The organism is Pseudomonas sp. MYb118, from assembly GCF_040947875.1.
GTDB lineage: Bacteria > Pseudomonadota > Gammaproteobacteria > Pseudomonadales > Pseudomonadaceae > Aquipseudomonas.
The window spans coordinates 2,961,391-3,018,838 of sequence record NZ_JBFRXN010000002.1 but is presented as its reverse complement, the minus strand read 5'-3'; the positions used below and the strand labels follow the sequence as shown (position 1 = coordinate 3,018,838).

Genomic DNA, 57,448 nt, shown 5'->3' with positions numbered 1-57,448 from the left:
CCTCGCCAGACCCCACCGGAATCACCAGGCGGCCACCCGGCGCGAGCTGATCGAGCAGCGCCTGCGGCACGTCTGTCGCCACTGCCGTGACGATGATGCCGTTGTACGGCGCCAGCGCCGGCCAGCCTTCCCAGCCATCGCCCCAGCGGAATACCACGTTGCGCAGGTTGAGATCGAGCAGGCGCTCCTTGGCACGGTCCTGCAGGACCTTGATGCGCTCGACGGAAAATACCCGCTCGACCAATTGCGACAGGATCGCCGTCTGGTAACCCGAGCCGGTGCCGATTTCCATGACCTTGTCCAGCGGCCCCGCCTCGAGCAACAGCTCGCTCATGCGCGCGACCATGTACGGCTGGGAAATCGTCTGGTTATTACCGATCGGCAGCGCCGTGTCCTCATAGGCACGGTGCGCCAGCGCCTCGTCGACGAACAGGTGGCGCGGCGTACGGCGGATCACCTCCAGCACCTTGGCGTTGCAGATGCCCTCTTCGTACAGCCGCTGGATCAGCCGCTCGCGCGTGCGCTGCGAGGTCATACCGATGCCGCGGTGCATCGGATCTTGTTCACGGGCCATCAGCGCAGTCCCTCCAGCCAGCCGTCGAGGCTTCGGAAGGCATCATTGAAGGTGCGATCCAGTTGCAGGGGCGTGATGGACACATAACCTTGCATCACCGCATGGAAATCGGTACCGGCGCCACCGTCTTCGGCGTCCCCGGCCGCGGCGATCCAGTAGCCGGATTTGCCACGCGGGTCGACGACCTTCATCGGGGCTGCGGCGCGGGCCCGATGGCCGAGGCGAGTGAGCTGGATGCCACGGATGTGGTCCAGCGGCAGATTGGGAATGTTCACGTTCAATACCGTGCGCGGTGGCAGGTCGAGTTCGGCGTGGGCTTGCACCAGTTTGCGCGCAAAGTAAGCGGCTGTCGGCAGGTTCTCGACCTGCCGTGAAACCAGCGAGAAAGCGAACGACGGTCTCTCCAGGAAACGCCCTTCGAGCGCCGCGGCCACCGTACCGGAGTACAGCACGTCATCGCCCAGGTTGGCCCCCAGGTTGATGCCGGAAACCACCATGTCCGGTTCGCGTTCCAGCAGGCCGTTGAGGCCCAGGTGCACGCAATCGGTCGGAGTGCCATTGAGGCTGACAAAACCGTTGGCCAAAGTTTGCGGGTGCAACGGACGATCCAGCGTCAGCGAACTGCTGGCACCGCTTTTGTCCTGGTCCGGGGCGATAACCACGCACTCGGTGTAATCCGCCAGCGCAGCATGAAGCGCGGCAAGACCGGGTGCGGTTACCCCATCGTCGTTAGAAATCAGAATACGCATGGGCTGTCCGTCTGCCCTGTCGGCACCAGATCGACGAGTTCACGCACCAATACGGTGGCGAAGCATCCGGCCGGCAGGACGAATTCCAGTTGCAGAATGTCAGGCTCGGGATAATGCCACGTCAACCCACCAATGGGCAGCCGCAGGATGCGACGTTCGTGGCTCATACCGGCGTTAATCAACCAATCGCGCAGATCCGCTTCGCGCGCAGCGATGGCCTGTTCCAGTTCATGGACAGCGCCCGCCGCCGGCGAGTCACCTTCGCCCCACTGCGGGCCGGTCGGGTGCAGGTCGAGAATCGCCAGGCGCGGGTCGTTGCACTCGGCCTCACCGGCCGGGAAAAAACTGCGGCTGTCGGTGAACGCCAGCAGATCGCCCACCTGTGCCTGCTGCCAGGTTCCATCCGCGACACGCGCCGCCAGCACCTGGTTGAACAGAAAACTGCGGCCGGCGGAAAGCAGGCGCGAACGTACATTGCGCTGCTCCGGCAGGGCCTTGCGCGCCGCCCAGCCACGGGCGTCGACCACGTTGCCGCCGTCGAAACCAAAACGCTGGGCGCCGAAATAATTGGGGATGCCTTGCCTGGCGATCAATTGCAGGCGCTCTTCGATGGCGGCCTTGTCGCCGGCCAGCTGCGTCAGGCGCAAGGTGAAACCGTTGGCCGAGTGAGCACCGCGTTGCAGCTTGCGTTTGTGCCGGCGGGTGGTGAGGATCTTCAGCGTATCGTTTTCCGCCGCCGAGAGGTCAGGGTCTGCCTTGCCCGGCAGTTGCACGCTGAACCACTGGCGCGTCAGCGCCTGGCGATCCTTGAGTCCGGCATAACTGACGGTGCGCAATGGCACGCCCGCGGCCTTGGCGATCCGCCGCGCCGCCTCTTCGGTATTCAGGCCGCGTTTTTCCACCCAGATCCACAGGTGTTCGCCATCACCACTCAAGGGAATATTCAGGACTTCATCGACCTGGAAGTCTTCGGCGACGGCTTTGAGTACCGCTGTACCGAGGGCGTCACCGTAGGCCCGAGGGCCGAGCAATTGCAGTTCGTTCATGCGCGCAGCAACAGGGCAACGGAGTGCACGGCGATGCCTTCTTCACGACCGACAAAACCGAGCTTTTCAGTGGTGGTGGCTTTCACGTTCACTTGATCCAGTTCAACTTGAAGATCCGCGGCGATCAGCGCGCGCATCGACTCGATATGCGGCGCCATTTTCGGCGCCTGGGCAACAATGGTGTTATCGACGTTGCCGACCTTCCAGCCCTTGGCATGGATCAACGCGACAACGTGACGCAACAGCACACGGCTGTCGGCGCCTTTGAATGTAGGGTCTGTGTCGGGGAAATGCTTGCCGATATCGCCCAACGCAGCGGCGCCAAGCAGGGCATCGCTCAGGGCGTGCAGCAGGACGTCACCGTCGGAGTGAGCGAGCAGACCGAAGCCGTGTGCAATGCGCACACCACCCAGTGTAATGAAATCGCCTTCAGCGAAACGGTGCACATCATAGCCGTGGCCAATACGCATAAAAAAACGCCCCGATTTTTGTCAGGGCGTGATTCTACCTGCATTAACCACCTAGAGCATGCGCGTGATGCTGCAAGTGATCGTCAATGAAACTCGCGATGAAGAAATAGCTGTGGTCGTAGCCCGGTTGCAGACGCAATGTCAGCGGGTGACCGGCCTGCTTCGCCGCCTGTTGCAGGGCGTCGGGCTTGAGCTGGTTGGCGAGGAAATCGTCACGATCGCCCTGGTCGACCAGCAGCGGCAGCTTCTCATCGGCCTCGGCGATCAACGCACAGGCATCCCATTCGCGCCATTTCGAACGGTCTTCACCCAGGTAGCGGGAAAAGGCCTTCTGCCCCCACGGGCAGTCCATCGGATTGTTGATCGGCGAGAACGCCGACACCGACAGGTAACGCCCCGGGTTGCGCAGCGCACACACCAGCGCACCGTGACCGCCCATGGAGTGACCGCTGATGCCGCGCTTGTCCGAAGCCGGGAAATGCGCTTCGACCAACGCCGGCAGTTCCTGCACGACGTAGTCATGCATCCGATAGTGCCGCGCCCAGGGTTCCTGCGTGGCATTCAGATAGAACCCGGCACCGAGACCGAAGTCCCAGGCGCCATCCGGATCACCCGGCACATCGGCGCCACGGGGGCTGGTGTCCGGCGCGACGATGATCAACCCCAGCTCGGCGGCCATGCGCATGGCGCCGGCCTTCTGCATGAAGTTTTCGTCGGTGCAGGTCAGGCCGGACAGCCAGTACAGCACCGGCAACTTGCCGCCCTGCTCCGCTTGCGGAGGCAGGTACACGGCAAACACCATGTCGCAGCCGAGGGTTTCAGAGCGATGGCGATAACGCTTGTGCCAGCCGCCGAAGCTTTTCTGGCAGGAAATGTTTTCCAGGCTCATGACCCACCTCAGAAATGAATGACGGAACGGATGCTTTTCCCTTCGTGCATCAGGTCGAAAGCCTTGTTGATATCTTCCAGGCCCATGGTGTGGGTGATGAAGGTATCCAGCGGGATTTCGCCGGTTTCGGACATTTCCACGTAGCTTGGCAGCTCGGTACGGCCACGCACGCCACCGAAAGCCGAACCGCGCCATACGCGACCGGTCACCAACTGGAACGGACGGGTGGCGATTTCCTGGCCGGCACCGGCCACGCCGATGATCACCGACTCGCCCCAACCCTTGTGGCAGCACTCGAGCGCGGCGCGCATGAGTTGCACATTACCGATGCACTCGAAGGAAAAGTCGACGCCGCCGTCGGTCATGTCGACGATGACTTCCTGGATCGGACGATCGAAGTCTTTCGGGTTCACGCAGTCGGTCGCGCCCAGTTGCTTGGCGATCTCGAACTTGGCCGGGTTGATGTCGATGGCGATGATCCGCGCCGCCTTGGCCTTGACCGCACCAATGACCGCCGACAGACCGATACCGCCGAGGCCGAAGATGGCCACGGTGTCACCCGGCTTGACCTTGGCGGTGTTGAGCACGGCACCGATACCGGTGGTGACGCCACAGCCCAGCAGGCAGACTTTTTCCAGGGGCGCTTCCTTGGCGATCTTGGCCACGGAAATTTCCGGCAGCACGGTGTATTCCGAGAACGTCGAAGTACCCATGTAGTGGAAAATCGTTTCGCCCTTGTAGGAGAAACGCGAAGTGCCGTCCGGCATCAGGCCTTTGCCCTGGGTCGCACGAATCGCCTGGCACAGGTTGGTTTTGCCCGACAGGCAGAATTTGCACTGGCGGCATTCCGGGGTGTACAGCGGGATCACATGATCGCCGACGGCAACGGAGGTCACGCCCTCGCCAATGGCTTCGACCACGGCGCCACCTTCGTGCCCCAGGATCGACGGGAAGATGCCTTCCGGATCAGCGCCCGACAGGGTGTAGGCGTCGGTGTGGCAGACACCGGAGGCCACCACGCGCAGCAGCACTTCCCCGGCCTTGGGCATGGCGACATCGACTTCAACGATTTCCAGCGGTTTCTTGGCCTCGAAGGCAACGGCGGCGCGCGACTTGATCATGGGAATGCTCCAGTGAATAAAAACGAGACAAGGAGTGTAATACAGCGCACTACAGTGAATAATCCAGGCGAAAGCAAAACATTATTGCTGCACAGGGATAATCATTGATGTCGGAAAATCGCTGGGAAGGCATCGACGAGTTCGTCGCCGTCGCCGAATGCAGCCAGTTCACCGCTGCCGCCGAACGACTTGGGGTGTCCTCCTCGCACATCAGTCGCCAGATCGCGCGCCTAGAAGAGCGCCTGCAAACACGCTTGCTGTATCGCAGCACCCGCCGCGTCACGCTGACCGAGGCCGGGCAGACCTTCCTGCAGCATTGCCAGCGTTTGCAGGATGGTCGCGAAGAAGCGCTGCGCGCGGTCGGCGATCTCGCCAGCGAGCCCAAGGGCATGTTGCGCATGACCTGCGCCGTGGCCTATGGCGAGCGTTTCATCGTGCCGCTGGTGACGCGGTTCATGGGCCTGTATCCGCAACTGCGCATCGACATCGAGCTGACCAATCGCCAGCTCGACCTCGTGCATGAGGGGCTGGACCTGGCGATCCGCCTGGGTCGATTGCAGGACTCGCGCCTGGTGGCCACGCGACTGGCGCCGCGACGCATGTACTTGTGCGCGTCACCGTCCTACCTGGAACGGTACGGCCGCCCCCACAGCCTGTCGGAACTGAGTCGCCACAACTGCCTGATCGGCAGCTCGGACCTCTGGCAACTGGAGCAGAACGGGCGGGAATTTTCCCAGCGCGTACAGGGAAACTGGCGCTGCAACAGTGGCCAGGCGGTGCTGGATGCGGCGTTACAGGGGGTGGGGTTGTGTCAGTTGCCGGACTATTACGTGCTTGAGCACCTCAAGAGTGGTGCGTTGATTTCACTGCTCGAGGCGCATCAGCCGCCGAATACGGCGGTATGGGCGCTTTATCCACAGCAGCGGCATCTGTCGCCGAAGGTGCGCAAGTTGGTGGATTACTTGAAGGAAGGGTTGGCGCAGCGGCCTGAGTATCGGGGTTAGACGGTAGTCAGAAGATTTGGGTTGTTAGGTCTGCCGCCATCGCGAGCAGGCTCGCTCCCACAGTGTCCGGTGTTGTTGGTGAGTTTGAATTCAACTGGAAACTCTGTGAGAGCGAGCTTGCTCGCGATGGCGGCAGCCCAGACACCCCAGCAATCAAAACCGATTAGCCCACCGCTGCCGCAACCACTCCAGGTCTTCAGGCCGGGTAACCTTGAGGTTATCGGACCGCCCTTCGATCAGCCGCGGTGCCTGCCCCGCCCATTCCATCGCCGATGCCTCATCGGTGACCAGAGCATCGGCCACCAGGCTATCGGCCAGGGCCCGATGCAGCGCGCCGAGGCGGAACATCTGCGGTGTATACGCCTGCCAGATCACGCTGCGATCCACGGTTTCAACCACACGCCCGTGCTTGTCGACACGCTTGAGGGTATCGCGGGCCGGCACCGCCAGCAGGCCGCCGACCGGGTCGTCCGCCAGTTCGACCAGCAGCTTGTCCAGATCTTCCCGACTCAGGTTGGGCCGTGCGGCGTCGTGTACCAGCACCCAATCGTCATCGCCAGCACCCTGGGCATGCAGGTGCAGCAAGGCATTGAGCACCGAGCCGGAACGCTCGGCGCCACCGTCCACCCGCTGAATGCGTGAATCGCCGGCGCACGCCAGGTTGGGCCAGTAGGGATCGTCAACGGCAAGACTGACCACCAACCCCTTGAGGGCCGGGTGATCGAGGAAACAGCCAAGGCTGTGTTCGAGAATTGTGCGCCCGCCCAGTTGCAGATATTGCTTGGGACGGTCCGCGGCCATACGGGCACCGACGCCCGCGGCGGGAATCACGGCCCAGAAGGCCGGTAGTTCGGTGTTCATTGCGCCAGCTGGTAAAGGGTTTCACCGTCCTTGACCATGCCCAGCTCATGGCGAGCCCGCTCTTCGACGGTCTCCATGCCCTTTTTCAGTTCACTGACTTCGGCGTCCATCACCCGATTGCGCTCCAGCAACCCTTCGTTCTCGGCGTGTTGATCCGCGATCTGCTGAGTCAGCTCGGCCACTTGCGCCAGGCTGCCATTACCGACCCACAGGCGGTATTGCAGGCCAGCCAGAAGCAGTAGCAGGACGAGGAACAACCAATTGGGACTGCGCATCGAAATCCGGGTATCCAGTGAAAAAAGACAGCCATATCAAAACAAATCGTCTGATAGCACGAAGCCTGGATGAACCAGGCTTGTGCTTTCAGGCATCAGATTAGTGCCAAAAACCTCATTGCAGCGAGTTTTTCGACATAATCCGTTGTTTCTTTACATCAACCGCGGAATTCGCCGCGACCGTTGTACTTGGCCTTGCCGTTCAACTGCTCTTCGATACGCAGCAGTTGGTTGTACTTGGAGACGCGATCGGAGCGGCACAGGGAGCCGGTCTTGATCTGGCCAGCCGAAGTGCCCACGGCCAGGTCGGCGATGGTCGAATCTTCGGTTTCGCCGGAGCGGTGCGAGATCACGGCGGTGTAACCGGCGGCCTTGGCCATCTGGATGGCTTCCAGGGTTTCGGTCAGGGTGCCGATCTGGTTGAACTTGATCAGGATCGAGTTGGCGATCTTCTTGTCGATGCCTTCTTTCAGGATCTTGGTGTTGGTCACGAACAGGTCGTCACCGACCAGCTGGGTCTTCTCGCCGATCTTGTCGGTGAGGATTTTCCAGCCAGCCCAGTCGGACTCGTCCAGACCGTCTTCGATGGAGATGATCGGGTAACGCTCGGTCAGGCCTTTGAGGTAGTCGGCGAAACCTTCAGCGGTGAACACCTGGCCTTCGCCGGCCAGGTTGTACTTGCCGTCTTCGTAGAATTCGCTGGCAGCGCAGTCCAGAGCCAGGGTCACGTCGGTGCCCAGCTTGTAACCGGCGTTGGCCACGGCTTCGGAGATCACTTTCAGGGCGTCTTCGTTGGAAGCCAGGTTCGGCGCGAAACCACCTTCGTCACCCACCGCAGTGTTCAGGCCACGGGCCTTCAGCACGGCTTTGAGGTGATGGAAAATTTCGGTGCCCATGCGCAGGCCTTCCGAGAAGGACTTGGCGCCCACCGGCTGAACCATGAACTCCTGGATGTCGACGTTGTTATCGGCGTGTTCGCCGCCGTTGATGATGTTCATCATCGGAACCGGCATCGAGTAGACACCCGGGGTGCCGTTCAGGTTGGCGATGTGGGCGTACAGTGGCAGGTCCTGGTCCTGGGCAGCGGCCTTGGCGGCGGCCAGGGACACGGCGAGGATGGCGTTGGCGCCCAGGGTGGCCTTGTTGTCGGTACCGTCGAGCTTGATCATCGCCAGGTCCAGCGCTTTCTGGTCGCTTGGATCGGTGCCCTTGAGCAGGTCGCGGATCGGGCCGTTGATGTTGGCAACGGCTTTCAGGACGCCTTTGCCCAGGTAACGGCTCTTGTCGCCATCACGCAGCTCGAGCGCTTCACGCGAGCCAGTGGAAGCACCGGACGGCGCGCAGGCGCTGCCGATGATGCCGTTATCGAGAAGCACGTCCGCTTCCACGGTGGGGTTGCCACGGGAGTCGAGAACTTCACGACCTTTGATGTCGACGATTTTAGCCATTGTTGTAACCACTCCAAAGTTGACGAAAACGACGCAGCTAGAGGAAATCTTTGACCGTCGGCAAGTGATGTGCAGCGGGGCAGACTTGCAGACGATGATGCTCAGGCCCGAGGGCCTGAGCATTAAATCGTGCGATACGATACCGGAGAAATGAAGGTTACGCGGTTTCTACCGTCGGAAAACTCTTCACCAGTTCGTCCAGAGCCTTGAGCTGGGCCAGGAATGGCTCCAGTTTGTCCAGGCGCAAGGCGCAAGGGCCGTCGCATTTGGCGTTGTCCGGGTCCGGATGGGCCTCGAGGAACAGGCCCGCCAGCGACTGGCTCATGCCGGCCTTGGCCAGGTCGGTGACCTGGGCACGGCGACCGCCGGCCGAATCGGAACGACCGCCGGGCATTTGCAGCGAGTGGGTCACGTCGAAGAACACCGGGTATTCGAACTGCTTCATGATGCCGAAGCCGAGCATGTCGACGACCAGGTTGTTGTAGCCGAAGCTCGAACCGCGCTCGCAGAGGATCAACTGATCGTTACCCGCTTCCACGCACTTGTTCAGGATGTGTTTCATTTCCTGAGGAGCGAGGAACTGGGCTTTCTTGATGTTGATCACCGCACCGGTCTTGGCCATGGCGACCACCAGGTCGGTCTGGCGCGACAGGAAGGCCGGCAGCTGGATGATGTCGCAGACCTCGGCAACGGGCACGGCCTGCTCAGGCTCGTGCACGTCGGTGATGATCGGCACGCCAAAGGCTTGCTTGATGTCCTGGAAAATCCGCATGCCCTCTTCCAGGCCGGGGCCACGGTAAGAGGTCACGGAGGAACGGTTGGCCTTGTCGAAGCTGGCCTTGAACACGTAAGGGATACCGAGTTTCTCGGTCACCTTCACGTATTCTTCGCAGACCTGCATCGCCATGTCGCGGCTTTCCAGCACGTTCATGCCACCGAACAGCACCATCGGCTTGTCGTTGGCAATCTCGATATCGCCTACACGGATGATCTTCTGCGCCATAGGGTTCAAGCCTTCTTCTGGTGTTGAGCCAAGGCGGCCTTGACGAAACCGCTGAACAACGGGTGACCGTCGCGTGGTGTCGAGGTGAACTCAGGGTGGAACTGGCAAGCGACGAACCATGGGTGATCCGGTGCTTCAACCACTTCGACCAGCGCGCCATCACCGGAACGACCGGAGATTTTCAGGCCGGCTTCCATGATTTGCGGCAGCAGCTTGTTGTTCACTTCGTAGCGGTGACGGTGACGCTCGACGATCACGTCCTTGCCGTAGCAGTCGTGGACCTTGGAGCCGGCTTCGAGCAGGCAGTCCTGCGCGCCGAGGCGCATGGTGCCGCCCAGGTCGGAGGCTTCGGTGCGGGTTTCGACGGCACCGGTGGCATCTTCCCACTCGGTGATCAGACCCACGACCGGGTGGCCGCTGGCGCGGTCGAACTCGGTGGAGTTGGCGTCTTTCCAGCCCATGACGTTACGTGCGAACTCGATGACCGCCACTTGCATGCCCAGGCAGATGCCCAGGTACGGCACCTTGTTTTCGCGAGCGTATTGAACGGCAGTGATCTTGCCTTCCACGCCACGCAGGCCGAAGCCGCCAGGAACCAGGATCGCGTCGACACCTTCGAGCAGCGCGGTGCCCTGGTTTTCGATGTCTTCGGAGTCGATGTAGCGCAGGTTGACCTTGGTACGGTTGCTGATGCCGGCGTGACTCATCGCTTCGATCAGCGACTTGTACGCGTCCAGCAGCTCCATGTACTTGCCGACCATGGCGATGGTGACTTCGTGCTCAGGGTTGAGCTTGGCGTCGACCACGGCGTCCCACTCGGACAGGTCGGCACCGCCGCATTGCAGGCCGAAACGCTCGACGACAAAATCATCCAGGCCTTGCGAGTGCAGGATGCCCGGGATCTTGTAGATGGTGTCAGCGTCTTCCAGGCCGATCACCGCACGTTCTTCAACGTTGGTGAACTGCGCGATCTTGCGGCGCGAGGAAACGTCGATCGGGTGATCGGAGCGGCACACCAGCACGTCAGGTTGCAGGCCGATGGAACGCAGTTCCTTGACCGAGTGCTGGGTTGGCTTGGTCTTGGTTTCGCCGGCGGTGGCGATGTACGGCACCAGGGTCAGGTGCATCAGCATCGCGCGCTTGGCGCCGACTTCGAAACGCAGCTGGCGGATGGCTTCCAGGAACGGTTGCGATTCGATGTCACCCACGGTGCCACCGATCTCGACCATCGCCACGTCGGCATCGCCGGCGCCCTTGATGATACGGCGCTTGATTTCGTCGGTGATGTGCGGGATGACCTGGATGGTCGCACCCAGGTAATCACCACGACGCTCTTTGCGCAGCACGTGCTCGTAGACACGGCCGGTGGTGAAGTTGTTGTTCTGGGTCATGGTCGTGCGGATGAACCGCTCGTAGTGGCCCAGGTCCAGGTCGGTCTCGGCGCCGTCATGGGTGACGAACACTTCGCCGTGCTGGAACGGGCTCATGGTGCCCGGGTCGACGTTGATGTACGGGTCCAGCTTCAGCATGGTGACCTTAAGCCCCCGCGCCTCCAGGATGGCCGCCAATGATGCCGATGCAATGCCTTTCCCCAAAGAAGAAACAACACCGCCCGTGACGAATATGTAGCGCGTCATGAAAAACCCTAGAAGTCTGCGTTAAAGCGGTCCGAGCCGCCGGGGAAAGCGAAGGAAGGCCGAAGCCCCCGATCACCTGCATTAATCACAGTGCACCTTTCAAAAAAACCGCCGCGTTGGGACAGACCGTGAGATGAAACTCCGGTTCGTTGCTCGCTACACATTTTTTGGAATCGCCCAGCAAAGACTGCTTGGTAATCGGCAACTCCTGCAATTCAGGCGAATCCACAGAAGTTGTATCAAGAAGGGAGCGTAGTCTACCGGAAAGCCCCTTTCAGCTCAAACCTTGATCTTCGCAAGGTGGCTGCCAATGCAAACGCCAGCCCTCCTGCACGTCACCGTTCAAATCCGCCAGGTTGGCCACCGCCAGCAGTTGCTCATCGCGATACAGCAGCGGCAATCTGCCACGGACAAAACCCGGCACGCCGCGTTCGTTGAGCAAACGCTTCAGATCGCGGTGGCCGCGACCCGGCAGTTGCATGACCTCGCCGCCTTGACGATAGCGGACATGCAGCGACCCGGCGGGCAACCGCCCCGAGAGGGTCACCACACCGTTGTCCGCCAGCACCAGGGGTTTGCCGGGTTCGTCCCAACGGCTGGCCGCGGGTGGCAATCGCAGCCAGGCCCCCGACAGCCACCAGATGCGCCCGCCGGCCCGATGCAACTCGCCGTCGGCCAGGCGCCAGAGCGGCCGGGCATCGCCGGTGGCATCACGCAGGTCCTGCCAACCCGACCAATGGTCGCTGTCCGGCAAGCGTGTCAGGGGCGCGAGCCAATGACTGACGGCGTTGCGCTGGCGAGCTTCGGACAACGACAAAAGCGCTGACAATTGCAGTGACGGCAGACCGAGCCAATCGAAGTCGCCGCCCGTACAGGCCGGCGCCAAGTCCATCTGCGCCAGCTCATCCAGCAAGCCCTGGGCTTCAGCAAGGTGCGCAGCGCTGCGGGCCATGTTCGCCACCGCCTGTGGCCAACGCGCGGCCATGACGGGCAGCACCTGATGGCGCAGGAAGTTACGGGAGAACTGCCGATCCTGGTTGGAGGGGTCTTCGATCCATTGCAGTTGATGCGCGAGCGCATAGGCTTCCAGCTCCGCCCGCGTGACATCGAGCAGCGGGCGCAGCAAACAGCCCTGCCCCAACGGACGCTGATACGGCATCCCGGACAGCCCCCTGACCCCTGCCCCACGCAGCAGTCGAAACAACAGGGTTTCCGCCTGATCGTCCCGGTGCTGGCCGGTCAGCAGCACGTCGTTGGCCCCGGTGGTGCCCACGAACGCAGCATAACGCGCATCACGCGCGGCCCGTTCGAGACTGGCACCAGGCAGCACCTGCACGCGCACGACCTGAAGCGGCACACCCAGGGCGTCGCACACCGACTGGCAGTGCTGCGGCCAGGCATCGGCGGCGGATTGCAGCCCGTGATGGACGTGGATGGCCGCAAGGGACGGCAAAGGATGGGATCGAGCTAGCGAGGCCAGCAGGTGCAGCAGGACGGTGGAATCGAGACCACCGGAGAAAGCGATGCGCCAGGTTGCGGCATTGCGCCACGGAGCGAGATTCTGCAGAAGCCGGGCAGCTAAATCAGGCATGGGCTGGCTCATATTCATCATCTCGCACAAAACAACTGTGGGAGCGAGCCTGCTCGCGATGGCTGCTTAACATTCAACAAATGTGTTGGCTGTTATACCGCAATCGCGAGCAGGCTCGCTCCCACAGGAGGGGATGAAGCGAAGCCTGATTACAGGCCGTAGCTCATCAGGCGCTCGTAACGACGGGCCAGCAGCGCTTCGTTATCGAACTTCTTGAGCATCGCCAGTTGCGAGCTCAGTTCAGCGCGGATCGAGGCAGCGGCAGCGGCCGGGTCGCGGTGAGCGCCACCCAATGGCTCGCCGATGACCTTGTCGACGATGCCCAGGCCTTTGAGGCGCTCGGCAGTGATGCCCATGGCTTCGGCGGCATCCGGCGCTTTTTCGGCGGTTTTCCACAGGATCGACGCGCAACCTTCCGGCGAAATCACCGCGTAGGTCGAGTACTGCAGCATGTTCAGCTGATCGCACACGCCAATGGCCAGTGCACCACCGGAACCACCCTCACCGATCACGGTGGCGATGATTGGGGTTTTCAGGCGGGCCATCACACGCAGGTTCCAGGCAATCGCTTCGCTCTGGTTGCGCTCTTCGGCGTCGATCCCCGGGTAGGCGCCCGGCGTGTCGATGAAGGTCAGGATCGGCATTTTGAAACGTTCGGCCATTTCCATCAGGCGGCAGGCCTTGCGGTAGCCTTCAGGACGCGGCATGCCGAAGTTGCGGCGAACCTTCTCGCGCACTTCGCGGCCTTTCTGGTGACCGATGATCATCACCGGCTGGTCATCCAGACGCGCTACACCGCCAACGATGGCGGCGTCGTCAGAGAAGTGACGGTCGCCGTGCAGTTCGTCGAACTCGGTGAAGATGTGCTCGATGTAGTCCAGGGTGTATGGGCGCTTGGGGTGACGCGCCAGACGCGCGATCTGCCAGCTGGTCAGCTTGCCGAAGATGTCTTCGGTCAAGGTCTTGCTCTTGTCCTGCAGGCGGGAGATCTCATCGCCGATATTCAGCGAATTGTCGTTACCGACCAAGCGCAACTCTTCGATCTTGGCTTGCAGGTCGGCGATCGGCTGTTCGAAATCTAGAAAATTCGGGTTCATAGGCGTCCGTCTTGGGTCGACCACCAAGAGAGCTTGGGCCGGCCGGTTGTCTATTCGCGCCCTACCTTAAGGGAGAGGCGCGTTCAGGTCGAGATTAAAAATCGGTTTGGATCAGGGCAAAGTGATGGCACTGCCCGTCATCGGTATTGGAGGAAGACGTTGTCTCGCCCGAACTGGTCACGCAAGGCTTGAATCAACGCATCCGCCGGATCTATTCGCCAGCCTTCACCAAACTGCAACAAAGCCTTCGCATCGGGGCTGGTGTACTCCATGGTGATCGGGCACGCACCGCGATGACGCTTGAACAGGTCGCCCAACCAGCGTAGCTGATCGCCCTTGAGGTCCTGGGTCTGCACCTTCAGGCGCAGGCTTTCGGCCAGGTTGGTGCGCGCATCTTCCATGCTCATCACCCGCTTGACCCGCAGCCTCAGGCCACCGGAGAAATCGTCGTTGCTGACTTCGCCTTCGACCACCACCATCGCATCGGTCTGCAACAGCGCCTGCGCGGAGTGGAACGCATCGGCGAACAGCGAAGCCTCGATCCGCCCCGAACGGTCGTCCAGGGTAATGAAGCCCATCTTGTCGCCCTTTTTGTTCTTCATCACCCGCAGGGCAATGATCATTCCGGCCACGGTCTGGGTGTCACGCGCCGGCTTCAGGTCGATGATGCGCTGACGGGCAAACCGGCGGATCTCGCCTTCGTACTCGTCGATCGGGTGACCGGTCAGGTACAGGCCCAGCGTGTCCTTCTCGCCTTTGAGCCGTTCCTTGAGGGTCAGTTCCTTGGCCTTGCGATGATTGGCGTAGACGTCGGAATCCTCTTCGACGAACAGGCCGCCAAACAGGTCGGCGTGCCCGCTGTCGTGGGTCCTGGCCGTTTGTTCGGCGGCCTTGATCGCCTCTTCCAGCGCCGTCAGCAGCACCGCGCGATTGCGGTCGATGTTGGCCTGGTAGGCTTTGACTTCGTCATGGAAATAAGGCCCCAGGCGATCCAGCGCACCGCTACGGATCAAGCCGTCGAGGGTGCGCTTGTTGACGCGCTTGAGGTCGACACGGGCGCAGAAGTCGAACAGGTCCTTGAACGGACCGCCCTGGCGCGCCTCGGTGATCGCCTCGACCGGACCTTCACCCACCCCCTTGATCGCGCCCAGGCCATAAATGATGCGGCCCTCGTCGTTGACGGTGAACTTGAACTCCGAGGTGTTCACGTCCGGCGCATCGAGGCGCAGTTTCATGCTGCGCACTTCCTCGATCAAGGTCACGACCTTGTCGGTGTTGTGCATATCCGCCGAGAGCACCGCGGCCATGAACGGCGCCGGGTGGTGGGTCTTCAGCCACGCGGTCTGGTACGACACCAGGCCATAGGCGGCGGAGTGGGATTTGTTGAAGCCGTAACCGGCGAACTTCTCCACCAGGTCGAAAATGTTACCGGCCAGGTCAGGGTCGATGTTGTTGGTGGCGCAACCTTCGATGAAACCGCCGCGCTGCTTGGCCATTTCCTCGGGCTTTTTCTTACCCATCGCCCGACGCAGCATGTCCGCACCACCGAGGGTGTAACCGGCCATGACCTGGGCGATCTGCATCACCTGTTCCTGGTACAGGATGATGCCGTAGGTCGGTGCCAATACGGGCTTGAGGCCTTCGTACTGGTAGTCCGAGTGCGGGTAGGCCAGCTCGGCGCGACCGTGCTTGCGGTTGATGAAGTCGTCCACCATGCCCGATTGCAAAGGGCCCGGACGGAACAGGGCCACCAGTGCGATGAGGTCTTCCAGGCAGTCGGGCTTGAGCTTCTTGATCAGCTCCTTCATACCCCGCGATTCAAGCTGGAACACCGCCGTGGTTTCGGCCTTTTGCAGCAGGTCGTAGGTTTTCTTGTCATCGAGCGGGATGAAGTCGATGTTCAGGTCATCCAGGCCTTGCTTGGCCTGTTCGCGGTTGATGGTCTCCATCGCCCACTTGATGATGGTCAGGGTCCGCAGACCGAGGAAGTCGAACTTCACCAGGCCCGCCGCCTCGACGTCGTCCTTGTCGAACTGGGTCACCAGGCCGCCGCCCTCTTCATCACAGGCGATCGGCGAAAAGTCGGTGAGCTTGGTCGGCGCGATCACCACGCCCCCGGCGTGCTTGCCGGTACCCCGGCACACGCCCTCGAGCTTGAGCGCCATGTCCCAGATTTCCTTGGCGTCCTCGTCGACCTTGAGGAAATCGCGCAGGATCTCTTCCTGCTCGTAGGCTTTCTCCAGGGTCATGCCGACTTCGAAAGGAATCATCTTCGACAGGCGGTCGGCCAGGCCGTAGGACTTGCCCTGCACCCGCGCCACGTCACGCACCACCGCCTTGGCGGCCATGGTGCCGAAGGTGATGATCTGGCTCACGGCGTTACGCCCGTAGGCGTCGGCCACGTACTCGATCACCCGGTCGCGGCCGTCCATGCAGAAGTCGACGTCGAAGTCGGGCATGGAGACCCGTTCCGGGTTGAGGAAACGTTCGAACAGCAGGTCATAGGCCAGCGGGTCGAGGTCGGTGATCTTCAGCACGTAGGCCACCAGCGAGCCGGCACCCGAACCCCGGCCAGGACCCACCGGTACGCCGTTGTTCTTGGCCCACTTGATGAAGTCCATAACGATCAGGAAGTAACCGGGGAACCCCATCTGGATGATGATATCCAGCTCGAACTTCAGGCGATCGAGGTAGACCTGGCGCTTCTCTTCGTAGTTGGGCGTGGTGTCTTTTGGCCAAAGGACCGCCAGACGCTCTTCCAGACCCTCGTGGGACACGTGGCGCAGGTAATCGTCGATGCCCATGCCGTTGGGCGTCGGGAAATCCGGCAGGAAGTGCTTGCCCAGCTTGACGTCGATGTTGCAGCGCTTGGCGATCTCGACGGTGTTTTCCAGCGCTTCGGGAATATCGCTGAACAGCTCGGCCATTTCCTCGGCGCTTTTGAGGTATTGCTGGTCGCTGTAGTTCTTCGAGCGCCGGGGATCGTCGAGCGCGCGCCCTTCGCCGATGCAGACACGGGTTTCGTGCGCTTCGAAGTCGCTCTGCTTGATGAACCGCACGTCGTTGGTCGCCACCAGGGGCGCGCCGATTTTATCCGCCAGAGCCACCGCACCATGCAATTGCTCTTCATCGTTGACGCGGTTGGTGCGCTGGATTTCCAGGTAGAACCGGTCGTCGAACACCGCCATCCACTCGCGCGCCAGGGTTTCGGCTTCGTCCGGGTTGCCATTGAGCATGGCCATGCCGATTTCGCCTTCCTTCGCCGCCGACAGCATGATCAGGCCGGCATTGGCCTCGGCCACCCACTCACGCTCGACGATGACCATGCCATTGCGCTGGCCATCGAGAAAACCACGGGAAATCAGCTCGGTCAGGTTGCGATAACCCAAGGGGTTCATCACCAGCAGGCTGATGCGACTCAGCGGTGCTTCCGGATCCTTGTTCGCCAGCCACAGGTCGGCACCACAGATCGGCTTGATCCCGGCGCCCATGGCGTTTTTGTAGAACTTGACCAGCGAACACATGTTGTTCTGGTCGGTCACCGCAACGGCAGGCATGCCCATGCCGACCAGGGTCTTGACCAGCGGCTTGATCCGCACCAGACCGTCGACCAGGGAAAATTCAGTGTGCAGGCGCAGGTGAACGAATGAAGCCGGCATAGTGATCCTGTCTAGAAACGTGAAGACAACAAGGCCCGGATTGTACCGGGCCTTGGCAAAAACATCAGCCTTGCGACTAACTCTCGATGAGGCTTTCGCGTGCCTCGTAAGCCAGCCGTACAGGGGCGAACGAGCGACGGTGAATGGGGGTCGGCCCCAGGCGTGACAGCGCTTCCAGATGAACGGCGGTCGGGTAGCCTTTGTGGCCACCGATACCGTAACCCGGATAAATCAGCTCGAACGCCGCCATCTCGCGGTCGCGGCTGACCTTGGCCAGGATCGACGCCGCCGCGATGGCCGGTACCTTGGCGTCGCCCTGCACCACCGCTTCGGCGCGCATGGACAGTTTCGGGCAGCGATTGCCGTCGATCATCGCCAGTTTCGGCTGGATGTGCAGGCCTTCGACCGCGCGCTGCATGGCCAGCATGGTGGCGTGGAGAATGTTCAGCTCGTCGATTTCCTCGACTTCGGCTCGGGCGATGCACCAGCTCAGGGCTTTTTCGCAGATTTCATCGTAGAGCTTTTCACGGCGGGCTTCGGTGAGCTTCTTCGAGTCGTTCAACCCAAGGATCGGGCGGTTCGGGTCAAGAATCACCGCTGCCGTGACCACGGCACCACACAACGGGCCACGACCGACTTCATCCACACCGGCCACCAGGTCTTCGACTTCGGCGACCAGGGTGAAATCCAGGCCCATTTGTGTATTTATCTTGGTCATTGTCCCTGGCCGATCAGCTTCAGCACTGCGTCCGCAGCCTGGTTGGAGGCATCCAGACGCAGGGTCCGGTGAATTTCGTCGAAGCCACGGGTCTGCTCTTCGCCACCTTCGATCAACGGCGACAGCGTCTGGGCCAGCGCCTCGACCGTCGCGTCGTCCTGCAGCAACTCGGGCACCAGCAGGCGCTGGGCCAGCAGGTTCGGCAACGACACGTAAGGGCTCTTGACCATACGCTTGAGAATCCAGAACGTCAGCGGGGCCAGGCGATAGGCGACCACCATGGGCCGCTTGTACAGCAACGCTTCGAGGGTCGCGGTACCGGACGCGATCAGCACCGCGTCGCACGCGGCCAGCGCCAGATGGGACTTGCCGTCGAGCAGGGTCAGCGGCAGGTCACGGCCGGCCAACAGCTCTTCCAGCTGCTGGCGGCGCTCCGGGCTGGCGCACGGCATCACGAACCGGACACCCGGACGCATGGCGCGCAGGCGCTGGGCCGTATCGAGGAACAGCGCCCCCAGGCGGCCCACTTCGCCGCCGCGACTGCCGGGCATCAAGGCAACCAGCGGACCTTCGGGCAAACCGAGCTCGGCCCGTGCCGCGGCTCGATCGGCTTGCAGCGGGATCGCATCGGCCAGGGAGTGCCCGACGAACCGCACCGGTACGCCCTTCTCTTCATAGAATCTGGCTTCGAACGGAAACAGCGTCAGCATCAGGTCGCAGCCTTCGCGAATCTTCAGCACGCGCTTCTGCCGCCATGCCCACACCGACGGGCTGACGTAGTGCACGGTCTTGATCCCGGCCTGACGCAGCTTGAGTTCGATAGTGAGGTTGAAGTCCGGCGCATCAATGCCGATGAACACGTCCGGCTTGGCCGCGATCAGGTCGGCGATCAGTTGCTTGCGACGCTTGAGCAATTCACGCAGCCGGCCGAGCACTTCGACCAGGCCCATGACCGACAGGCGCTCCATCGGGAAATACGAAGTCAGGCCTTCGGCCTGCATCAGCGGACCGCCGACACCGATGAACTCGACCGCTGGGTGCTGGGCCTTGAGCGCCCGCATCAGGCCGGCGCCCAGAATGTCACCGGAAGCCTCACCCGCCACCAGCGCAATACGCAGATTAGCCATGGTTAACGCGTGATGCCGCGGGTCGAGGACTGGATCGAGTCACGGAACACCGCGACTTCCGGAAACTGTGTCGCAGGTTCGGCCAGTTCGGCCAGCGCCTGTTCCACGGTCAGCCCCTGGCGATACACCACCTTGTAGGCGCGACGCAGGGCGTGAATGGCCTCTTCGCTGAAACCACGACGGCGCATGCCTTCGAAGTTCATGCTGCGGGCTTCGGCCGGGTTGCCGAACACGGTGACGTACGCGGGAACGTCCTTGCCGATGGCCGTGCCCATGCCGGAGAAGCTGTGGGCACCGATGTGGCAATACTGATGGACCAGGGTGAAACCGGACAGGATCGCCCAGTCTTCGACATGCACGTGACCGGCCAGCGCGGTGTTGTTGACCAGGATGCAGTGATTGCCGATGACGCTGTCGTGACCGATGTGGGCATAGGCCATGATCAGGTTGTGATCACCGAGGGTCGTTTCCGAACGGTCCTGAATGGTGCCACGGTGAATGGTCACACCTTCACGGATGACGTTGTGGTCACCGATCACCAGGCGGGTTTCTTCGCCCTTGTACTTCAGGTCGGGCGTGTCTTCGCCCACCGAGGAAAACTGATAGATGCGGTTGTGCTTACCGATTCGGGTCGGGCCCTTGAGAATCACGTGCGGCCCGATGACTGTCCCCTCGCCGATTTCCACACCTGCGCCGATGATCGACCAAGGGCCAACCTCGACGCCGTCGGCCAGAACGGCCGTCGGATCGATGATTGCACGAGGGTCAATCAAACTCATAGCTTGCGTTCCGCGCAGATGATTTCAGCGGAGCAGACCGGCTTGCCATCGACCGAAGCCTGGCACTCGAATTTCCAGATCTGGCGTTTGCAGCTGATGAACTTGGCTTCGAGGATCAGTTGATCGCCCGGCAACACCGGTTGACGGAAGCGCAGCTTGTCCGAGCCCACGAAATAGTAAAGCGTGCCATCGGCCGGTTTCACGTCGAGCATCTTGAAACCCAGGATGCCGGCAGCCTGCGCCATCGCCTCGATGATCAGCACACCCGGCATGATCGGATGCGCAGGGAAGTGACCGTTGAAGAACGGCTCGTTGATGCTGACATTCTTGTAGGCGCGAATGCGCTTCTCTTCCACATCCAGATCCACGACCCGGTCCACCAGCAGGAACGGGTAACGGTGAGGCAGGTATTCGCGAATCTCGTTGATGTCCATCATATCGGGGGGAAGCCTATGTAAAGATTGGGAACGCGCGATTGACGCGCATTCCTCTAGCAAATCAAGGAGGCAGTCTAGCGGCCGTACGCACTTGATGTGGAAATGGTATCAGCCATCTGATGAAGCATTGCCGTCAGGGGTCACTTCCCCGACTCGCTTTTCCAGTTGTTTGAGCCGTCGCGCGATGTCGTCGAGCTGGCGGATACGTGCCGCGCTTTTGCGCCACTCGGCAGCCGGTTGCATGGCCGTACCGGAAGAATAGGAACCCGGCTCGGTAATCGAGTGGGTCACCATGGTCATCCCGGTGATGAAAACCTTGTCGCAGATTTCAATGTGCCCCACCAGGCCAACGCCACCGGCAAGCATGCAGTGCTTGCCGATTTTGGTGCTGCCCGAAATCCCCACGCACGCGGCCATGGCGGTGTGATCACCGACCTGCACGTTGTGGGCGATCTGGATCTGGTTGTCGAGCTTCACGCCGTTACCGATGATGGTGTCCGCCAGGGCGCCGCGGTCGATGGCGGTGTTGACGCCGATCTCCACATCGTCACCCACCAGAACGCCACCAATCTGGGCGATTTTCTGCCAGACGCCTTTCTCGTTGGCGAAACCGAAGCCTTCGCCACCCAGCACCGCACCAGACTGGATCACCACGCGTTTGCCGATGCGCACGTCGTGATACAGGGTGACTTTCGGAGCCAGCCAGCCGCCCTCGCCCACTTCGCTGCGAGCACCAATGAAGCAGTGCGCGCCAATGGTCGCGCCGGCGCCGATACGTGCCGCGCTTTCGATGACGGCAAAGGCACCGATGCTCGCCGTCGGATCGACCACCGCGTCCTGCGCCACCACTGCCGTCGGGTGAACGCCGGCGGCCGCTTTGGGCTTGGGATCGAACAGGTGGGAAATACGCGCGTAGGCCAGGTAAGGGTCGGGCACGATCAACGCATCACCGGCAAAACCTTCGGCGTCAGCGGCCTTCAGCAACAGGGCTGCGGCCCGGCTGTCTGCCAGGTACTTGCGGTATTGGGGATTTGCCAGAAAGCTCAACTGATCTGGGCCAGCCTCTTGCAAAGTGGCTAGCCCAGTAATTTGCTTCTCTGCGTCGCCACGCAGGGTGGCGCCGAGGAACTCGGCCAATTGGCCGAGCTTTAGGGTCGCTGTCATGATTACTTCAGCTGATTCATGCGCTCGATAACCTGGCGAGTGATGTCGTACTGAGGTTTGACATCAATCACTGCGCCACGCTCGAAGACCAGGTCATAAGCACCTTTCTTGATGACTTCTTCCACGGCGCTGTCCAGTTTCGGCTTGAGCTGCTTGAGCATGTCGCGGTCAGCAACGGCTTTGGCTTCGTTCAGTTCCTTGGACTGGAACTGGAAGTCACGGGCCTTTTGCTTGAACTCGAGCTCGAGGCGCTCACGCTCGCCCTGCTGCATTTTGTCGCCGCCAGCCATCAGACGGTCCTGGATGCCCTTGGCACTGCTTTCCAGGGTCTTGAGCTTGGTCAGTTGCGGACCGAACTTCTTCTCGGCATCCACGGCGTATTTCTTGGCCGCGTCGGATTCCAGCAGCGCCATCTGGTAGTTCAGAACGGCGATTTTCATGTCGGCGAATGCCGGACCTGCTACCAGTACGGAAGCCAGGAGAACCAGTTGAGTCAACTTACGCACGATGTACTCCTACAAAATCCATTGTCGTTATCTTGGGTCAGACGCTTAGAACGTCTGGCCGAGGGAGAATTGGAACACTTGAGTTTCTGCTTCATCCGGTTTCTTGATCGGCATGGCCAACGCGAAACTCAGAGGCCCCAGCGCGGTGACCCAGGTCACACCGACACCGACAGAACTGGCCATGTTGCTCAAACTGATGTCGTTACACTTGGTATTGGACGACGAACCGTTTGCATTGGTGGTGTCCTTGCACTGCGAGTCGAACACGTTACCCACATCCCAGAATACCGAGGTACGCAGGGAACGCTGATCCTTGACGAATGGCAGAGGGAACAGCACCTCGACACCACCCTGGATCAAGACGTTGCCACCGAATGGCAGTGGATCCTGGTCCGGGTCAAGCGCCGTGCCAGGGTTGGTACCACGGCTCGGCGTACTGCGAGGACCCAGGGTGCTGTCCTTGAAGCCACGAACCGAGTTGAAACCACCAGCATAGTAGTTTTCATAGAATGGCAAGCCATCGGTCGAACCGTAGCCGTCGCCATAACCCAGTTCGGTGTGCAGGCGCATGGTGTAGTTGTCGCTCAGCGGCTGGAACAGCTGGCCACGGTAATCGAGCTTGAAGAACGACAGGTCGCTACCAGGGGTGGTGGTTTCCAGCACGAGGCTTTGGGAGTGACCACGGGTCGCCAGCACGCCTTTGTTCAGGGTCGACTCGGACCAGCCGGCCGACGCCTTGAAGTTCAGGTAGTTGTCGCCTTCCTTGTTAACGAAGTCGAAGATCTCGTCAACGGTGTACAGGCCGGTCTTGATCTTGTCCTGCTGCGCGGTCAGTCCGAAGGTCAGACGCGACGTTTCGCTGATCGGATAACCGACGCTCACGCCCGCACCCAGGCTGTCCACGGCATAGCTGGCAACGTCGACGTCGAGGTCTTTGTAGTCAGTGGTGCGGTAGAACGCGTTGTAACCCAGGCTCACGCCGTCGGCAGTCCAGTAGGGGTCGACATAACCGAAGTTGTAGCGGCTCTGGTATTCACTGCGGGTCAAGCCGACGCTGACCTTGTTACCGGTACCCAGGAAGTTGTTCTGGGTGATCGAACCACCGAGGATCAGACCGGCACTCTGGGCGAAACCGACGCTGGCGGTGATCGAACCGGAAGCCTGTTCTTCAACGCTGTAGTTGACGTCGACCTGGTCATCGACACCTGGCACGGCCGGGGTTTCGACGTTGACTTCCTTGAAGAAGCCCAGGCGCTCCAGACGGGTCTTGGACTGGTCGATCAGGTAGGTCGAAGCCCAGCCGCCTTCCATCTGGCGCATTTCACGACGCAGCACTTCGTCTTCGGACTTGGTGTTGCCACGGAAGTTGATGCGGTTGACGTAGGCACGCTTGCCCGGATCAACGGCAAAAGTGATGTCGACGGTGTGATCGTCATCGTGAGGCTGTGGCACGCCGTTGACGTTGGCGAAGGTGTAGCCTTCGTTACCCAGGCGGCGGGTGATCAGTTCGGAGGTGGTGGTCATCAGCTTGCGCGAGAACACCTGGCCTTTCTGCACCAGCAGCAACGACTTGACCTGGTCTTCAGGCACTTTCAGGTCGCCGCTCAGCTTGACGTCACGAACGGTGTACTTCTCGCCTTCGGTGACGTTGACGGTGATGTAGACGTGCTTCTTGTCCGGGGTGATGGACACCTGGGTCGAAGCGATATCCATGTTGATATAGCCACGGTCCAGGTAGTAGGAACGCAGGCGCTCCAGGTCACCGGAGAGTTTTTCACGGGCGTACTTGTCATCGTTCTTGAAGAACGACAGCCAGTTGGTGGTCTTGAGTTCGAACAGGTCGATCAGATCTTCATCAGGGAAGACCGTGTTGCCCACCACGTTGATGTGCTGGATGGCAGCGACGGTGCCTTCGTTGATGTTGACCTTGAGGCCTACACGGTTACGCGGTTGCGGCACCACTTCGGTGTCGACGGTAGCCGAGTAGCGACCCTGGGCGACATATTGACGCTGCAGCTCGTTACGCACGCCTTCAAGAGTCGCTCGCTGGAAGATTTCACCTTCGGCCAGACCGGATTGCTTGAGGCCTTTCATCAGGTCTTCAGTGGAGATCGCCTTGTTGCCTTCGATCTCGATACTGGCGACCGACGGGCGTTCGACTACCGTGATAACCAGGACGTTGCCATCGCGGCCCAGTTGGATATCTTGAAAGAACCCGGTTTTGAACAGCGCACGAGTGGATTCCACCAGGCGACGATCATCAGCCTGTTCACCGACGTTCAACGGCAATGCACCAAAGACGCTACCCGCGGAGACCCGCTGGAGGCCATTGACGCGAATATCAGAGATGGTGAAGGACTCGGCGTGAACTTCGGCGATCATCAATACGGAGAAAACCGCAGTTAGCAGCAGACGTTTCATGAAGTCCTTTCTTATTCCAACTGGCAATAAACAAACTGCCGCAAAATGCGGCAGATTCGCAATTCAGCGAAGTGTTACAGACGACCCAAATCGTTGACCAAGGCAAGCAACATCACCCCGACCACCAAACTGATGCCGATCTGTATCCCCCAACCCTGCACCCGATCCGACAAGGGACGACCACGCGCCCACTCGATCAGATAAAACAACAAATGCCCCCCATCCAGTACAGGAATAGGCAACAAATTCAGAACTCCCAGGCTAATACTCAGATAAGCAAGGAAATTCAGGAAATCAGCGACGCCCGACTGGGCAGAAGCGCCCGCCACTTTAGCAATGGTTATCGGTCCACTCAAGTTTTTTACCGAGAGCTCGCCGAACAACATTTTCTTCAGCGAATCGAGCGTCAGGATGCTCATGGTCCAGGTGCGTCGAGCCCCCTCGCCAATCGCAGCCAATGGCCCATAGCTGACTTCGCGGATCATTTCCGGCGGCCAGTCGACGGCTTTCACCCCGGCCCCCATGTAACCACTCGGTGCCTTGCTGTCGCCACGGGCGGCCAGAGTCACCGGGACGTCGATTTGAGCACCATCGCGCTCGACGTGCAGCAGGATTTTGGTATCCGGACGCGTACGAACAGTATCGACCACCTGTTGCCAGTCATCGACGGCCTTGCCATCGAGCGCCAGCAAACGGTCGCCGGTTTTCAGCCCGGCCGCCTGGGCCGGGCCTTTCGGATCAATTTCAGCCAGCACCGGCGGCAGCGCCGGACGCCATGGACGAATACCCAGCGAGCGGATCGGATCCGGCTCGTCGGCGCCCTTGAGCCAGTTGTCCAGCGTCAGCTCACGGGGCGAATCCGCCGTGGAACCCTGATCACGGACCAACAGCTGCAAAGTACCGCTTTCGCCGAGACGACGGACCAGTTGCAGGTTCACCGCCCCCCAGCCCGAGGTCGGCTCGCCGTCGATGGCGATGATTTCCTGGCCAGGGCTCAAGCCGGCCTTGGCGGCGATGCTGCCGGACTCGACGGCACCGATGACCGGGCGCACCTGCTCGCTGCCCAGCATCGCCAGGACCCAGAAAAACACCAGCGCCAGCAAGAAGTTGGCGATCGGACCGGCCGAAACGATGGCAATGCGCTGACGCACGGATTTGCGATTGAACGATTGATCGAGCTGATCGGCGGGCACTTCGCCTTCGCGCTCGTCGAGCATCTTGACGTAGCCACCCAGGGGAATCGCCGCAACGACGAATTCGGTGCCTTGCTTGTCATGCCAGCGCAGCAACGGCATGCCGAAGCCCACGGAGAAGCGCAGCACCTTGACCCCACAGCGACGCGCGACCCAGAAATGGCCGAACTCGTGGAAGGTAACCAGCACACCCAGCGCTACCAGGGTGCCGACAATCATATAGAGTGCGCTCATCTATTTTCTCCGCAATCCTATCCAGCGTCGCCGCAAACCCTGCACGGCGACACTCACCGCCCGTGACGACTCAACCAGAGGCCGGCCAGCTCCCGCGCCTTCGCATCGGCCGTGAACACCGCCTCCAGATCATCGACCGCCACCACAGGCTCAAGATTCAACACTTCCTCGATGATACTCGCGATTTCCAGATAACGAACCCGCCCGTCGAGAAACGCCGCCACGGCCACTTCGTTGGCCGCGTTCAGCATGGCGGGCGCGCTGTTTCCAGCCTCGGCGGCCAGACGCGCCAGTCGCAGGCAAGGGAAGCGGTCCTCGTCGGGCGCCTCGAAGTCCAGGCGTGCCACGGCGAACAGATCCAGTGGCGCGACCCCGGAGTCGATGCGCTCAGGCCAGGCCAGGGCGTTGGCGATCGGAGTGCGCATGTCGGGGTTGCCCAACTGCGCCAGTACCGAGCCATCGACATAATCCACCAGCGAATGAATCACGCTCTGCGGATGAATGACCACTTCGACCTGGGAAGGCTTGGCATCGAACAGCCAGCAGGCCTCGATCAGCTCGAGCCCCTTGTTCATCATGCTTGCCGAATCCACGGAAATCTTGCGCCCCATGGACCAGGTCGGATGTGCACAGGCCTGATCAGGGGAAACATCGGACAATTGCGCCAGCGGTGTCTGCCGGAAAGGTCCACCAGAGGCTGTCAGCAAAATCCGACGTACACCGACCTTGCCCAACCCGCGGGAAAAGTCCTGCGGCATGCATTGGAAAATCGCATTGTGCTCACTGTCGATCGGCAGCAGCACTGAACCACTTTTGCGTACGGCGTGCATGAACAGCGCACCGGACATGACCAACGCTTCCTTGTTGGCCAGCAGAATTTTCTTGCCCGCCTCGACCGCCGCCAGGGTCGGACGCAAGCCCGCCGCTCCCACGATGGCGGCCATGACGGTATCCACCTCGGGATCGGCCGCGACCTGGCACAGCCCCGCCTCTCCGACCAGTACTCGCGTGGAGAGGCCGGCGGCGCGCAGATTCTCCTGCAGCGCCTGGGCAGCGCTTTGTTCCGGCACCACGGCGAACCGTGGCGCATGCCGAATGCACAGCGCCTGCAGTTCGTTCAGGCGTGCAAAACCGCTCAAGGCGAAGACCTGATAACGCTCGGGATGCCGGGCAATGACGTCGAGCGTGCTCAGGCCGATCGAGCCGGTCGCGCCCAGAACGGTAATTTGCTGAGGGCGATTCATGGGGCAGCCATCCACAACAGTACGGCAAAGACGGGAATCGCAGCGGTCAGGCTGTCGATACGATCGAGTACGCCACCGTGGCCAGGCAGCAGGTTACTGCTGTCCTTGATCCCGGACTGGCGCTTGAACATGCTTTCGGTCAGGTCACCCACTACCGAAATGAAGACAATGACGGCCGCGCCGATCAGGCCGATCAGCATCTGGCCAAAGCTCCAGTCACGCACCAGACCAACGATGGCGGTAATCACCAGGCTCAGCGCCAGGCCACCGTACACGCCTTCCCAGCTCTTGCCGGGACTGACCTGCGGCGCGAGCTTGCGCTTGCCGAATGCCCGCCCGGAAAAATAGGCGCCGATATCGGCCCCCCAGACCAGCACCATCACCGCCATGATCAGCCAGTTGCCCAGAGGCTCCTGCTTGATCTGGATCAGACCTTGCCAGGCCGGCAGCAGGATCAGCAAACCGATCACCAGCTTGGTGGCGGCGCTGGACCAGTGCTCGCTCGAACGCGGATAAGTCAGCACCAGGTAAGTCGCAACACCCCACCACAGCACGGACGCGCCCAATACCCAGGGTGCCAGCCCCGGCAGGATGTACATGAAAAACAACATCACCGCGACCACTGCGGCATAGGCGACGCGCATCGGTTGAGCGGTGAAGCCGGCCAGACGCGCCCATTCCCAGGCACCGAGCGTCACGACCAGACCGATGAACAGCGCAAAGCCGGAGCCCTGGAGCAGGAAAAAACCACACAAGGCAATCGGCAACAGGATCAGCGCGGTGATGATTCGTTGTTTAAGCATTAAACCCGGGCCCCAGCCTCGACCTGCTCGCTCGTTTTACCGAAGCGACGCTGGCGAGAAGCGAAATCGGCCAGCGCGTTGCGCATGGCGTCGTGTTTGAAGTCCGGCCAGAACAGGTCGGAGAAGTACAACTCGGCGTAGGCCAGTTGCCATAGCAGGAAGTTGCTGATGCGGTGCTCGCCCCCCGTGCGGATGCACAGGTCAGGCAACGGCAGGTCACCGGTCGCCAGGCAGGTTTGCAACAGCTCGGGGGTGATGTCGTCCGGGCGCAGATGACCGGCCTGGACTTCCCGCGCCAGCCGCTGCGCCGCCTGCGCGATATCCCATTGACCGCCGTAGTTGGCGGCGATCTGCAGGACAAAGCGATTGGCGCCGGCGGTCATGGCCTCGGCTTCGCGCATGGCAGCCTGCAACTCGGGATGGAAACGCGAGCGGTCGCCAATGATGCGCAGGCTGATGTTGTTTTCGTTCAGGCGCTTGGCCTCACGACGCAACGCCTTGAAGAACAGATCCATCAAGGCGCTGACTTCATCGGCCGGGCGCTGCCAGTTCTCGCTGGAAAACGCGAACAGGGTCAATACCTCGACCTTGGCCTCGGCACACACCTCGATGACGGCACGAACTGCATCCACTCCCGCCTTATGCCCGGCAACACCCGGCATAAAGCGTTTTTTCGCCCAGCGATTATTACCATCCATGATGATCGCGACATGGCGCGGCACCGTGGGCGGCGCAACCTGCTTGTTCTTTTCCATGAAAAAGCGACCCTTAGACGGCCATCAGGTCTTTTTCTTTCTGCGCCAGGTTGGCGTCGATGGTGGCCACGAACTTTTTGGTCAGATCGTCAATCTCGCCAGCCGCACGACGCTCTTCGTCTTCGCTGATTTCCTTTTCCTTGACCAGGTCTTTCAGCGAGCTGTTGGCGTCGCGACGAATGTTGCGCACGGCAACACGGGCGTCTTCAGCCACATCACGGGCCTGCTTGGTGAAGCCCTTGCGGGTTTCCTCGGTCAGGGCCGGCATGGAGATCAGCAGCAACTCACCCAGGTTGGTCGGGTTGAGGTTCAGGCCGGCGCTACCGATGGCCTTGTCGACGGCACCGAGCATGTTGCGCTCGAAGGCCACGACTTGCAGGGTACGGGCGTCCTTGACGGTGATGTTGGCCACTTGCTTGATCGGGGTGTCAGCGCCGTAGTAAGGCACCATCACGCCTTCCAGGATGCTCGGGTGCGCCTGGCCGGTACGAATGCGACCGAAGTTGTGCGCCAGGGACTCGACGGATTTCTGCATGCGCTCTTGAGCGTCTTTCTTGATTTCGTTGATCATTGCTGGACTTCCTCGATCAGGGTGCCTTCAGCGCCGCCATGCACGATGTTCAGCAGGGCGCCGGGCTTGTTCATGTTAAATACGCGCAACGGCATTTTGTGGTCGCGGCACAGGCAAATAGCCGTCAGATCCATCACACCCAGCTTGCGATCCAGTACTTCATCGTAGGTCAGATGATCGAACTTCTCGGCATGCGGGTCCTTGAATGGATCGGCAGTGTAGACGCCATCGACCTTGGTCGCCTTGAGCACGACATCGGCGTCGATTTCGATCGCACGCAGGCAGGCTGCCGAATCCGTGGTGAAGAACGGATTGCCGGTGCCAGCCGCGAAGATCACGACTTCCTTGGCATTGAGGTGACGCATGGCTTTGCGACGGTCGTAGTGATCGGTCACACCGACCATGGAAATGGCCGACATCACGATGGCCGAGATATTGGCACGTTCCAGCGCATCGCGCATCGCCAGGGCGTTCATCACAGTGGCCAGCATGCCCATGTGGTCGCCTGTGACCCGATCCATGCCGGCTGCGCTCAGCGCCGCGCCACGGAACAGGTTGCCGCCACCGATCACCAGACCGACCTGGACACCGATACCGACCAGTTGGCCGACTTCCAGCGCCATGCGATCCAGAACTTTCGGGTCGATACCGAACTCTTCCGAGCCCATCAGGGCCTCGCCGCTGAGCTTGAGTAGAATGCGTTTATAGCGAGCCTGATAACCACTGCCCTGCTGAGCCATTGCGAATCTCTCCTGCGGCGTATTTAAAAATTCTTTGCGAGCTGTTTACAGCTGGCTGTTCACTCTTGTCTGGCGCTGCTTCAGCGCCATCGGAACATGGCTTTGTAAGCCAGTTCCAAAGGGAAACCAATAAAAATCTGGTCCCCATCTGAAAAGAGGCTGCGCGCGTGAGCGGGCAGCCTCTTCTGGGCGACAGTTAAAAAACCGTCTTACTGCTTGGCAGCAGCCAGTTGTGCAGCAACTTCTTCAGCGAAGTTGTCGACTGGCTTCTCGATGCCTTCGCCTACTTTGAAGTAGGTGAAGGAAACGATTTCAGCGCCGGCTTTCTTGGCCAGGGCACCAACGGTCACTTCCGGGTTCATGACGAAAGCTTGCTCAACCAGGCTGGCTTCGGCCAGGAACTTGGTGATACGACCAGCGATCATCTTCTCGACGATTTCAGCTGGTTTGCCTTTCATCTTGTCTTCGTTCAGTTGCAGGAAGACAGCCTTCTCGCGCTCGATGGCTTCTGGCGAAACCTGCGATGGCAGCAGGAACTCAGGGTTGCTCGCCGCTACGTGCATGGCGATTTCTTTGGCCAGTTGGACGTCGCCGCCCTTCAGGACAACTGCAACACCGATTTTGTTACCGTGCAGGTAAGTACCGACCACGTCACCTTCAACGCGGATCAGGCGACGGATGTTGACGTTTTCGCCAACTTTGGCCACCAGGGCTTCACGAGCCGATTCCTGAGCGGCGATCAGCGGAGCTGCGTCGGTCAGTTTTTCTGCGAAAGCCTTGTCTACGCTGGCAGCGACGAAGTTTTTGAAGTCGTCTTGCAGGGCCAGGAAGTCGGTCTGCGAGTTCACTTCCAGCAGTACTGCGGACTTGTCGTCGGCCTTGATGGCGATTGCGCCTTCAGCGGCAACGTTGCCAGCCTTTTTAGCAGCCTTGATCGCGCCCGAAGCACGCATGTCATCAATGGCTTTCTCGATGTCGCCGCCAGCCTTGGTCAAGGCTTTCTTGCAGTCCATCATGCCTTCGCCAGTACGCTCGCGCAGTTCTTTGACCAACGCTGCAGTAATCTCTGCCATTTCAAATTCCTCTTGGATAGGTTTTCAACCATTCCACCCGATCGAACGGGCGTTCAATTCTTCCCGAACCATCCTTGTTAGCTGCCGCACGTTACAAATAAGGCAGTGGGCGCCGACAAATGGTTTTCGAGGTGGCAAAAAGGGGGCCAAGCCCCCTTTTTGCTTACTGAGTCAACGCCAGGGCGTCAATTACTCAGCTGCAGCTGCCGGAGCTTCTTCAACGAAAACCTCGGTGCCGCCAGCAACGTTGTTGCGACCACGGATAACAGCGTCAGCCATCGAACCCATGTACAGCTGGATAGCGCGGATGGCGTCATCGTTACCTGGGATGATGTAGTCAACGCCTTCCGGGCTGCTGTTGGTATCGACTACGCCGATGACCGGGATGCCCAGCTTGTTGGCTTCGGTGATCGCGATGCGCTCGTGATCAACGTCGATCACGAACAGAGCGTCTGGCAGACCGCCCATGTCCTTGATACCACCCAGGGAACGATCCAGCTTCTCAAGATCGCGAGTGCGCATCAGCGCTTCTTTCTTGGTCAGCTTGGCGAAAGTACCGTCTTCGGCTTGTACTTCAAGGTCACGCAGACGCTTGATGGAAGCACGAATGGTCTTGAAGTTGGTCAGCATGCCGCCCAACCAGCGGTGATCGACGTACGGCGAACCGCAACGTGCTGCTTCTTCAGCAACGATCTTGCCAGCGGAACGCTTGGTACCGACGAACAGAATCTTGTTTTTGCCCTGGGCCAGGCGCTCTACGAACGTCAGAGCGTCGTTGAACATTGGCAGGGTTTTTTCAAGGTTGATGATGTGAATCTTGTTACGCGCGCCGAAAATGTATTTACCCATTTTCGGGTTCCAGTAACGGGTCTGGTGACCGAAGTGCACACCGGCCTTCAGCATATCGCGCATGTTGACTTGGGACATGATAGTTCCTTAATAAGTCGGGTTTGGCCTCCACGTATCCCAATGACCAACCAGCAGCATCAGCTGAAGGCACCCAGGTCATCGTGTCGACACGTGTGTGGATTTAAGCCTTTCGGGGTATCCCCGGAAAGCGGCGCATTTTATATCACAAGGCTCGCAAAAACGGAACCCGGATTCTCGATTCCTGACACACAGCCTCTCGCAGGCCCTTGGAATCGCTCAAGAATGCGCCTATCTATAAAGAGAAGCGATGCACAGAGGCTCAGGTTTGAGCCGATCGTCTGTTAGAATCGCCTTTTTCAGGGCCGCGACCCCGATCGCACACAGCCCATTCCGTGTTAGCAAGCGCCATCGAGCGCAGAGAGAGCCTGTATGACCGTCACCCTCAAAACGCCCGAGGACATCGCCAAAATGCGTGTCGCCGGCAAACTGGCCGCCGATGTGCTGGAAATGATCGCCGAACACGTCAAGCCGGGCGTGACTACCGAAGAGCTGGACCGCATCTGCCACGACTACATCGTCAACGTGCAACAGGCCATCCCTGCCCCACTCAACTACAAGGGCTACCCGAAGTCGATCTGCACCTCGATCAACCACGTGGTCTGCCACGGCATCCCCAACGAGAAACCGTTGAAGGATGGCGACACGCTGAATATCGACGTCACCGTCATCAAGGACGGCTACCACGGCGACACTAGCCGCATGTTCCACGTCGGCACCGTGCCCGTGTGGGCCGAACGCCTGTCGAAAGTGACCCAGGAATGCATGTACAAGGCCATCGAGATCGTCAAACCCGGCTGCCGCCTGGGCGACATCGGTGAAATCATCCAGAAGCACGCGGAAAAGAACGGCTTCTCGGTGGTTCGCGAGTTCTGCGGCCACGGCATTGGCAAGGTGTTCCACGAAGAGCCGCAGATCCTGCACTACGGCCGCGCCGGTACCGGCATGGAACTGCAAGCCGGCATGACCTTCACCATCGAGCCGATGATCAACCAGGGCAAGGCCGACACCAAGGTGCTGGGCGACGGCTGGACCGCGATCACCAAGGACCGCAAGCTCTCCGCCCAGTGGGAACACACCCTGCTGGTGACCGAGACCGGCTACGAGATTTTCACCCTGCGCGGCGATGACACCATCCCCCGCGTTTCGGCCTGATCGCGACCACATTGCTCCGGGCCTGAACAGACAGCTTTTATAGAAAGGAAAGCCAACCGATGCCGCAGGTGGACCCAGAACTCTTCGACCGTGGCCAGTTCCAGGCGGAACTGGCCCTGAAGTCCAGCCCGATCGCGGCATTCAAGAAGGCGATCCGCCAGGCTCGCGAAGTGCTCGACGGGCGCTTTCGCGCAGGCCGGGAGATCCGCCGGCTGATCGAGGACCGCGCCTGGTTCGTCGACAACATCCTGCAAAAGGCCTGGGAGCAGTTCGACTGGAGCGAAGACGCCGACATCGCGCTGGTGGCGGTGGGCGGCTACGGTCGCGGTGAGCTGCACCCCTACTCCGACATCGACTTGCTGATCCTGCTGGACAGCGCCGACCACGAAGTTTTCCGCGATTCCATCGAGCGTTTTCTGACCTTGTTGTGGGACATCGGCCTGGAAGTCGGCCAGAGCGTTCGCTCCGTCGACGAATGCGCCGTGGAAGCCCGCGCCGACCTGACGGTGATCACCAACCTGATGGAAAGCCGCACCATCGCTGGCCCCGAGCGCTTGCGCCAGCGCATGCTGGACGTCACCAGCACCGAACACATGTGGCCGAGCAAGGAATTCTTCCTGGCCAAGCACGCCGAACAGAAGGCCCGGCACCACAAGTACTTCGACACCGAATACAACCTGGAACCCAACGTCAAAGGCTCGCCTGGCGGGCTGCGGGACATCCAGACCATTCTGTGGGTGGCCCGCCGCGAGTACGGCACCCTGAACCTGCGGGCCCTGGCCGGCGAAGGCTTCCTGGTGGAAAGCGAAAACGCCCTGCTGGCCTCGTCCCAGGAATTCCTCTGGAAAGTGCGTTACGCCCTGCACATGCTCGCCGGGCGTGCCGAAGACCGCCTGCTGTTCGATCACCAGCGCACCATCGCCAAGCTGCTGGGCTTCGAAGGCGACGACGCCAAGCAGGCGGTCGAAAACTTCATGCAGCAGTATTACCGGGTGGTGATGAGCATCGCCCAGCTCAGCGACCTGATCATCCAGCATTTCGAGGAAGTGATCCTCGCGCCGGAAGATGAGGCGCCACCGCAACCGATCAATTCACGCTTCCAGCTGCACGATGGCTACATCGAGGCGCGCAACGACAACGTGTTCCGCCGTACGCCGTTCGCCATGCTGGAAATCTTCGTGCTGATGGCCCAGCAGCCGGAAATCAAGGGCGTGCGCGCCGACACCATCCGTCTGCTGCGGGAAAACCGCCACCTGATCGACGACGATTTCCGCAACGATATCCGCAACACCAGCCTGTTCATCGAGCTGTTCAAATGCAAGATCGGCATCCACCGCAACCTGCGGCGGATGAACCGTTACGGCATTCTCGGGCGCTACCTGCCGGAGTTCGGCTTCATTGTCGGGCAGATGCAACACGACCTGTTCCACATCTATACGGTCGATGCGCACACCCTGAACCTGATCAAGCACCTGCGTAAGTTGCAGTACACCCAGGTGTCGGAGAAATTCCCGCTGGCCAGCAAGCTCATGGGCAAGCTGCCCAAGCCGGAGCTGATCTACCTGGCCGGCCTGTACCACGACATCGGCAAGGGCCGCCATGGCGATCACTCGGAGATCGGCGCGGTGGATGCCGAAGCGTTCTGCCAGCGCCATCAGTTGCCGGTGTGGGACAGCCGCCTGATCGTCTGGCTGGTGCAGAACCACCTGGTGATGTCGACCACCGCCCAGCGCAAGGACCTGTCGGACCCGCAGGTGATCCACGATTTCGCGCAGATCGTCGGCGACGAAACCCACCTCGACTACCTGTACGTGCTGACGGTCGCCGACATCAACGCGACCAACCCGACGCTGTGGAACTCCTGGCGCGCCAGCCTGCTGCGCCAGCTCTACACCGAGACCAAGCGCGCACTGCGTCGCGGCCTGGAGAACCCGGTGGACCGCGAAGAGCAGATCCGCCAGACCCAGAGCGCCGCCCTGGATATCCTGGTGCGCGGCGGTACCGACCCGGACGATGTCGAGCAGCTGTGGGCACAACTGGGTGACGACTACTTCCTGCGCCACACCGCCGGCGACGTCGCCTGGCACACCGATGCGATCCTGCAACAGCCGGCCGACGGCGGCCCGCTGGTGTTGATCAAGGAAACCACCCAGCGCGAGTTCGAAGGTGGTACGCAGATCTTCATCTATGCCCCGGACCAGCACGACTTCTTCGCCGTGACCGTGGCCGCGATGGACCAGTTGAACCTGAACATTCACGACGCCCGGGTCATCACCTCGACCAGCCAGTTCACCCTCGACACCTACATCGTGCTCGACACCGACGGCGACTCGATCGGCGACAACCCGGCGCGGGTCAAGCAGATCCGCGACGGCCTGACCGAAGCCCTGCACAACCCCGACGACTACCCGACGATCATCCAACGCCGCGTACCGCGCCAGCTCAAGCATTTCGCCTTTGCGCCCCAGGTGACGATCCACAACGACGCCCAGCGACCGGTGACCGTGCTGGAACTCAGCGCCCCGGATCGCCCCGGCCTGCTGGCCCGCATCGGCACGATCTTCCTCGAGTTCGACCTGTCGCTGCAGAACGCCAAGATCGCCACCCTGGGCGAACGGGTGGAAGACGTGTTCTTCATCACCGACGCCAACAACCAGCCGTTGTCCGATCCGCTGCTGTGCAGCCGCTTGCAGGATGCAATCGTCGAGCAACTGAGCGTCAACCAGGAACCGGATATCAAGCTTTCGCGTATCAGCATCTGACTTTAAGACCGCCACGCCCCACCCTGTGGGTGTAGGAGCGAGCTTGCTCGCGATGGTCGTTCAGACGACGCTGGCTGCCTGACACCCAGCGTCATCGTTGGCGACCATCGCGAGCAAGCTCGCTCCTACACGTACAGGGAGGGGGCCATGCCATAGAACGAGATCTACCGATGAACAACGCCTTGTCCCAGCTGCAGCCCTACCCGTTCGAGAAGCTCCGTGCCCTGCTCGGCAGCGTCACGCCCAACCCGGACAAGCGCCCGATCGCCCTGTCCATCGGCGAGCCGAAACACCGTTCGCCGAGCTTCGTCGCCGAAGCCCTGGCCAGCAACCTGGAAAAAATGGCGGTGTACCCGACCACCCTCGGCATCCCGGAACTGCGTGAAGCCATCGCCGCCTGGTGCGAGTGTCGCTTCAACGTGCCGGCCGGCTGGATCGACCCAGCCCGCCACGTGCTGCCGGTCAACGGTACCCGCGAGGCGCTGTTCGCCTTCACCCAGACCGTGGTCAACCGCGGTGACGATGCCCTGGTGGTCAGCCCGAACCCGTTCTACCAGATCTATGAAGGTGCCGCGTTCCTCGCCGGTGCCAAGCCGCACTACCTGCCATGCCTGGACGAAAACGGCTTCAACCCGGATTTCGACGCGGTGCCTGCGGACATCTGGAAACGCTGCCAGATCCTGTTCCTGTGCTCGCCAGGCAACCCGACCGGCGCCCTGATCCCGGTGGAAACCCTGAAGAAGCTGATCGCCTTGGCCGACGAGCATGACTTCGTGATCGCCGCAGACGAGTGCTACAGCGAGCTGTACTTCGACGAGCAAACCCCGCCACCGGGCCTGCTCAGCGCCTGCGCGGAACTGGGTCGCAACGACTTCAAACGCTGCGTGGTGTTCCACAGCCTGTCCAAGCGCTCCAACCTGCCGGGCCTGCGTTCGGGCTTCGTCGCCGGCGATGCCGACATCCTCAAGGGCTTTTTGCTGTATCGCACCTACCACGGCTGCGCGATGCCGGTTCAGACCCAACTGGCCAGCGTGGCCGCCTGGAACGACGAAGTGCACGTGCGCGCCAACCGCGCGCTGTACCGCGAGAAGTTCGACGCCGTGCTGGAAATCCTCAGCCCGGTGCTGGACGTACAGCGCCCGGATGGCAGCTTCTACCTGTGGCCGAATGTGGCCGGTGATGACGCCGCGTTCTGCCGCGACTTGTTCGAACAGGAACACGTCACCGTGGTGCCGGGTTCCTACCTGTCGCGCGATGTCGATGGCGTCAACCCGGGGGCCGGCCGCGTGCGCATGGCGCTGGTTGCACCATTGGCCGAATGCGTCGAGGCCGCCGAGCGCATCCGCGATTTCATCCAACGCCGCAAATAACCCACCGCCCCCTGTAGGAGCGAGCTTGCTCGCGATGGCGGCGAATCAGTCGATGCACATGTCGTCTGACACACCGCATCGCGAGCAAGCTCGCTCCTACAGGGAAACCGGTTATTTGACCTGGCCCAGATTGGCCTCGCTCAGGTCCAGCTCCCCCAGCACCTCACGCAATACATCGTCGCCAATCTGGTGATGTCGGCTGAGTTTGTACAATTCCAGGCGTTGCGCCCGCAGCGCCTTCAAGCGCAGGCGCCGTTCCAGCAGGTCCATCTGGAACGCCAGGGCCTGGGCTTCGGCAGAGTCGTTGAACACCTCCAACTGATGCCGGTACTCGGACATGATCCGCGCCTTCAGCTCGACAGACAGCGCCGCCTCGGCGGCGTCCTGGGGTTTGGCTTCCTCGGCTTCGAGCGCGTGGATGGCCGCCTCGGCGGTCTTGCGCCAGGCATCGCGCACTTCGTTGCGGCGCTGGTCGTCCGGGCTCTTCTGGATACCACGCAGCAGCAATGGCAAGGCGATACAGGCGGCGATCAACGAGAGCAGGATGACGCCGGCGGCGATGAAGATCAGCAGATCACGCTCCGGGAATGCAGCGCCCGCCATCAGCATCGGTACGGACATCACGCCCGCCAGCGTCACCGCACCGCGCACACCGCCCACTGTCAGCAGCCAGCAGGAACGCGCGGTGGGCACGTGGACCATTTCGCCCTTGCCCCGCCAGCGGCGCAGCCACCCCGACAAGCGCCAGATGCTCTGCACCCAGACAAAGCGCAGCACCACCAGCACCAGAAAAATCGCCACCACGTCGAAACAGCGATAGAGCAGGGTCGGCCACAACGACGTTTCATGGCTGACCACGGCCTTGATGATGTCGGGCAATTGCAGGCCTAGCAGCAGGAAGATCAAGCCGTTGAACGCGAACTCCAGCAGCGACCAGACGCTGCGGTTGAGCAGGCGCGTGCTGGTCTGGCGCGGCAGTAGGTCGAGCCAGCTCTGCATCATCCCGGCCGCCACCGCAGACAGAATGCCCGACGCGCCCAGGCGCTCGGCCAGCACATATGCAGCAAAGGGCAACAGCAGCATGAACACCACGTGAGTCGCCGGGTCATCCCAGCCACGGGCGATCATCCACGAGCGCAAGCGCCCTACCAGCCAGCTCAATGCCACGCCGACCGCGAGGCCGCCGACGGCCACCAGCACGAAGGTGAGACTGGCATCGGCCAGCGAGAATACCCCGGTCAGTGCCGCCGCCAGGGCGAACTTGAAGGTCACCAGGCCCGAGGCATCGTTCATCAGCGCCTCGCCCTGCAACATGTGCATCAGCGGGGTCGGCAGGCGGTTCTGGGCGATGGCCGAGACGGCCACGGCATCGGTGGGCGACAACACCGCCGCCAGCGCAAACGCCACCGGCAACGGAATGGTCGGCAGCAGCCAGTGAATGAAGTAACCGGCGCCCACCACGGTAAACAGCACCAGGCCCACCGCCAGGGTCAGGATCGGCCCGCGCAGGCGCCAGAGTTCGCGCTTGGGCATGCGCCAGCCGTCGGAGAACAGCAGCGGCGGCAGGAACAGGAACAGGAACAATTCGGGATCGAGCGCCACGTGCAGCCCGAGGGTCGGCCAGGCCAGCAAGGCGCCGGCGGCGATCTGCACCAGCGGCAGGGGCAGCGGAATCACTCGTCCGACCAGGCGCGAAACGCTGACCAGCATCAACAGGATCAGGACGGTGTAGGCGGTTTGCATAAAACGGGGTTCCAGGACTGTCGACAGCGTTGAAGTGCCATATTAGCCGCTTAGACTAACGTCTGACCTTTACACCAATGTCGCAGCTGCCACCCGAACAACCACAAATCCCCTGTAGGAGCGAGCTTGCTCGCGATGGCGGTGGGTCAGATACCGATGTGCTGACTGATGCACCGCCATCGCGAGCAAGCTCGCTCCTACAGGCCATTCGCAAGGCGAATCGACCCTGGACCGTCCGGTCATGGCATAATCCTTCACCTTTTTTCTCCAGCACCTGTAAAGGGGGCAATTCCTTGACCGTTTCAAGTAAAACGTTGCACCTTTTCGGCATCAAGGCCTGCGACACCATGAAGAAGGCGCGCACCTGGCTTGATGAGCACGCTGTCAGCTATGACTTCCATGATTACAAAACGGCCGGAATCGACCGTGAACACCTGACCCAGTGGTGCAATGAGCACGGCTGGGAATTGGTGTTGAACCGTGCAGGCACGACCTTTCGCAAGCTCGACGACGAACGCAAAGCCGATCTCGACCAGTCGAAAGCCATCGAACTGATGCTCGCTCAACCCTCGATGATCAAGCGCCCGGTGCTCGATCTCGGTGACCGAACCCTGATTGGCTTCAAGCCAGATATCTACGCGGCAGCGCTCAAGTAAGCCCGCCCGTTCATTTATTAGAGGTATTTACATGTCCACTTCTGCATTCAGCCTGGCCTTCGGTGTCGGCACCCAAAACCGTCAAGGCGCCTGGCTGGAAGTGTTTTACGCGCAGCCACTGCTCAACCCTTCGGCTGACCTGATCGCGGCGATCGCCCCGGTACTGGGTTACACCGGCGGCAATCAGGCCATCGCTTTCACCAACGCCCAGGCCTCGCAACTGGCTGAAGCCGTCAAGGCCGTGGACGCGGCACAGGCAGCCCTGCTGACCCGCCTGGCCGAAAGCCACAAGCCGCTGGTCGCCACCATCCTCGCCGAGGACGCTGCGCTGACCTCCACGCCTGAGGCCTACCTCAAGCTGCACCTGCTGTCCCACCGCCTGGTCAAGCCGCACGGCCTGAGCCTGGCCGGCGTGTTCCCGCTGCTGCCGAACGTGGCCTGGACCAGCCAGGGCGCCATTGACCTGGCCGAACTGGCCGAGCATCAACTCGAAGCCCGCCTGCGCGGCGAGCTGCTGGAAGTGTTCTCGGTGGACAAGTTCCCGAAAATGACCGACTACGTGGTACCGGCTGGCGTGCGTATCGCTGACGCGGCCCGCCTGCGCCTGGGCGCCTACGTCGGTGAAGGCACCACCGTGATGCACGAAGGCTTCATCAACTTCAACGCCGGCACCGAAGGCCCGGGCATGATCGAAGGCCGTGTTTCGGCCGGCGTGTTCGTCGGCAAGGGTTCGGACCTGGGCGGCGGCTGCTCGACCATGGGCACCCTGTCGGGCGGTGGCAACATCGTGATCAAGGTCGGCGAAGGCTGCCTGATTGGCGCCAACGCCGGTATCGGCATCCCGCTGGGCGACCGCAACACCGTTGAATCGGGCCTGTACGTCACCGCTGGCACCAAAGTGGCGCTGCTGGACGAGAAGAATCAACTGGTCAAAGTGGTCAAGGCCCGTGAGCTGGCCGGTCAGACCGACCTGCTGTTCCGCCGCAATTCGGAAACCGGCGCCGTGGAGTGCAAGACCCACAAATCGGCGATCGAACTGAACGAAGCGCTGCACGCTCACAACTAAGCGTCCAGGCGCCGCATGACCCAATGTGGGAGCGAGCCTGCTCGCGATGGCGTCCTCAGGATTGCCATCGCGAGCAGGCTCGCTCCCACAGGGATTTGGCGTACACCCGCCCATGTTTATCAGGGCCTGACAACATGATGATTCTCTCCCCCTGGCGCGCCGACTTCCCGGCCATCGCCGCTCTGCAACGGCAAGCCCAGACCTACCTGGACAACGCCGCCACCACGCAAAAACCGCAAGCTTTGCTCGATGCCCTGGCGCATTACTACGCCAATGGCGCGGCCAATGTGCACCGTGCCCAGCACCTGCCCGGCGCGCACGCGACCCAAGCGTTCGAGGACAGTCGCAGCAAGGTGGCCCACTGGCTCAACGCCGGTGATGCCGGGCAGATCATTTTCACCCACGGCGCGACGTCTGCGCTGAACCTCCTCGCCTACGGCCTGGAGCACCTGTTCAATCCGGGCGATGAAATTGTCGTCAGTGCCCTGGAGCACCACGCCAACCTGCTGCCCTGGCAGCAACTGGCCCAACGCCGCGGCGCCAGGCTGGTGATCCTGCCGCTGGACGCCGACGGCGTGATCGACCTGGAAGTCGCTGCCACGCTGATCGGTCCGCAAACCCGCTTGCTGGCGGTCAGCCAGTTGTCCAACGTGCTCGGTGCCTGGCAACCCTTGTCCGCGCTGCTGGCGCTGGCCAAGGCACATGGCGCACTGACCGTGGTCGATGGCGCCCAGGGCGTGGTCCATGGTCGGAATGACGTGCAGGCCATGGGTTGCGACTTCTACGTGTTTTCCAGCCACAAGCTCTATGGCCCCGATGGCCTGGGCGTGCTGTTCGCTGGCCATGACGCGCTCAAACACTTGCGCCACTGGCAGTTCGGCGGCGAGATGGTGCTGGACGCCGACTACCAGCACGCGCGCTTCCGCCCTGCGCCGTTGGGTTTCGAAGCGGGCACCCCGCCGGTTTCGAGTGTGATCGGCCTGGGGGCGACCCTGGATTACCTGGCCGGTCTCGACGCGCAAGCGGTCAGTGCCCACGAGGCGGCGCTGCATGCCCGTCTGCTCAAGGGCCTGCAAGCACGTGACGGCGTTCGCCTGCTGGGCAAGCCGCAACTGGCCCTGGCGAGTTTTGTCGTCGAGGGTGTGCATAACGCCGACCTGGCGCATCTGCTGACCGAACAGGGCATCGCCGTGCGCGCCGGTCATCACTGCGCCATGCCGCTGCTCAAAAGCTTTGAACTGGCCGGGGCGATCCGGGTGTCCCTGGCGCTGTACAACGACTCCGAGGACCTCGAGCGTTTCTTCGAGGCGCTGGATCAGGCCTTGGAGTTGCTGCGATGAGCTTGCCGGCGGACGCCGTCTCGGCCCTGGACACCTTCCAGAACGCCGCGGGCTGGGAACAACGGGCACGCCTGCTGATGCAGTGGGGCGAACGCCTGCCGACGTTGAGCGAGACAGACAAGGTCGACGCTAACCGCGTGCACGGCTGTGAGAGCCTGGTGTGGTTGGTGGGTTCGTTGCAGGACGGTCACTGGCAGTTCGCCGCGAGCAGCGACGCACGGTTGATCCGTGGTCTGGTGGCGTTGTTGCTGGCGCGGGTCAACGGTTTGTCGGCTGAGGAACTGCGGCAGGTGGATTTGCCTGACTGGTTCAACCAGTTGGGCTTGAGCCGGCAGCTGTCGCCTTCACGCAGCAATGGCTTGAATGCGGTGTTGCAGCGGATGAATGAGTTGGCTCAATAAAAGGGTTGCTTCGCAACCCATCGCGGGCAAGCCCGCTCCCAAAGGGATTCGCAGCGCCCACAAACCCTGTGGGAGCGGGCTTGCCCGCGAAGAGCCGATTAAACCGCAGGCTTGATGCGATCCGCCGGCCGGCGCACGCCTGCCACGATCTTATCCACAGCCTTGGTCGCCGCGACCATGCCGAACGTCGCCGTCACCATCATCACCGCGCCAAACCCACCGGCGCAGTCGAGCTTGACGCCGTCACCGACAAAGCTCTTCTGCAAGCAGATGCTGCCATCGGGTTTCGGGTAGCGCAGCTGTTCGGTGGAAAACACGCACGGCACGCTGTAATGGCGGGTCACGGTACGTGAAAAACCGTATTCGCGGCGCAGGGTCGAGCGCACTTTCGAGGCCAGCGGGTCGTTGAACGTGCGGTTGAGATCGCACACCTGAATCAGCGTCGGGTCGATCTGCCCGCCCGCCCCACCCGTGGTGATGATCTGGATCTTGCGGCGTTTGCACCAGGCGATCAGTGCCGCCTTGGCGTTGACGCTGTCGATGCAGTCGATCACGCAGTCGATGTTCGGCGTGATGTATTCGGCCATGGTCTCGCGGGTGACGAAATCAGGCACGGCATGCACGGTGCAATCGGGGTTGATCCCGCGCAGGCGCTCGGCCATGACCTCGACCTTGGGCTTGCCGACGGTGCTGTCCAGTGCGTGCAACTGGCGGTTGGCGTTGCTGACGCAGACGTCGTCGAGGTCGAACAGCGAGATCTCGCCGACCCCACAACGGGCCATGGCTTCGGCCGCCCAGGAACCGACGCCACCGACGCCAACAATCGCCACATGGGCCGCGCGCAGGCGCTCAAGGCCCTCAATGCCATACAAACGGGCGATGCCTGCAAACCGTGGATCTTCTGTGCTCATGACCATTACCCCAAAAACCGGCGCGCATTATAGGGCTTGGCAGTGGCAAGTTTTAAGCAGCAAGCGACAAGTATCAGAACTAATGCGAAAGCGGATTGCCCAATGTCAGGCTTTTCCCCGTCTGTTGTACGGTCAGGGAGAGCACGGTGTAGGATGCGCCCCCCTTGGCACAGTGCCAACCGTTCCGTCGTTCCACCGCCTTTGGAACCTGAAATAGCTATGTCATCGCGTAAATTTGGACTCAACCTGGTCGTGGTGCTCGCCATCGCGGCCTTGTTCACCGGCTTCTGGGCGCTGATCAACCGCCCGGTCAGCACCCCCAACTGGCCCGAGCAGATCTCCGGTTTTTCCTACTCGCCATTCCAGCAAGGCCAGTACCCGCAGAAAGAACAGTACCCGACCGACGATCAGATGCGCCGTGACCTGGAGATCATGAGCAAGCTGACGGACAACATCCGTACCTACTCGGTCGATGGCACCTTGCAGGACATTCCCAAACTCGCCGAAGAGTTTGGCCTGCGAGTCACCCTGGGCATCTGGATCAGCCCGGACCAGGAACGCAACGAGCGGGAAATCACCCGAGCGATCGAAATCGCCAATTCATCGCGCAGCGTCGTCCGCGTGGTGGTCGGCAACGAAGCGATCTTCCGCAAGGAAATCACCGCCGAACAACTCAGCGTGCTGCTCGATCGTGTGCGTGCCGCCGTGAAAGTCCCGGTCACCACCTCCGAGCAGTGGCACGTCTGGGAAGAGCACCCGGAACTGGCCAAACACGTCGATCTGATCGCGGCCCACGTCCTGCCCTACTGGGAGTTCATCGCGATGGACAAGGCCGGGCAGTTCGTCCTCGACCGCGCCCGCGACCTGAAGAAGATGTTCCCGAAAAAACCGTTGCTGCTGTCCGAAGTGGGCTGGCCGAGCAACGGCCGCATGCGTGGCGGCGCCGATGCGTCGCCGGCCGACCAGGCGATCTACCTGCGCACCCTGGTCAACAAACTCAACCGCCAGGGCTTCAACTACTTCGTGATCGAAGCCTTCGACCAGCCGTGGAAGGCCAGTGACGAAGGTTCTGTGGGCGCCTACTGGGGCGTGTTCAACGCCGCGCGCCAGCAGAAATTCAATTTCGAAGGTCCGGTGGTGGCGATTCCACAGTGGCGCGTGCTGGCCATCGGTTCGGTGGTGCTGGCGCTGCTGTCGCTGACCCTGCTGATGATCGACGGCTCGGCCCTGCGCCAGCGTGGCCGTACCTTCCTGACTTTCATCGCCTTCCTCTGCGGTTCGGTGCTGGTGTGGATCGGTTACGACTATAGCCAGCAATACAGCACCTGGTTCAGCCTGACGGTGGGCTTCTTGCTCGCCCTCGGTGCGCTCGGGGTGTTCATCGTGCTGCTCACCGAGGCCCATGAACTGGCCGAAGCGGTGTGGATCCACAAGCGGCGCCGGGAATTCCTGCCGGTGGTGGGCGATTCGAACTACCGCCCGAAAGTGTCGATCCATGTGCCGTGCTACAACGAGCCGCCGGAGATGGTCAAACAGACCCTCAATGCCCTGGCCAACCTTGACTATCCGGATTTCGAAGTCCTGATCATCGACAACAACACCAAGGACCCGGCGGTCTGGGAACCGGTGCGCGACTACTGCGCCACCCTCGGCCCGCGCTTCAAGTTCTTCCACGTCGCGCCACTGGCCGGCTTCAAGGGCGGTGCGCTGAACTACCTGATCCCGCACACCGCCAAGGACGCCGAGGTGATTGCGGTGATCGACTCGGACTACTGCGTCGACCCGAACTGGCTCAAGCACATGGTGCCGCATTTCGCCGATCCGAAGATCGCCGTGGTGCAGTCGCCGCAGGATTACCGCGACCAGAACGAAAGCACCTTCAAGAAGCTGTGCTACGCCGAGTACAAGGGCTTCTTCCACATCGGCATGGTCACCCGCAACGACCGTGACGCGATCATTCAGCATGGCACCATGACCATGACCCGTCGTTCGGTGCTCGAAGAACTGGGCTGGGCCGACTGGTGCATCTGCGAGGACGCCGAGCTGGGCCTGCGGGTGTTCGAGAAGGGCCTGTCGGCGGCGTACTACCACACCAGTTATGGCAAGGGGTTGATGCCCGATACCTTCATCGACTTCAAGAAGCAGCGCTTCCGCTGGGCCTACGGCGCGATCCAGATCATCAAGCGTCACACCGCCAGCCTGCTGCGCGGCAAGGACACCGAACTGACCCGTGGCCAGCGCTATCACTTCCTCGCGGGCTGGCTGCCATGGGTGGCGGACGGCATGAACATCTTCTTCACCGTGGGCGCGTTACTGTGGTCGGCGGCGATGATCATCGTGCCGCAGCGGGTCGACCCGCCGCTGCTGATTTTCGCGATCCCGCCGCTGGCGCTGTTCGTGTTCAAGGTCGGCAAGATCATCTTCCTTTACCGTCGCGCCGTGGGCGTGAACCTCAAGGATGCGTTCTGTGCCGCCCTGGCTGGCCTCGCGTTGTCGCACACCATTGCCAAGGCGGTGCTGTACGGCTTCTTCACCAGCAGCATTCCGTTCTTCCGCACCCCGAAAAATGCCGATAACCACGGCTTCTGGGTGGCGATTTCCGAGGCCCGTGAAGAGGTGTTCATCATGCTGCTGTTGTGGGGCGCCGCGCTGGGGATCTTCCTGGTGAACGGCCTGCCGAGCAACGACATGCGCTTCTGGGTGACCATGCTGCTGGTGCAGTCGCTGCCGTACGTGGCGGCGCTGATCATGGCGTTCCTGTCTTCGCTGCCCAAACCTTCCGCCGAGGTCGAAGTGGCGACAGCGGTGTAAATCTTTGCCGATGGACTAAACGGCGGCCTATGGCCGCCGTTTTGCTTTAAGATAACCGCCATTTTGCAGGGCCCTGACCCTGCGGCCTGGCCCAATACCTGTGGGAGCGAGCCTGCTCGCGATGCAGGCGATGAGGTTTGTCATTCAAACCGTGTCATCGTTCATCGCGAGCAGGCTCGCTCCCACAGTCGGCCAGTGCACACATTCAAGCTTCCGGAGTTTTCCATGACGGCCCACGCCGACCTTTCGCCGACCCTTCAACTCGCCATCGACCTGATCCGCCGTCCGTCCGTGACCCCGGTCGACGCCGATTGCCAGAAGCAGATGATGCAGCGCCTGGGCGATGCCGGCTTCCAGCTCGAACCGATGCGCATCGAAGATGTGGATAACTTCTGGGCCATCCACGGCAAACACGATGGCCCGGTGCTGTGCTTCGCCGGTCACACCGACGTGGTCCCGACCGGTCCGGTGACCGCCTGGCAGATCGACCCGTTCAACGCGGTGATCGACGAACACGGCATGCTCTGCGGCCGTGGTGCGGCGGACATGAAAGGCAGCCTGGCGTCGATGACCGTGGCCGCCGAACGTTTCGTCGCCGACTACCCGGATCACAAGGGCAAGGTCGCGTTCCTGATCACCAGCGACGAAGAAGGCCCGGCGCACCATGGCACCAAGGCCGTGGTCGAACGCCTGGCCGCGCGCAACGAGCGCCTGGATTGGTGCATCGTCGGCGAACCGTCGAGCACCACCCTGGTCGGTGACGTGGTCAAGAACGGTCGTCGCGGTTCCCTCGGCGCCAAGCTGACCGTGCACGGCGTGCAAGGCCACGTGGCTTACCCGCACCTGGCCAAGAACCCGATCCACCTCGCCGCCCCGGCACTGGCCGAACTGGCCGCCGAACACTGGGACCACGGCAACGACTTCTTCCCGCCGACCAGCTTCCAGATTTCCAACGTGAATTCCGGCACCGGCGCGACCAACGTGATCCCGGGTGACCTGGTGGCGGTGTTCAACTTCCGCTTCTCCACCGAGTCCACCGTCGAAGGCCTGCAAAAGCGCGTCGCCGACATCCTCGACAAGCACGGCCTGGACTGGCACATCGACTGGGCACTGTCCGGCCTGCCGTTCCTCACCGAACCGGGGGCCCTGCTCGATGCCGTCTCGTCGAGCATCAAGGACATCACCGGGCGCGAGACCAAGGCGTCCACCAGCGGCGGCACCTCCGACGGGCGCTTCATCGCCACCATGGGCACGCAAGTGGTCGAGCTGGGCCCGGTCAACGCGACCATCCACCAGGTCAACGAACGCGTGCTGGCCGCCGACCTCGACGTGCTGACCGAGATCTACTACCAGACCCTCATCAAGTTGCTCGCCTGATGCTCGCCTGCCCGATTTGCAGCGAACCGCTGAGCGCGGTGGACAACGGCGTGGCCTGCCCCGCCGGGCATCGTTTCGACCGTGCGCGCCAGGGTTACCTGAACCTGTTGCCGGTGCAGCACAAGAACAGCCGCGACCCTGGGGATAACCAGGCGATGGTCGAGGCCCGGCGCGACTTCCTCAATGCCGGGCACTATGCACCGGTGGCCAGGCGCCTGGCCGAACTGGCGGCGCACTACGCGCCCCAGCGCTGGCTCGACATCGGCTGCGGCGAGGGTTACTACACCGCGCAGATCGCCGACGCCTTGCCCGATGCCGATGGCTACGCCCTGGACATCTCCCGCGAGGCGGTCAAACGCGCGTGCAAGCGCAACCCCAGGCTGACCTGGTTGATTGCCAGCATGGCCCGGGTGCCATTGGCCCCCGGTAGCTGCCAGTTTCTCGCCAGCGTGTTCAGCCCGCTGGACTGGGACGAGGCCAAGCGCCTGCTCAGCCCCGGCGGCGGCCTGATGAAAGTCGGCCCCACCAGCGGTCACCTGATGGAGTTGCGCGAGCGCCTGTACGATGAAGTACGCGAGTACACCGACGACAAGCATCTGGCCCTGGTGCCGGAAGGCATGGCGCTGGCCCACAGCGAAACCCTGGAATTCAAACTGACGCTCGACAGCGGCCAGGACCGGGCGAACCTGTTGGCCATGACTCCCCATGGCTGGCGCGCCAGTGCCGAACGCCGCGCAGCGGTGATCGAACAGGCAGAACCGTTCGAGGTCACCGTGTCGATGCGTTACGATTATTTTGTACTTCAATAAACCTGGGGCTTGAGCAACGGCTCGAGGCCAACTGAATCCGCGAATGGATTTTCAGACCCGCAGTGAGGACATCCATGCGCCAACCCGATATCGAGATTTACCTCAAGGACGCCGACGTCGACCACAAGGCCATTGCCGCCTGGCTGGGCGCCGCCCTGGGCCCGTGCAACGAATGGACGCAGAAGGGCCAGACCTGGAAGTGCAAGGCCGGCAACGTGCCCGTGACCTGGCTGCCCAAGGCCGTGGGCAAATGGAACAGCCTGTACCTGGAAAGCGACCAGACCCCATGGGACGACGACATCGCCTGCGCCCGCGCCGCGTTTGCCGCGCTGAACGTCGAAGTGCGTTGCGCACCGGGTAGCTGGGTCGAGGAAGAAGGTGAAGAATCGGCCGACCGCTGGATTCGCATCAGCGCCGATGGTGAGGAAGAGATTACCTGGCGGACGGCGTAACAAGCATCACATATAACCTGTGGGAGCGAGCCTGCTCGCGATTACGGAGTGTCAGCCAAGGAGTTGCCGGCTGATACACCGCAATCGCGAGCAGGCTCGCTCCCACAGTTGTTTCGCGTGGTGCTTACAACCCCACCACATCCTCAGCCTGCAACCCCTTCTGCCCTTCCACCACCGCGTATTCGACCTGCTGGCCTTCGGTCAGCGAACGGTGGCCTTCACCGCGGATCGCGCGGTAGTGCACGAATACATCCACGCCGTTTTCGCGCTGGATGAAGCCATACCCCTTGGCGTCGTTGAACCACTTCACGCTGCCGGTTTCACGTGTTGCCATCTGTTCATACTCCTTTTTTATTATCTACATGGCTTTTCGCAGGAAAGCCTCGGGAACATTCGCCTGCGCATGCTGGCCAAATGAAGGCAGCGACGACAGTTGGCCGAGTATATGTCACACATGGAAACTCTCGAAAGGAGTTTACTTCGCCGCTTTTTTGCCGATTTTTGACGAATGCTGCAAACTAAGGGGGCGTTCTTCATGAGTTTTCACACCGCGTTGTCGCCTTAAAGCGGGCCAGGCAAGGCGCAGGCCGCTGGGAATGGTGTTCCCTTTCCAAGGCCTGCAACGCAGCCTGGCCCGCTTTAAGGCACAACCCGGAGGGCCGGGCCTGCTGTTGTGCAGGGCTGCGTTGCTCGCAGCTCATTTGGAACACCAAATCACGCTTCTCGCGCCTTGCCCTGCACAACAGCAGGCCCGGCGCGGTGCGAAAACTCATGAAGAACGCCCCCTTCTCCCGAGCATTTGCTCGGTTTTATTCACTCACGCAGAAGCCGTATGACCCGTTCCCCGTTTCGCCGTCTTGTGTTTGGCACCCTGCGCCGACTGTTGTATCTCTGGGTTCGCTCCGAGACCATCAACCAGTCGTCGTTCACCCTCAACCTCGACCGCAGTCGTCCGGTGTTCTACGTCCTGCAAAACCCTTCGCTGAGCGACCTCGCCGTAGTCGACACCGAGTGCAGCAAGGCGGGCCTGCCTCGTCCTGTCTTGCCGGTATCGGTGGGCAACCTGCTGGAGCCGGCCGCGTTCTTTTACCTGACGCCCGACCCCGACTGGCTCGGCCGCCAGGACAAACGCGGCGCGCCGCCCACCCTGACACGCCTGGTCAGCGCCCTGAGCCAGAACGCTGCCGAAGACGCGCAGATCATTCCGGTCAGCGTGTTCTGGGGCCAGTCGCCGGACAGCGAGTCGAGCCCGTGGAAGTTGTTGTTCGCCGACAGTTGGGCGGTCACCGGGCGCCTGCGCCGCCTGCTCAGCATCATCGTGCTGGGGCGCAAGACCCGCGTGCAGTTCTCCGCCCCCATCCACCTGCGCGAGCTGATCGAACACAACAAGGGCCACGAGCGCACCGTGCGCATGGCGCAACGGGTGTTGCGCGTGCATTTCCGCAACCTCAAGGCCGCGGTGATCGGCCCGGACATTTCCCACCGCCGCAACCTGGTCAAGGGCCTGATCAACCAGCCACTGGTCAAACAGGCGATCCTCGACGAAGCCGAGCGCGAGAATATCTCGGCGGAAAAAGCCAAGGCCCAGGCCCTGCGCTATGCCAACGAGATCGCCTCGGACTACACCTACACGGCGATCCGTTTCCTGGAAGTGGTGCTGAGCTGGTTCTGGAACAAAATCTACGACGGCATCAAGGTCAACCACATCGAAGGCGTGCAAAAGGTCGCCCCAGGTCACGAAGTGATCTACGTGCCCTGTCATCGCAGCCATATCGACTACCTGCTGCTGTCCTACCTGCTGTTCCGCAACGGCCTGACCCCGCCGCACATCGCCGCCGGCATCAACCTCAACATGCCGGTGATCGGCAGCCTGCTGCGCCGCGGCGGTGCGTTCTTCATGCGTCGCACCTTCAAGGGCAATCCGCTGTACACCTCGGTGTTCAACGAGTACCTGCACACCCTGTTCACCAAGGGGTTTCCCGTCGAGTACTTCGTCGAAGGCGGTCGCTCGCGCACCGGGCGCATGCTGCAACCCAAGACCGGCATGCTGGCCATCACCTTGCGCAGCTTCCTGCGTTCCTCGCGCATGCCGATCGTGTTCGTGCCGGTGTACATCGGCTATGAGCGCGTACTGGAAGGCCGCACTTACCTGGGCGAACTGCGCGGGGCGAGCAAGAAGAAAGAGTCGATCTTCGACATTTTCAAAGTCATCGGCGCGCTCAAGCAGCGCTTTGGCCAGGTGGCGGTGAACTTCGGCGAGCCGATCAAGCTCGCCGAGTTCCTCGACAGCGAACAGCCAGACTGGCGCAAACAGGAACTCGGCCCGCAGTTCAAACCGGCCTGGCTCAACGAAACCACCAACCGTCTTGGCGAGAAAGTCGCGCAGCACCTCAACGAAGCGGCGGCGATCAACCCGGTCAACCTGGTGGCGCTGGCCCTGCTGTCCACCAGCCGCCTGGCGCTGGACGACCGTGCCATGGCGCGGGTGCTCGACCTGTACCTGGCGCTGCTGCGCAAGGTTCCGTACTCGCCGCACACCACACTGCCGGAAGGCGACGGCCGGGCGCTGATCGAGCATGTGAAGGACATGGACCTGCTCTCCGAACAGAGCGATGCCCTGGGCAAGATTCTGTACCTGGATGAGCAGAATGCCGTCCTGATGACCTACTACCGCAACAACGTGCTGCACATCTTCGCGTTGCCGTCGTTGCTGGCGAGCTTCTTCCAGAGCACCTCGCGCATGAGCCGCGAGCAGATCCTGCGCTACACCCGCGCGCTGTATCCGTACCTGCAATCGGAGCTGTTCATCCGCTGGTCGCTGGATGAGCTGGACGCGGTGATCGACCAATGGCTCGAAGCCTTCGTCGAACAAGGCCTGCTGCGCTTCGAGAACGATGTCTATCTGCGCCCGGCCCCGAGTTCGCGGCATTTCGTGCTGCTGACCCTGCTGTCCAAGAGCATCGCGCAGACCCTGCAACGCTTCTACATGACCGTGTCTTTGTTGCTCAACAGCGGCCAGAACAGCATCAGCGCCGAAGAGCTGGAAGACCTGTGCACGGTGATGGCCCAGCGCCTGTCGATCCTGCATGGCCTGAACGCCCCGGAGTTCTTCGACAAGAGCCTGTTCCGCCACTTCATCCAGACCCTGCTCGACCTCGACGTGCTGCGGCGCGACGAAGCCGGCAAGCTGAGCTATCACGAACTGCTCGGCGAGCTGGCCGAAGGCGCGGCCAAGCGTGTGCTACCGGCGGAGATTCGCCTGTCAATCAGGCAGGTGGCGTTGCATCGCAGTGAAGATGCGGCGGAACTGGTCACGCCGATCTAATGTTCTGAATATCGAATGAACACTTACGAGCAGAAGCAAGGATGCTTCTGTCTCGAATTAATCCCACTTCATGCCATGTCGCAAGAACTCTCCTACATATAAGAGTTTGGCTCTGACCGTATGCTTATCGCTCGTCAATACCGACGATTCATTAATAAGGATATTTATATGACCAGCGAAACTCTTTATACCATCAGCGGCAAAGTATATTACCTCGCACGAGTTGCTCTGCTGCCGAACTCGACCCTGACTGTCCGCCTGCGAGATGTCAGCCGGGCCGATGCTCCCGCCAAGGAGCTGGCCGTTCAAGTCACCCCCAACGCAAACAGCGCCGGCCTGGGTTTCAGCCTGTCGTACGCGCAGTCCGACATCATCAGCGGACATACCTATGTCATCAGCGCCAGCATTACCCACGAAGATCGCCTGATCTTCACCACCACTCAACATCACCGAGTGGAGTTGGAAGCAAACTACCTGAAAGAGCAGGAAGTACGGGTCGACTTCGTCGGTTAACCTGCGCGCACCCAACACGCGACTTACTGATTCCAGTCCGCTAAATATTGACTGGGACACTTTCGGTAAAATTCGCTAAATTAACGTTGGCACCCAACTTTCTGCGGTGCCAACGTTAAAGGTGCACCCCATGAAAAAACTCTCTCTACTTGGGCTTGCCATTTTTCTCGCTGCCTGCCAACACCCCGCCCCGGCGCCCAAGGCGTCCCTGGATGGCGAAGTCTTCTATTTGCAACGCATCGCCCTGCCACCGACGGCGATCCTCAGCGTCAGCCTGCAGGACATCTCGCTGGCCGATGCCCCGGCCAGGGTCATCGACGAACAGCGTGGTCCGGTCAAGGGCCAGGTACCGTTACCGTTCCACCTGAGCTACGACCCAGCGAAGGTCGAAGCCAATCATCGCTATTCGATCAACGCTCGCATCGAAGTTGATGGCAAACTGTTGTTCATCACCACCGAGAATCATGCCGTGCGTCTGGACGGTTCCGATCCCCAGCCTGTGAGGGTCCGCGTCGACGCGGCCCGCTAAGAGTCTTTTTTGAAAAAGGAAGTTGCCATGCTCCGCCCTACCCTTCGCTTTGCCGGCCTGTGTGCAGGTTTGATGATCAGCGCCAGCGCCCTGGCGTTGTCGCTCAGTGACCTGTCGCAAAAGGACGCCAGCGGCGGCCTCAAGGATGCCCTGACCCAGGGCGCACAACTGGCCGTGAAACAGCTCGGTACGCCGGGCGGCTTCAGCAACAACCCGGATGTGAAGATCGAACTGCCGGGCAAGCTGGGCAAGGTTGCCAGCAAGATGAAACAGTTCGGCATGGGTGAGCAGGTCGATCAGTTGGAAACCAGCATGAACAAGGCGGCGGAAACTGCCGTGGTTCAGGCTCAGCCGATCCTCGTCGATGCGGTGAAGAAGATGACCGTCGAAGACGCCAAGGGCATCTTGAGCGGCGGCAACGATTCCGCCACCCAGTACCTGAACAAGACCAGCCGCGAACAGATCCGCGCCAAGTTCCTGCCGATCGTCAAGCAAGCCACCGACCAGGTTGGCCTGGCCAAGCAATACAACTCCTTCGCCGGCCAGGCCGCGACACTCGGTGTCGTGGACGCCAAGAGCGCCAACATCGAAAGCTACGTCACCGAACAGGCCCTGAACGGTTTATTCGAGATGATCGGCAAGCAGGAAGAAACCATCCGCAAGAACCCGGCCGCCGCCGCGACCAGCCTGGCGAAGAAGGTGTTTGGTACGCTGTAAGCCGGTTCGCTGTCTAACTGTGGGAGCGAGCCTGCTCGCGATGGTCGTCAACGATAACGCGGGGCATCACGCACACCGCGTTGTCTGGGCCTCCATCGCGAGCAGGCTCGCTCCCACAGTTTTACGGCGTACACCCATCCTGTAGGAGCGAGCTTGCTCGCGATGGTCGCTAACGATAACGCGAGGTATCAGAAAGCCCGCGTTGTCTGGGCCTCCATCGCGAGCAAGCCCGCTCCCACAGTTTTTTGGCCATGGGTGTGGTCATACCGGTTCTTTCTTGATGCGGAACCACGCGGCGTAGAGGGCTGGCAGGAACAGCAGTGTCAGCGCCGTAGCGACGATCAGGCCGCCCATGATGGCCACGGCCATCGGGCCGAAGAATACGCTGCGTGACAGCGGGATCATGGCCAGTACGGCGGCGAGTGCGGTGAGCACGATGGGGCGGAAGCGCCGGACCGTGGCTTCGATGATCGCCTGCCACGGCTTGAGCCCGGCGGCGATGTCCTGCTCGATCTGGTCAACCAGAATCACCGAGTTGCGCATGATCATCCCCGACAGCGCGATGGTCCCGAGCATCGCCACGAAGCCGAACGGCTGGCGGAACACCATCAGGAACAGGGTCACGCCAATCAGCCCCAGTGGCGCCGTCAGAAACACCATCACCGTGCGTGAGAAACTGCGCAATTGCAGCATCAGCAAGGTCAGCACGACCACGATGAACAGCGGCACTCCGGCCTTCACCGAGTTCTGCCCACGGGCGGAATCTTCCACAGTGCCGCCCACCTCCAGCAGATAACCATCGGGCAATTCGGCGCGGATCGGGTCCAGTGTCGGCATGATCTGCTGCACCAGGGTCACCGGTTGTTCCTTGCCGTAGATATCGGCGCGTACGGTGACGTTCGGCAAGCGGTTGCGATGCCAGATGATGCCTTCCTCAAAGCCGTATTCCAGCGTCGCGATCTGCGACAGGGCAACGCTGCGACCGTTGTCGGTAGGCACGGAAAGACTGGGCAGCAACGACAATTCGGAGCGCTCGTGCACGGTGCCGCGCAGGAGGATTTCGATCAGCTCGTTGTCCTCGCGGTACTGGCTGACGCTGGAACCGGTGAGCGAGCTTTGCAGGAACTTCGACAGGTTCGCCGTGCTGACGCCCAGCGCGCGGGCGCGGTCCTGATCGACGTTGAGGTACACCACTTTGCTCGGTTCCTCCCAGTCCAGGTGCACGTTCGCCACATGGGGGTTTTCGCGCACCTTCGCCGCGACCTTGCGGGCCAGGGCACGGACTTCCTCGATGTGCTCGCCGGTGACCCGGAACTGCACCGGGTACCCCACAGGCGGGCCGTTCTCCAGGCGCGTCACCCGCGAGCGCAGGGTCGGGAACTGTTCGTTGAGGGTTTCGATCAACCAGGTGCGCAGCGCTTCACGTTCTTCGATGGACTTGGCCAGCACCACGAACTGGGCGAAGCTCGCCGCCGGCAGTTGCTGGTCCAGCGGCAGGTAAAAACGCGGCGACCCGGTGCCGACGTAGGCCACGTAGTTATCAATGCCGGCGTGATCCTTCAGCAAGCCTTCCAGGCGTTTGACTTCGTCAGCGGTGTTGCGCAGCGACGCGCCTTCGGCCAGTTTCAGGTCGACCATCAGCTCCAGTCGTCCGGAAGCCGGGAAGAACTGTTGCGGGACAAAACGGAACAGCACGATGGAGGCGATGAACAACACTACGGTCGCAGCGATTACCGTTTTGCGCCAACGCACGCACCACTCCACCAACCGTCGCACGCGCTGATAGAACGGCGTCCCGTAGGGGTCCGGCTGACCTGTGCCATGTTTGGCCGCGTGAATCTTCGCCAGGTCCGGCAGGAGTTTTTCCCCCAGATAGGGCACGAACACCACGGCGGCGATCCACGACGCCAGCAAGGCGATGGTCACCACCTGGAAAATCGAGCGGGTGTACTCGCCGGTCCCCGATTGCGCGGTGGCAATCGGCAGGAAGCCGGCGGCGGTGATCAGCGTACCGGTGAGCATCGGGAACGCCGTGCTGGTCCACGCATAACTGGCGGCCTTGATCCGGTCGAAGCCCTGCTCCATTTTGATCGCCATCATTTCCACGGCGATGATCGCGTCGTCCACCAGCAAGCCCAGCGCCAGCACCAGCGCGCCAAGGGAAATCTTGTGCAGGCCGATGCCCAGGTAATACATGCAGGCGAAGGTCATCGCCAGCACCAGCGGAATCGCCAGCGCGACGACCATGCCGGTGCGTACCCCGAGCGAAAAGAAGCTCACCAGCAACACGATCACCAGGGCTTCGACCAGTACCCGGACAAACTCGCCGACACCGGTTTTCACCGCTGCAGGCTGGTCGGAGACTTTGTGCAGTTGCATGCCGGCGGGCAGGTTTTTCTGGATGCGGGCAAACTCGATTTCCAGTGCCTTGCCCAGGACCAAAATGTCACCGCCGTCCTTCATCGCCACGGCCAGGCCGATGGCGTCCTGCGACATGAAGCGCATACGCGGCGCCGGCGGGTCATTGAAGCCGCGATGCACCGTGGCGACATCGGCAACGCGGAACGTACGATCACCGATCCGGATCGGGAAGTTGTTGATCTCATCGACCGTCTGAAAATTTCCCGAGACCCGTAGCTGCAAGCGCTCGCTGCTGGTTTCGAAAAAACCGGCGGTGGACATCGCGTTCTGCTCTTCGATCGCCTGTTGCACCGCCGCCAATGGCAAACCGAGGGTGGCGAGCTTGACGTTGGACAGTTCGATCCAGATTTTCTCGTCCTGCAACCCGAGCAGCTCGACCTTGCCCACATCCTTGACCCGTTGCAGCTGGATCTGGATGCGGTCGGCATAATCCTTTAGCACCGCATAGTCGAACCCTTCACCGGTCAGCGCGTAGATGTTGCCGAAGGTGGTGCCGAACTCGTCGTTGAAAAACGGCCCCTGAATGCCCGGCGGCAGCGTGTGGCGAATGTCGCTGATCTTCTTGCGCACCTGGTACCAGAGCTCAGGAATATCCACCGAGTGCATGGAGTCCCGGGCCACGAAAGTCACGGTGGATTCGCCCGGGCGGGAGAACGACACGATGCGATCGTACTCGCCGGTTTCCATCAGTTTCTTTTCAATGCGTTCGCTGACCTGGCGGGACACTTCTTCGGCGGTGGCGCCCGGCCACATGGTGCGGATGACCATGGCCTTGAAGGTGAACGGCGGATCCTCGCTCTGGCCGAGTTTGGTGTAGGACAGTGCGCCGACAATCGCCAGCAGAAGCATCAGGAACAGGACGATCTGGCGATTACGCAGCGCCCATTCGGAAAGATTGAAGCCCATCGGGGATTACTCCTTGTCCGCCAGATTGACCACGCGGTTGGAGCGATCCACCGGGCGCACCTGCTGCC

The 57,448-nt window shown here is 61.4% G+C and carries 50 protein-coding genes (2 of these 50 running past the window's edge); 16 read left to right on the top strand and 34 right to left on the bottom strand.

Features of this window, described 5'->3' with window-relative positions:
• The 6 genes in view from ABVN20_RS19550 to ABVN20_RS19525 are tightly spaced (at most 43 nt apart) and all read right to left on the bottom strand, a layout consistent with a single transcriptional unit that may run on beyond the window.
• On the bottom strand, positions 1-535 hold the 5' portion of the coding sequence (locus ABVN20_RS19550; RefSeq protein WP_368557730.1) for a protein-L-isoaspartate(D-aspartate) O-methyltransferase. It extends 101 nt beyond the left edge of the window; only the first 535 of its 636 coding nucleotides appear in the window; its start codon is at positions 533-535; the stop codon falls past the left edge of the window.
• 38 nt (positions 536-573) lie between these two features.
• Positions 574-1,323, bottom strand: coding sequence for a 5'/3'-nucleotidase SurE (surE, locus tag ABVN20_RS19545; RefSeq protein ID WP_368557333.1), 750 nt, complete (start codon positions 1,321-1,323; stop codon positions 574-576).
• Positions 1,311-2,369 (bottom strand): tRNA pseudouridine(13) synthase TruD, encoded by a 1,059-nt coding sequence (gene truD, locus ABVN20_RS19540; RefSeq protein WP_368557332.1) that lies wholly within the window; start codon positions 2,367-2,369, stop codon positions 1,311-1,313. Before truD ends, surE begins: the two co-directional genes overlap by 13 nt.
• Complete coding sequence (gene ispF / locus ABVN20_RS19535; RefSeq protein WP_010462780.1) at positions 2,366-2,839, bottom strand: 2-C-methyl-D-erythritol 2,4-cyclodiphosphate synthase; 474 nt, start codon at positions 2,837-2,839, stop codon at positions 2,366-2,368. Before ispF ends, truD begins: the two co-directional genes overlap by 4 nt.
• A gap of 43 nt (positions 2,840-2,882) precedes the next feature.
• On the bottom strand, positions 2,883-3,728 hold the full coding sequence (gene fghA, locus ABVN20_RS19530) for an S-formylglutathione hydrolase (RefSeq protein ID WP_368557331.1): 846 nt from the start codon (positions 3,726-3,728) through the stop codon (positions 2,883-2,885).
• Between the two features lie 8 nt (positions 3,729-3,736).
• The gene (locus ABVN20_RS19525; RefSeq protein WP_368557330.1) at positions 3,737-4,849 is read right to left on the bottom strand and encodes an S-(hydroxymethyl)glutathione dehydrogenase/class III alcohol dehydrogenase; all 1,113 of its coding nucleotides are present in this window, start codon (positions 4,847-4,849) and stop codon (positions 3,737-3,739) included.
• Between the two features lie 107 nt (positions 4,850-4,956).
• Between ABVN20_RS19525 and ABVN20_RS19520 the strand changes: the two genes are divergently transcribed.
• A complete protein-coding gene (locus ABVN20_RS19520; protein ID WP_368557329.1) occupies positions 4,957-5,853 on the top strand; it encodes a LysR substrate-binding domain-containing protein in 897 nt (298 codons plus the stop codon).
• A 153-nt stretch (positions 5,854-6,006) separates the two neighbouring features.
• Here ABVN20_RS19520 and ispD read toward each other — a convergent pair whose 3' ends face one another.
• From ispD to rpsB, 23 genes are all read right to left on the bottom strand, one after another.
• The gene (gene ispD, locus ABVN20_RS19515; RefSeq protein WP_368557328.1) at positions 6,007-6,714 is read right to left on the bottom strand and encodes a 2-C-methyl-D-erythritol 4-phosphate cytidylyltransferase; all 708 of its coding nucleotides are present in this window, start codon (positions 6,712-6,714) and stop codon (positions 6,007-6,009) included.
• The gene (gene ftsB / locus ABVN20_RS19510; RefSeq protein ID WP_008028992.1) at positions 6,711-6,989 is read right to left on the bottom strand and encodes a cell division protein FtsB; all 279 of its coding nucleotides are present in this window, start codon (positions 6,987-6,989) and stop codon (positions 6,711-6,713) included. Before ftsB ends, ispD begins: the two co-directional genes overlap by 4 nt.
• Positions 6,990-7,147: 158 nt before the next feature.
• Entirely contained in the window at positions 7,148-8,437 is a 1,290-nt protein-coding gene (gene eno, locus ABVN20_RS19505; protein WP_368557327.1) for a phosphopyruvate hydratase, read from the bottom strand.
• A 157-nt stretch (positions 8,438-8,594) separates the two neighbouring features.
• Positions 8,595-9,440 carry a 3-deoxy-8-phosphooctulonate synthase gene (kdsA, locus tag ABVN20_RS19500; RefSeq protein ID WP_368557326.1) on the bottom strand — a complete coding sequence of 282 codons (846 nt, stop codon included), beginning with the start codon at positions 9,438-9,440 and terminating at the stop codon, positions 8,595-8,597.
• A 5-nt stretch (positions 9,441-9,445) separates the two neighbouring features.
• Positions 9,446-11,077 (bottom strand): CTP synthase, encoded by a 1,632-nt coding sequence (locus ABVN20_RS19495; RefSeq protein ID WP_368557325.1) that lies wholly within the window; start codon positions 11,075-11,077, stop codon positions 9,446-9,448.
• Between the two features lie 274 nt (positions 11,078-11,351).
• Complete coding sequence (tilS, locus tag ABVN20_RS19490) at positions 11,352-12,680, bottom strand: tRNA lysidine(34) synthetase TilS (RefSeq protein ID WP_368557324.1); 1,329 nt, start codon at positions 12,678-12,680, stop codon at positions 11,352-11,354.
• Between the two features lie 137 nt (positions 12,681-12,817).
• The gene (locus tag ABVN20_RS19485) at positions 12,818-13,765 is read right to left on the bottom strand and encodes an acetyl-CoA carboxylase carboxyltransferase subunit alpha (RefSeq protein ID WP_368557323.1); all 948 of its coding nucleotides are present in this window, start codon (positions 13,763-13,765) and stop codon (positions 12,818-12,820) included.
• A 137-nt stretch (positions 13,766-13,902) separates the two neighbouring features.
• On the bottom strand, positions 13,903-17,424 hold the full coding sequence (gene dnaE / locus ABVN20_RS19480; RefSeq protein WP_368557322.1) for a DNA polymerase III subunit alpha: 3,522 nt from the start codon (positions 17,422-17,424) through the stop codon (positions 13,903-13,905).
• Between the two features lie 76 nt (positions 17,425-17,500).
• Positions 17,501-18,142, bottom strand: coding sequence for a ribonuclease HII (rnhB, locus tag ABVN20_RS19475; RefSeq protein ID WP_368557321.1), 642 nt, complete (start codon positions 18,140-18,142; stop codon positions 17,501-17,503).
• Positions 18,139-19,269 (bottom strand): lipid-A-disaccharide synthase, encoded by a 1,131-nt coding sequence (gene lpxB, locus ABVN20_RS19470; RefSeq protein WP_368557320.1) that lies wholly within the window; start codon positions 19,267-19,269, stop codon positions 18,139-18,141. Before lpxB ends, rnhB begins: the two co-directional genes overlap by 4 nt.
• A gap of 2 nt (positions 19,270-19,271) precedes the next feature.
• Positions 19,272-20,048 carry an acyl-ACP--UDP-N-acetylglucosamine O-acyltransferase gene (lpxA, locus tag ABVN20_RS19465; RefSeq protein ID WP_368557319.1) on the bottom strand — a complete coding sequence of 259 codons (777 nt, stop codon included), beginning with the start codon at positions 20,046-20,048 and terminating at the stop codon, positions 19,272-19,274.
• Complete coding sequence (gene fabZ, locus ABVN20_RS19460; protein WP_110966659.1) at positions 20,045-20,485, bottom strand: 3-hydroxyacyl-ACP dehydratase FabZ; 441 nt, start codon at positions 20,483-20,485, stop codon at positions 20,045-20,047. Before fabZ ends, lpxA begins: the two co-directional genes overlap by 4 nt.
• 108 nt (positions 20,486-20,593) lie before the next feature.
• Positions 20,594-21,649: a UDP-3-O-(3-hydroxymyristoyl)glucosamine N-acyltransferase gene (gene lpxD / locus ABVN20_RS19455; RefSeq protein ID WP_368557318.1), complete on the bottom strand. Its 1,056-nt coding sequence runs from the start codon at positions 21,647-21,649 to the stop codon at positions 20,594-20,596.
• A 2-nt stretch (positions 21,650-21,651) separates the two neighbouring features.
• Complete coding sequence (locus ABVN20_RS19450) at positions 21,652-22,155, bottom strand: OmpH family outer membrane protein (RefSeq protein WP_368557317.1); 504 nt, start codon at positions 22,153-22,155, stop codon at positions 21,652-21,654.
• A gap of 45 nt (positions 22,156-22,200) precedes the next feature.
• Positions 22,201-24,576 carry an outer membrane protein assembly factor BamA gene (bamA, locus tag ABVN20_RS19445; RefSeq protein ID WP_368557316.1) on the bottom strand — a complete coding sequence of 792 codons (2,376 nt, stop codon included), beginning with the start codon at positions 24,574-24,576 and terminating at the stop codon, positions 22,201-22,203.
• Between the two features lie 74 nt (positions 24,577-24,650).
• Positions 24,651-26,003, bottom strand: a complete 1,353-nt coding sequence (gene rseP, locus ABVN20_RS19440; RefSeq protein ID WP_368557315.1) for a sigma E protease regulator RseP — start codon at positions 26,001-26,003, stop codon at positions 24,651-24,653.
• A gap of 53 nt (positions 26,004-26,056) precedes the next feature.
• Positions 26,057-27,247: a 1-deoxy-D-xylulose-5-phosphate reductoisomerase gene (ispC, locus tag ABVN20_RS19435; protein ID WP_368557314.1), complete on the bottom strand. Its 1,191-nt coding sequence runs from the start codon at positions 27,245-27,247 to the stop codon at positions 26,057-26,059.
• A complete protein-coding gene (locus ABVN20_RS19430; RefSeq protein WP_368557313.1) occupies positions 27,244-28,050 on the bottom strand; it encodes a phosphatidate cytidylyltransferase in 807 nt (268 codons plus the stop codon). The genes ispC and ABVN20_RS19430 overlap by 4 nt, the downstream gene beginning before the upstream one ends.
• Positions 28,050-28,805 carry a polyprenyl diphosphate synthase gene (gene uppS / locus ABVN20_RS19425; RefSeq protein ID WP_368557312.1) on the bottom strand — a complete coding sequence of 252 codons (756 nt, stop codon included), beginning with the start codon at positions 28,803-28,805 and terminating at the stop codon, positions 28,050-28,052. Before uppS ends, ABVN20_RS19430 begins: the two co-directional genes overlap by 1 nt.
• 13 nt (positions 28,806-28,818) lie before the next feature.
• Positions 28,819-29,376, bottom strand: coding sequence for a ribosome recycling factor (gene frr, locus ABVN20_RS19420; RefSeq protein ID WP_368557311.1), 558 nt, complete (start codon positions 29,374-29,376; stop codon positions 28,819-28,821).
• Positions 29,373-30,116 carry a UMP kinase gene (gene pyrH / locus ABVN20_RS19415; RefSeq protein ID WP_024779012.1) on the bottom strand — a complete coding sequence of 248 codons (744 nt, stop codon included), beginning with the start codon at positions 30,114-30,116 and terminating at the stop codon, positions 29,373-29,375. Before pyrH ends, frr begins: the two co-directional genes overlap by 4 nt.
• Positions 30,117-30,325: 209 nt before the next feature.
• Positions 30,326-31,189, bottom strand: a complete 864-nt coding sequence (gene tsf, locus ABVN20_RS19410; RefSeq protein ID WP_368557310.1) for a translation elongation factor Ts — start codon at positions 31,187-31,189, stop codon at positions 30,326-30,328.
• Between the two features lie 189 nt (positions 31,190-31,378).
• Positions 31,379-32,116, bottom strand: a complete 738-nt coding sequence (rpsB, locus tag ABVN20_RS19405) for a 30S ribosomal protein S2 (RefSeq protein ID WP_368557309.1) — start codon at positions 32,114-32,116, stop codon at positions 31,379-31,381.
• A 372-nt stretch (positions 32,117-32,488) separates the two neighbouring features.
• On the opposite strand from rpsB, the gene map reads away from it, so the two are divergent.
• From map to dapC, 3 genes are all read left to right on the top strand, one after another.
• Entirely contained in the window at positions 32,489-33,271 is a 783-nt protein-coding gene (gene map / locus ABVN20_RS19400) for a type I methionyl aminopeptidase (RefSeq protein ID WP_368557308.1), read from the top strand.
• 59 nt (positions 33,272-33,330) lie between these two features.
• Positions 33,331-36,033, top strand: coding sequence for a [protein-PII] uridylyltransferase (locus ABVN20_RS19395; protein ID WP_368557307.1), 2,703 nt, complete (start codon positions 33,331-33,333; stop codon positions 36,031-36,033).
• A gap of 170 nt (positions 36,034-36,203) precedes the next feature.
• A complete protein-coding gene (gene dapC, locus ABVN20_RS19390; RefSeq protein ID WP_368557306.1) occupies positions 36,204-37,403 on the top strand; it encodes a succinyldiaminopimelate transaminase in 1,200 nt (399 codons plus the stop codon).
• Between the two features lie 111 nt (positions 37,404-37,514).
• Here dapC and ABVN20_RS19385 read toward each other — a convergent pair whose 3' ends face one another.
• Positions 37,515-39,146 carry a Na+/H+ antiporter gene (locus ABVN20_RS19385; protein WP_368557305.1) on the bottom strand — a complete coding sequence of 544 codons (1,632 nt, stop codon included), beginning with the start codon at positions 39,144-39,146 and terminating at the stop codon, positions 37,515-37,517.
• A 293-nt stretch (positions 39,147-39,439) separates the two neighbouring features.
• Between ABVN20_RS19385 and ABVN20_RS19380 the strand changes: the two genes are divergently transcribed.
• The 4 genes from ABVN20_RS19380 to ABVN20_RS19365 all read left to right on the top strand — a co-directional run bounded on the left by ABVN20_RS19380 (position 39,440) and on the right by ABVN20_RS19365 (position 42,609).
• Positions 39,440-39,802, top strand: coding sequence for an ArsC family reductase (locus tag ABVN20_RS19380; RefSeq protein WP_368557304.1), 363 nt, complete (start codon positions 39,440-39,442; stop codon positions 39,800-39,802).
• 31 nt (positions 39,803-39,833) lie between these two features.
• Entirely contained in the window at positions 39,834-40,868 is a 1,035-nt protein-coding gene (dapD, locus tag ABVN20_RS19375; protein ID WP_368557303.1) for a 2,3,4,5-tetrahydropyridine-2,6-dicarboxylate N-succinyltransferase, read from the top strand.
• Between the two features lie 134 nt (positions 40,869-41,002).
• On the top strand, positions 41,003-42,208 hold the full coding sequence (locus ABVN20_RS19370) for a cysteine desulfurase (RefSeq protein WP_368557302.1): 1,206 nt from the start codon (positions 41,003-41,005) through the stop codon (positions 42,206-42,208).
• Positions 42,205-42,609: a SufE family protein gene (locus ABVN20_RS19365; protein WP_368557301.1), complete on the top strand. Its 405-nt coding sequence runs from the start codon at positions 42,205-42,207 to the stop codon at positions 42,607-42,609. Before ABVN20_RS19370 ends, ABVN20_RS19365 begins: the two co-directional genes overlap by 4 nt.
• A 98-nt stretch (positions 42,610-42,707) precedes the next feature.
• Here the strand turns inward: ABVN20_RS19365 and tcdA are convergent, their stop codons facing one another.
• Positions 42,708-43,526 carry a tRNA cyclic N6-threonylcarbamoyladenosine(37) synthase TcdA gene (tcdA, locus tag ABVN20_RS19360; RefSeq protein WP_368557300.1) on the bottom strand — a complete coding sequence of 273 codons (819 nt, stop codon included), beginning with the start codon at positions 43,524-43,526 and terminating at the stop codon, positions 42,708-42,710.
• 213 nt (positions 43,527-43,739) lie between these two features.
• Between tcdA and ABVN20_RS19355 the strand changes: the two genes are divergently transcribed.
• The 4 genes from ABVN20_RS19355 to ABVN20_RS19340 all read left to right on the top strand — a co-directional run bounded on the left by ABVN20_RS19355 (position 43,740) and on the right by ABVN20_RS19340 (position 48,969).
• Positions 43,740-46,331, top strand: coding sequence for a glycosyltransferase (locus ABVN20_RS19355; RefSeq protein ID WP_368557299.1), 2,592 nt, complete (start codon positions 43,740-43,742; stop codon positions 46,329-46,331).
• A 225-nt stretch (positions 46,332-46,556) separates the two neighbouring features.
• Positions 46,557-47,708 (top strand): succinyl-diaminopimelate desuccinylase, encoded by a 1,152-nt coding sequence (gene dapE / locus ABVN20_RS19350; RefSeq protein WP_368557298.1) that lies wholly within the window; start codon positions 46,557-46,559, stop codon positions 47,706-47,708.
• Complete coding sequence (locus ABVN20_RS19345) at positions 47,708-48,517, top strand: putative RNA methyltransferase (protein WP_368557297.1); 810 nt, start codon at positions 47,708-47,710, stop codon at positions 48,515-48,517. The genes dapE and ABVN20_RS19345 overlap by 1 nt, the downstream gene beginning before the upstream one ends.
• A gap of 74 nt (positions 48,518-48,591) precedes the next feature.
• Positions 48,592-48,969 (top strand): hypothetical protein, encoded by a 378-nt coding sequence (locus ABVN20_RS19340; protein WP_368557296.1) that lies wholly within the window; start codon positions 48,592-48,594, stop codon positions 48,967-48,969.
• A gap of 124 nt (positions 48,970-49,093) precedes the next feature.
• Here ABVN20_RS19340 and ABVN20_RS19335 read toward each other — a convergent pair whose 3' ends face one another.
• The gene (locus ABVN20_RS19335; RefSeq protein WP_192302536.1) at positions 49,094-49,303 is read right to left on the bottom strand and encodes a cold shock domain-containing protein; all 210 of its coding nucleotides are present in this window, start codon (positions 49,301-49,303) and stop codon (positions 49,094-49,096) included.
• A gap of 498 nt (positions 49,304-49,801) precedes the next feature.
• Here ABVN20_RS19335 and plsB point away from each other — a divergent pair, with 498 nt between their 5' ends.
• The 4 genes from plsB to ABVN20_RS19315 all read left to right on the top strand — a co-directional run bounded on the left by plsB (position 49,802) and on the right by ABVN20_RS19315 (position 54,053).
• Positions 49,802-52,294 (top strand): glycerol-3-phosphate 1-O-acyltransferase PlsB, encoded by a 2,493-nt coding sequence (gene plsB / locus ABVN20_RS19330; protein ID WP_368557295.1) that lies wholly within the window; start codon positions 49,802-49,804, stop codon positions 52,292-52,294.
• A 168-nt stretch (positions 52,295-52,462) separates the two neighbouring features.
• Positions 52,463-52,807 (top strand): YbaY family lipoprotein, encoded by a 345-nt coding sequence (locus tag ABVN20_RS19325; RefSeq protein WP_368557294.1) that lies wholly within the window; start codon positions 52,463-52,465, stop codon positions 52,805-52,807.
• 130 nt (positions 52,808-52,937) lie between these two features.
• Entirely contained in the window at positions 52,938-53,336 is a 399-nt protein-coding gene (locus tag ABVN20_RS19320) for a YbaY family lipoprotein (RefSeq protein ID WP_368557293.1), read from the top strand.
• Positions 53,337-53,363: 27 nt separating this feature from the next.
• Positions 53,364-54,053 carry a DUF4197 domain-containing protein gene (locus ABVN20_RS19315; protein ID WP_368557292.1) on the top strand — a complete coding sequence of 230 codons (690 nt, stop codon included), beginning with the start codon at positions 53,364-53,366 and terminating at the stop codon, positions 54,051-54,053.
• A gap of 261 nt (positions 54,054-54,314) precedes the next feature.
• Here the strand turns inward: ABVN20_RS19315 and ABVN20_RS19310 are convergent, their stop codons facing one another.
• Together ABVN20_RS19310 and ABVN20_RS19305 are read right to left on the bottom strand one after the other, a co-directional pair.
• Positions 54,315-57,380, bottom strand: coding sequence for an efflux RND transporter permease subunit (locus ABVN20_RS19310; protein ID WP_368557291.1), 3,066 nt, complete (start codon positions 57,378-57,380; stop codon positions 54,315-54,317).
• Between the two features lie 6 nt (positions 57,381-57,386).
• Positions 57,387-57,448, bottom strand: partial view of an efflux RND transporter periplasmic adaptor subunit gene (locus ABVN20_RS19305; protein WP_368557290.1) — the end only. The gene runs 1,039 nt beyond the window's last position; only the last 62 of its 1,101 coding nucleotides appear in the window; its start codon lies beyond the right edge, outside the window — the gene reads right to left on this strand; it ends in the stop codon at positions 57,387-57,389.

What these genes read in the sequence shown, in the direction of transcription:
- ABVN20_RS19310 (WP_368557291.1), bottom strand. Translation starts at nt 57,380, where the DNA reads ATGGGCTTCAATCTTTCCGAATGGGCGCTGCGTAATCGCCAGATCGTC.
- ftsB (WP_008028992.1), bottom strand. Translation starts at nt 6,989, where the DNA reads ATGCGCAGTCCCAATTGGTTGTTCCTCGTCCTGCTACTGCTTCTGGCT.
- lpxD (WP_368557318.1), bottom strand. Translation starts at nt 21,649, where the DNA reads ATGACAGCGACCCTAAAGCTCGGCCAATTGGCCGAGTTCCTCGGCGCC.
- ABVN20_RS19370 (WP_368557302.1), top strand. Translation starts at nt 41,003, where the DNA reads ATGATGATTCTCTCCCCCTGGCGCGCCGACTTCCCGGCCATCGCCGCT.
- dapD (WP_368557303.1), top strand. Translation starts at nt 39,834, where the DNA reads ATGTCCACTTCTGCATTCAGCCTGGCCTTCGGTGTCGGCACCCAAAAC.
- ABVN20_RS19335 (WP_192302536.1), bottom strand. Translation starts at nt 49,303, where the DNA reads ATGGCAACACGTGAAACCGGCAGCGTGAAGTGGTTCAACGACGCCAAG.
- eno (WP_368557327.1), bottom strand. Translation starts at nt 8,437, where the DNA reads ATGGCTAAAATCGTCGACATCAAAGGTCGTGAAGTTCTCGACTCCCGT.
- dapC (WP_368557306.1), top strand. Translation starts at nt 36,204, where the DNA reads ATGAACAACGCCTTGTCCCAGCTGCAGCCCTACCCGTTCGAGAAGCTC.
- ABVN20_RS19525 (WP_368557330.1), bottom strand. Translation starts at nt 4,849, where the DNA reads ATGATCAAGTCGCGCGCCGCCGTTGCCTTCGAGGCCAAGAAACCGCTG.
- rseP (WP_368557315.1), bottom strand. Translation starts at nt 26,003, where the DNA reads ATGAGCGCACTCTATATGATTGTCGGCACCCTGGTAGCGCTGGGTGTG.
- surE (WP_368557333.1), bottom strand. Translation starts at nt 1,323, where the DNA reads ATGCGTATTCTGATTTCTAACGACGATGGGGTAACCGCACCCGGTCTT.
- uppS (WP_368557312.1), bottom strand. Translation starts at nt 28,805, where the DNA reads ATGGAAAAGAACAAGCAGGTTGCGCCGCCCACGGTGCCGCGCCATGTC.
- ispD (WP_368557328.1), bottom strand. Translation starts at nt 6,714, where the DNA reads ATGAACACCGAACTACCGGCCTTCTGGGCCGTGATTCCCGCCGCGGGC.
- bamA (WP_368557316.1), bottom strand. Translation starts at nt 24,576, where the DNA reads ATGAAACGTCTGCTGCTAACTGCGGTTTTCTCCGTATTGATGATCGCC.
- dapE (WP_368557298.1), top strand. Translation starts at nt 46,557, where the DNA reads ATGACGGCCCACGCCGACCTTTCGCCGACCCTTCAACTCGCCATCGAC.
- lpxB (WP_368557320.1), bottom strand. Translation starts at nt 19,269, where the DNA reads ATGGCTAATCTGCGTATTGCGCTGGTGGCGGGTGAGGCTTCCGGTGAC.
- ABVN20_RS19385 (WP_368557305.1), bottom strand. Translation starts at nt 39,146, where the DNA reads ATGCAAACCGCCTACACCGTCCTGATCCTGTTGATGCTGGTCAGCGTT.
- ABVN20_RS19345 (WP_368557297.1), top strand. Translation starts at nt 47,708, where the DNA reads ATGCTCGCCTGCCCGATTTGCAGCGAACCGCTGAGCGCGGTGGACAAC.
- rpsB (WP_368557309.1), bottom strand. Translation starts at nt 32,116, where the DNA reads ATGTCCCAAGTCAACATGCGCGATATGCTGAAGGCCGGTGTGCACTTC.
- rnhB (WP_368557321.1), bottom strand. Translation starts at nt 18,142, where the DNA reads ATGACCAAGATAAATACACAAATGGGCCTGGATTTCACCCTGGTCGCC.
- frr (WP_368557311.1), bottom strand. Translation starts at nt 29,376, where the DNA reads ATGATCAACGAAATCAAGAAAGACGCTCAAGAGCGCATGCAGAAATCC.
- map (WP_368557308.1), top strand. Translation starts at nt 32,489, where the DNA reads ATGACCGTCACCCTCAAAACGCCCGAGGACATCGCCAAAATGCGTGTC.
- plsB (WP_368557295.1), top strand. Translation starts at nt 49,802, where the DNA reads ATGACCCGTTCCCCGTTTCGCCGTCTTGTGTTTGGCACCCTGCGCCGA.
- fabZ (WP_110966659.1), bottom strand. Translation starts at nt 20,485, where the DNA reads ATGATGGACATCAACGAGATTCGCGAATACCTGCCTCACCGTTACCCG.
- ABVN20_RS19485 (WP_368557323.1), bottom strand. Translation starts at nt 13,765, where the DNA reads ATGAACCCGAATTTTCTAGATTTCGAACAGCCGATCGCCGACCTGCAA.
- dnaE (WP_368557322.1), bottom strand. Translation starts at nt 17,424, where the DNA reads ATGCCGGCTTCATTCGTTCACCTGCGCCTGCACACTGAATTTTCCCTG.
- ABVN20_RS19355 (WP_368557299.1), top strand. Translation starts at nt 43,740, where the DNA reads ATGTCATCGCGTAAATTTGGACTCAACCTGGTCGTGGTGCTCGCCATC.
- ABVN20_RS19340 (WP_368557296.1), top strand. Translation starts at nt 48,592, where the DNA reads ATGCGCCAACCCGATATCGAGATTTACCTCAAGGACGCCGACGTCGAC.
- tcdA (WP_368557300.1), bottom strand. Translation starts at nt 43,526, where the DNA reads ATGGTCATGAGCACAGAAGATCCACGGTTTGCAGGCATCGCCCGTTTG.
- ABVN20_RS19325 (WP_368557294.1), top strand. Translation starts at nt 52,463, where the DNA reads ATGACCAGCGAAACTCTTTATACCATCAGCGGCAAAGTATATTACCTC.
- tilS (WP_368557324.1), bottom strand. Translation starts at nt 12,680, where the DNA reads ATGAGCCAGCCCATGCCTGATTTAGCTGCCCGGCTTCTGCAGAATCTC.
- pyrH (WP_024779012.1), bottom strand. Translation starts at nt 30,116, where the DNA reads ATGGCTCAGCAGGGCAGTGGTTATCAGGCTCGCTATAAACGCATTCTA.
- ABVN20_RS19520 (WP_368557329.1), top strand. Translation starts at nt 4,957, where the DNA reads ATGTCGGAAAATCGCTGGGAAGGCATCGACGAGTTCGTCGCCGTCGCC.
- ABVN20_RS19430 (WP_368557313.1), bottom strand. Translation starts at nt 28,050, where the DNA reads ATGCTTAAACAACGAATCATCACCGCGCTGATCCTGTTGCCGATTGCC.
- fghA (WP_368557331.1), bottom strand. Translation starts at nt 3,728, where the DNA reads ATGAGCCTGGAAAACATTTCCTGCCAGAAAAGCTTCGGCGGCTGGCAC.
- ABVN20_RS19395 (WP_368557307.1), top strand. Translation starts at nt 33,331, where the DNA reads ATGCCGCAGGTGGACCCAGAACTCTTCGACCGTGGCCAGTTCCAGGCG.
- ABVN20_RS19365 (WP_368557301.1), top strand. Translation starts at nt 42,205, where the DNA reads ATGAGCTTGCCGGCGGACGCCGTCTCGGCCCTGGACACCTTCCAGAAC.
- kdsA (WP_368557326.1), bottom strand. Translation starts at nt 9,440, where the DNA reads ATGGCGCAGAAGATCATCCGTGTAGGCGATATCGAGATTGCCAACGAC.
- ABVN20_RS19315 (WP_368557292.1), top strand. Translation starts at nt 53,364, where the DNA reads ATGCTCCGCCCTACCCTTCGCTTTGCCGGCCTGTGTGCAGGTTTGATG.
- ispF (WP_010462780.1), bottom strand. Translation starts at nt 2,839, where the DNA reads ATGCGTATTGGCCACGGCTATGATGTGCACCGTTTCGCTGAAGGCGAT.
- ABVN20_RS19320 (WP_368557293.1), top strand. Translation starts at nt 52,938, where the DNA reads ATGAAAAAACTCTCTCTACTTGGGCTTGCCATTTTTCTCGCTGCCTGC.
- truD (WP_368557332.1), bottom strand. Translation starts at nt 2,369, where the DNA reads ATGAACGAACTGCAATTGCTCGGCCCTCGGGCCTACGGTGACGCCCTC.
- ABVN20_RS19495 (WP_368557325.1), bottom strand. Translation starts at nt 11,077, where the DNA reads ATGACGCGCTACATATTCGTCACGGGCGGTGTTGTTTCTTCTTTGGGG.
- tsf (WP_368557310.1), bottom strand. Translation starts at nt 31,189, where the DNA reads ATGGCAGAGATTACTGCAGCGTTGGTCAAAGAACTGCGCGAGCGTACT.
- ispC (WP_368557314.1), bottom strand. Translation starts at nt 27,247, where the DNA reads ATGAATCGCCCTCAGCAAATTACCGTTCTGGGCGCGACCGGCTCGATC.
- lpxA (WP_368557319.1), bottom strand. Translation starts at nt 20,048, where the DNA reads ATGAGTTTGATTGACCCTCGTGCAATCATCGATCCGACGGCCGTTCTG.